The sequence below is a fragment of the Pseudomonas profundi genome (assembly GCF_008638305.1).
GTDB lineage: Bacteria > Pseudomonadota > Gammaproteobacteria > Pseudomonadales > Pseudomonadaceae > Halopseudomonas > Halopseudomonas profundi.
Genome location: NZ_VTPZ01000006.1, coordinates 115005 through 171723 on the forward strand (window position 1 = coordinate 115005; position 56719 = coordinate 171723).

A 56719-nucleotide genomic window follows, 5' to 3' on the forward strand; every position below is an offset into this window, starting at 1 on the left:
CATTCAACAGGGCTGAATCAACGGAGGCTGGGGTCGCAAGGCCCCGGTTGTGATGACAATGGCAAAGGTGTTTACGCTGCTGCGGCGCAAGGAAGGATGGAGTTGGTCCGAATTCAGTGATTACTGGGCGACTACACACAAGGACCATGCACTCGATTTGGCTCGAGCGGGTTTCTTTAGCGGGTATGTTCAGAACCATCTCATCACTGGCCTGCCTGGCTCAACCTGGCCCGCAGCTGATGGCATCCCGGAAATATGGGTGCCATCGATCGACTCGCTGGCTGATCTCGCCGCCTCCGAGGTATATCAGCAGGGGGCCGGCAGGGATGAGGCGAATTTCACTTCGGGCGCGGTCGATTCGTATATCAGTGCAGGTTCCCCCGAAGCGGGGCTGACAGAACTATCACTTCCAACTCCCCGTATACGCCATCTACTGCTTTTACAGACAAACTCACAGAAGCAGATCGACGAAATAGTCGGATGCCTGGATCGGTGCGATCAAGGTCAGGCTCCGGATCTGCTCATAACAGCTTCTGCTACAGATCCTGATATTCAATGCGTGGTGGTTAGTGGCTTTTGGCCTAACCTGACGGCTGCCCACAAGGGGGCGTCGGCAATGGCTGCGCTGTTGCTGGAGCTGTCAGACGTGTACCCAGTGAGCGCCGGGGTATATGAAGCGCGAACCGTGGTGAATCCTCTGACTGGCAAATGGAGTTGATCCAGGATCAGCCTATTTTTTCGAAGCGCCAGTCCATTTCGCGCCATCCCGACTTTTGCCGTTGTTCGAATGAGCGGTAGTTAAGCGCTACAGAAAGAATACGTTATCGATACGGCAGACTTGCGCGTCATTTAAATCGATAGTAGTTTTATAAAAACGATCAGGTTGGTTTTTATTTGAGTGTGACGAGGCGCGGAGTGAGTGAGAACGCACAGCGCATCTGGATCTGGATCATGCGCCTGCAGAAGCTCGCATGGATCGTTGGCAGCGCCTCAGAACCTGGCGCCAGGCTGCTGGCCGGTTATGGTGCGGCAGTGATTGCAATGGATAACGGATGGAATGTCACACTGACCCCACTGTCCGATTCTCAGAAAAAAAGGCAGCAAATATGAAAACAAGATACTCATCCTTGGCTCTCGCGATGGGCCTGGCAATCAGCGGTTCAGTAATTGCTGCTGTATCCGAGGAGCAGGCTCAGCAACTGGGCGACAATCTTACCCTGTGGGGTGCGGAAAAGGCCGGAAACGCGGAAGAAACCATTCCGGCCTACACGGGTGGGGTCGAGCCGCCGGCCAGTTATGACCCGAGCAGACCGGGTATTCGCCCGGACCCATTCGCCGATGAACAGGTTCTGTTTACCATCGATGCGAGCAATTACACGGAGCATCAGGAGCAGTTGACCTCGGCTGCGGTGGCTCTGTTTGAAAAGTACCCCGAATTCAAGATCAATGTTTACCCGAGCCATCGCACAGCGCGCTACCCGCAGCATTACCTGGATGCAGCGAAAAAGAATGCAACCAGCTGCACACTCGTGGCGGACGGGTTGCAGCTCCAAGGTTGTTGGGCCGGCACGCCTTTTCCTGTTCCACAAAGCGGTATTGAGGTGATGTGGAATCGCTACATGAAGTATGAAGGACATGCTTTCATGAGTCAGGACTTGAAGACGACTATCGTTGACGGCTCTGGATCGGTGATTGATACAGCAGGGCAAACCCAGTGGAACCAGTATCCTTTATGGGATCCCAGCCGTACCGAACCTCTGGAAGGGGATGAAATCAATGAGATGCTCCGTGCCGATTATGACTCTCCGACGCGCAAATCCGGTGAAAAACTGATAATCCATGATTCTCTAAATATGTTGACCAACGCCCGTCGTGCATGGAGTTATCTGCCCGGGCAGCGCAGAGTCAAGCTTTCTCCTGATGTTGCCTATGACACGCCTTCTCCGGCTGGGGCAGGAATAGGAACGGTCGACGATTCATCGGTCTTTTATGGTGCCTTTGACCGATACGATTTCGAGTTGATGGGCAAGAAAGAGGTCTACCTGCCATACAACATGTTCAAGATGTACGACACTGAGCAATGTGGCCGCGACGAAGTATTTACCAAGAATTTTGCCAACCCTGATTGTGTGCGCTGGGAGCTGCACCGTGTATGGGTAGTCGAAGCGACATTGAAAGAAGGAAAGCGCCATATTTATCCCCGGCGTACATTCTATTGGGATGAGGACTATCTGGGAGTCGGGATGAGCGCTTCTTATGACAGCACAGGTGCTGTTTACCGAGTGGTGCATTCGGAAAGCTTTCCCAAATATGAGGGCTACGGGCACATTAGTGGCCAGTTTATTACCCATGACCTTGCAAGCGGAGCTTACGCTCGCCAAGCGTATTCCACAGGCCGTTCGGGGTGGTATGACATTGAACCCAAGCCAATGAGTTTCTTTTCACCACAAGCGATGAGCGCTGGCGGCGTCAGATAATCCTTGCGGGCGCACTCTAGACAATAGGGTGCGCGAATAACTTTTTTTTCGTCGCTAAGTCGGATGATGTTCGGCGCTCTTATGCTTTCCATAGACGCGTGAATCTCCCGGTACTCGCGACTATTACAACTAGGTAGTGGTCTATAAAAAACGATCAATCCGGTTTGTTAGTGGCGCGCGCAAGGCTGCTGCACGATCGCAAGGCGCTACCGCTGACTTGAAAAACACATTCTGTTATCTCGGAGAACACGTGATGAAACGACTTGAGAACAAGGTTGCCCTGATACTCGGTGCTGATAGCCGGGACAATATGGGCCAGGACATCGCCCGACGTTTCGCAGACGAAGGGGCACGAATGGTGATTTCCGGGCGTAATGCAGAGGAGCTGGCTCGCTTCGCCGATGAGATCGGCGGCACCCATGTCGCCTGCGACATCACTTCGAAGTCCGAGCTGAAAGCAGCCATGGCCCATGCCAGAGAGTGGGGTGGGCGGCTGGACGTGGCGGTCAACTGCGTCGGCTGGGGTCTGACTCAAGGCTTCCTGGAAACTGGGGAGCAGGAGTTGGAGAAGATGATTGCGCTGCAATTCAAAGGGCCGTTCCTGTTTCTCCAGGAGGCGATTGAAGGAATGGCGGAAGGCGGTTCGATCATTCAGATCAGCTCCGCCACAACTCGCGCGGTAATCGAGAACTACGCAGCGTATATCGGCACAAAAGGCGGCATCGACCACGTGGTGCGCTGTGTGGCCAACGAGTTCGGCAGCCGCGGAATACGCGCCAACTGCATCTCCCCAGGCTTGACCGAAACCCCGATGACCGCTGAGGCCATGGCGACGCCAGGGGTTCGCGAATGCTTCACTGCGCGTTATCCGCTGGGACGCATTGGTACCACGGCAGACATCGCCGCCGCTGCTGTGTGGCTGGCTAGCGACGAATGCTTTATGACCGGCGAGAATCTTCAGGTTAACGGCGGCTTGCTGCTTCGAAGTAATCCCACCGGTGCTGACGTCGGTGCCGCAGTGGAAAAGGCCATGGCGGCACAAGCCAAGGGCTGAAGAAAAGGGCGGTTGCGTAAGCACGCAACCGCCAGGCTGGAGGACAAACCAAGTATATCGACGAGCCATGGAGCTCCTTTGCGTCACACCGCTGTAGCAATAACAACAAAAGGATCACAGCATGCAATTCAAAGACAAAGTGGTACTGGTCACGGGCGCCAGTGGCGGCATAGGCGCTGGAACGGCGAAAGCTTTTGCCCGAGAGGGTGCAAAGGTGATGCTGGCCGATATCAACGTTGAACAAGGCAAGCAGCGACTGGCTGAGATTGAATCTGCCGGCGGTGAAGCCGCTTTTTTCCCCATTGATGTGACCTCTGCCGAGCACATGCAAGCGCTGATCAACGAGACCGTCCGGCGCTTTGGCAGATTGGATATTGTCCATAACAACGCTGGCATCAGCGGCGGGAATCATTTCACCGCCGATGTCACCGAGACCGAGTTTGACCAAATCGTTGCGGTCAACTTGAAGGCCGTCTGGCTATGCATGAAGTATTCGATTGAGCAGATGCTTAAACAAGGCGGCGGAGTGTTAGTCAATACCGCTTCGGCGTTGTCGCTCACGACCATACCTGGCTCGGCTCCCTATGTTGCTACAAAGCATGCGGTCGCCGGCCTGACCAAAACGGCAGCCACCGAATACGGTGCGCAGAACATCCGCATCAACGCCGTCTGCCCGGGGGTAATCCGTACCGCCATGCTCAATAGCCACCCGCGTCTGGATGAAATGGAGCCCAAGCTGCTAGCACTACATCCCGCTGGGCGGCTCGGAGAGATCGATGAGGTGGTCAATGCGGTGCTATGGCTTGCGTCGGACGGCGCTTCGTTCATGCATGGCAGCCTGATGACGGTGGATGGCGGCTGGACGGCTGCCTGAGTTGGCTGGCTATCCGCGTGCTGTTTTCGCGTCGGTTTCTGATGGTTCCCGAATCTTGGTGAGGGCCTGAGCATGCGCAGCATGTGGTTGAAAATTATCCTGGTGTATCTGTTCGGCCTGGCGGCGACTTCGCCCCTGGGGATGATGGGACCGCTGGTCAGCGACATTCAGCGGCACTTCGCAGTGAATAGTCAGGGGGTCGGCATCGCGCTTGCCGGTCAGCTTCTGCCACTGGCGTTCGCTGGAGTACTGATGGGCTGGCTGATCGGCCGGCTCGGGCCGCGGCGATTGCTGGCCATCGGCGCGGTGTTGATGGCGTTCGGTGCTCTGGTCAACGCCTGGACCGCGCACTTTGCTCTGTTCCGTGGCGCGTTGTTACTGCAGGGGCTGGCGCTTGTGGCGCTGCTCACGGCGGGCCAAAGCCTGCTCATGATGATGACCTCGGGGCGGCAACAGGTGCAGGCGTTGACGCTATGGTCAACAGTTGCACCGGTAGGCTTCGCGGTTGGCGCAGTGCTGGTTTCCTTTTTTGCTGGTGGCGAGCGCTGGCAGAGCGGTTTTCTGATTTACGGTGTGGCGCTGATGCTTTTCAGTCTGGCCAGCCTGCTGCTCCCAGTTATCCGCATGACGCCGGTTGCCGGTAATTTCCGCGTGGTTCTGCGTAATGGCAGCGTCTTGCGTTTTGGTATTGGTCTTAGTCTCGCCTCCCTGGCGGGGGTCGGCACCAATGTTATCGGTGCGTTGTATCTCAATCAGGTGCATGGAGTCTCGCCGGCCCTGAGTGCGCAGATCATGGCCGTGGCGAGCCTGTCCGGCATCGCCGGAAGCGTGGTGACCGGCATGCTGCTTGCGAAGGGCGTGGCGGGGCGCCCCGTCGGCACGCTTATCGTTGCCATCGCGGTGTGCGGTGGCACAGCGTTCTATGTGCCATGGGGCGTTCTGCCAGTGGCGTTGGCCGGGGCTATCGCTCAGCAGGTAGCCATGGGTGGATTCATCGCTATGACCTACTCGTTGCTGCCACGCGTGTTGCCGGATCCGAGCATGTCGGGCGCTGCGGTAGGGCTTGTTGGCCAGATCACCGGCCTCGGTGCCACCATTGCAGCGCCGCTGTTCCTGGCTGTACTGGCTTGGGGGCAGTGGAGCTATCTGTTATCACTCGTCGTCACCATCTGGGCTGCTTGTCTGCTGTTGTTGCCGAGGGCGCGCGCGGCTGTCCCGGTTACAGGCGGACCCTTCTCGCTTCGCGACGACCTCGCAAATCAAAGCCTTCCACTCAATAATAAAAGGACCACCCCATGACGCTACTCAATCGCCAGCTCTGTCTGAAGTCTCGCCCAGAGGGCGTGCCCAACGAAAATAATGTCCGTCTGCGCAGTTCTCCCCTGCGTCGGCCTGGCCAGGGACAGGTTTTGCTGCAGAACCTGTATTTGTCGATGGACCCGGCGATCCGAGGCTGGATGAGCGAAAAACCCAGCTATATGCCGCCCATTGCTTTGGGTGAGCCGGTACGCAGTTCAACCCTGGGCCGCGTAATAGAAAGCTGTCATCCGGATTTCCAGAGTGGAGATATTGTCGTCGGGCTTGCGGCCAATGGGTGGGAGGATTTCAGTCTGACCGATGGCGAACAGCTGGATCGCATTGAGCCTGATCCGCGTTTTCCGCTCAGCCATTATTTGAGCGTTTTCAGCGCAGTGGGTCTGACGCCCTACTTTGGTGTACTGGATATTGGCAAGCCGAAGGCTGGGGAAACGATGTTAGTCAGTGCCGCAGCAGGGGCGGTGGGTTCGCTCGCAGGTCAGATCGCGCGGATCAAGGGCTGTCGTACCGTGGGTCTCGTCGGAAGCGACGAGAAATGCCGCTGGATCGTAGAAGAGCTGGGTTACGACTGCGCAATCAATTACAAAAACTGCGGAGACCTGACCAGCGCGATTGCAGAAGCCTGTCCGGACGGTGTCGACAGCTATTTCGATAACGTCGGCGGCGAGATTCTCGACGCTGCCTTGCTGAACATGAACACCTTCGGTCGGGTCGTGTTTTGTGGCGCTATCGCTCAATACAATACTGAGCAGCCAGTGCCTGGGCCGTTCAACTACTGGCAGATTCTTGCTCGCAGTCTCACTGTGCGGGGCTTTATTTCTCCTGAGTTCAAGGATCGGTTTGGCGAAGGCATTGAGGAAATGAGCGGTTGGATTGCCGACGGCCGCCTGGTGTTTGTCGAGGATATTGTCGAAGGACTGGAAAATACCCTGGATGCATTTTCCCGCTTGTTCACCGGTGCCAACAAGGGGAAGTTGATGGTCAAGGTACGAGACGCCTCGGAGCCGGCACCGACGATTGACGAAATCCGGGCTGCCGCACAGGAACCCGCTCATGTTTGAAGCTCCTGTAACGGTGATAACCGGCGCAGCAGGAGGGATAGGCCTGGCCCTGGTACGGCACCTGCACGGGTTGGGTCATCGGATTGTACTGGTGGATCTGGAACAGGCCGGCCTGGAAAAGGCCGCAATGAGCGCAGACCTGGACCCGGCTCGCACGCTCCTGGTCGCCGCGGATGTGTCCCGCGAGGAAGAGGTGAAACGCTATGTCGCTGCGACGCTGGAGCGTTTCGGAAAAATCGATGGCTTTGCCAATAACGCCGGTATTGAAGGCGCTCCCGCGCTGATCGAGGAGCAATCGGTGGAGATGCTCGACCGGGTTTACGCGGTGAATGTTCGCGGTGTTTTTCTGGGTCTTAAACACGTACTGCAGGTGATGCGTCGGCAGGGCAGTGGGGCAATCGTTAATTTGTCGTCCCTGGCTGGAATCATGGGTGCGCCAACCCACGGCGCCTACGTCATGTCCAAACACGCCGTTATCGGCCTGACCCGTACAGCAGCAGCGGAAGCCGCTGGCGTTGGCGTGCGGGTCAATGCCGTACTGCCGGGGACAATTAATACCGAGATGATGCGGCGCATCGAACGCGACTCTGGCAACGCTGAAGCCACTGAGGCGGCCAATCGCGCAGCCACTCCGCTGGGCCGTTATGCCGAGCCGGAGGAAATCGCTAGTGTGATCGCCTTCCTGCTCTCGCCGCAGGCTTCATACGTCACCGGCTCTCTCTATACCGCCGACGGCGGCATGAGCCCCTTTTAAGGACACGATCATGAACACTTACGACTACATCATTGTGGGAGCCGGCTCCACCGGTTGTGTACTGGCCAACCGATTGTCCGCGGATCCTTCGAAGCGAGTGTTGCTTCTGGAGGCAGGTGACTGGGACAAAAGCCCACTGATCAAGATGCCCAAGGGCATCGCCAAACTGGTAAGCGACCCTAGGCACGCTTGGCATTTTCCTGTGCAGCAGCCGCGCTTTCCCGACACCGAATCTGCCGAAATGTGGGTGCGCGGCAAGGTGATCGGCGGCTCCAGTTCCATCAATGGCATGATTTACGTGCGCGGCCAGCCTGAAGATTATCAGCGCTGGGAGCAAAAGGCGGGGCCGGAATGGGGCTGGACGGCCATGAAAGAAGCTTTTCGCGCCATCGAAGACCACGAGCTGGGCGCTGACGAGTTGCGCGGCGCGGGTGGGCCATTGCATATCAGTACGGGAAAGTTCCGGTATGCGGCCAGCGAAGCCATGGTGAGTGCTGGAGAGCAGATGGGGTTGCCGCGGGTAGAGGACTTCAATCGCGAGAGCCAGGAAGGGGTTGGCTACTACAGCCACACGATCAAGGATGGCCGTCGGGTCAGCGCCGCCACCGCCTTTCTGCATCCAGTGCTGTCACGCAAGAACTTGCTGGTTCAGACAGGTGCGAAGGTTGAGCAGGTGCTGTTCGAGGGCTCGCGAGCCTCGGGCGTGCGGGCGAAGGTGAACGGACAGTTACGTGAGTTCGCTTGTCGTGGTGAGGTCATTCTGTGCGCCGGAACTATCCTGACGCCTAAAATTCTGCAGCTGTCAGGTATCGGAGATCCCGATCATCTCGGCCCGCTAGGTATCACCACGGTGGCGGCCAACCGTGCCGTTGGTCAGCATCTTCGCGATCACCTGGGATTCCTGCTGCCGTATCGTCTGCTGAAGACGAAGGGGTTGAACCACCGCTTCCAAGGCGTCGGCCTGGCGGGTAGCTTGCTTCAGTACTACACCACCCGTAGCGGGCCGATGGCGACGGGACCCTTCGAGGTCGGCGCCTTTTTTCGTACTCAGCCGAACCTGGCCAGGCCCGATGCCCAGTTGTATCTCAGCGCCTTTACCTATCCCCGCAGCGAAGACAACTTCCCGGTGCCGGACGGAGTCGAGGACAAGCCCGGCATCACCATCTACGGACAACTGTTGAATCTTGAAAGTGAGGGAACGGTCTTGATTCAGTCCGCCGATCCTGATGCAGCTCTGGCGATCACGCCGAACTGGCTGTCCACCGAAGTGGATCGTCGGGCCGCAGTCGCCATGGTGCATTATATGCGTCGCTACATGCGCCAGCCGGCACTGTCGAAATACGTCGGCGAAGAGCTGGTGCCAGGCGCGCAGTGCCAGTCTGATGAAGAGATCCTGCATTACTTTCGCACTGCCTCGTTGTGTGGCACCCATGCCGTGGGAAGCTGCCGCATGGGGCGGGATCCTGGGTCCGCTGTAGACGAGCAACTGCGCGTCCGCGGTGTCCAGGGGCTGCGGGCTGCAGACTGTTCAGTAATGCCGGACCTGGTTTCGGCCAACACCAACGGGCCGGCCATGGCGCTGGGTTGGCGCGCAGCGGACCTCATTCTCGGGCAAGCGACGGCGCAGCAGCACAGCAATCAACCGCAGGCGGCGTCGGCTTCAGTTGGCTAGCAGGGCTGGATAGGAACGGCATAGGCACCGTTTGTCTGCCGATAAATATGGAATAACAAGAAAGATACTTGAAGGAACCGCAATACAGGTATAGGTTAATTAAAAACGGTCCTGTTGGTTTTTAATTAACGTCTGAAGCTCATGCGGCTTCAGAACAATATCGCGACGAGACCGTGCTCGAGTGGATCCGTCGTCAGCCAGAGCGATGGCCCGGTATCCAGTGTCCGAGCCTCATTCATTACAATAACAAGAGAAATTTGTCATGCCTCAACCCACTACCCAGCGGCGACTGATCCTTGAGCGCCGTCCTCAGGGAATCGCAACGCATGAGGATGTAGTCCTGCGCGAACAGCCGCTTGGCGACCTCGCTGACGGACAAATCATGGTGCGCAACCACTTCTTTTCCATCGATCCGGCGATCCGGGACTGGATGTCGGAACGGCCCAGCTATCTGCCACCCATTCGCATCGGCGACCCGGTACGCAGCACTGTGATTGGCGAGGTGGTGGAAAGCCGCTCCCCCAGTTTCCGGCCTGGCCAAATTGCAGTAGGTGTCGGCGGTTGGGAAGAGTACTCGGTCGCTGACGCTGGTTACTTTTCTCCGGTGGAGCTGCAGCCTGGCGACGAGGAGCACTACTACCTCAGCATCTACGGAGCGGTTGGTTTGACGCCCTATTTTGGTTTGCTGGAAGTCGGTAAGCCAAAACCGGGTGAAACCGTGCTGGTCAGTGCCGCGGCCGGAGCGGTGGGCTCACTGGTGGGGCAGATCGCCAAGATTAAGGGTTGCCGTGCGGTTGGCATCGCCGGTAGCGATGAAAAATGTAGCTGGATTGTCGAGGAGCTGGGTTTCGATGCGGCGATCAATTACCGCACGGATCCCGATATGGTGGCCTCGATTGGCCGGGCCTGCCCCGAGGGTGTGGACGTGTACTTCGACAATGTTGGCGGTGAAATACTCGACGCTACGCTGCTGAACCTGAACAAGGATGCTCGCATCGTTTTTTGTGGCGCCATTTCCAGCTACAACACCGCCGAACCGGTACCGGGGCCCTATAACTTCTGGCAGATCCTGGCACGCAGCGCGACGATCGAAGGCTACCTGGTTTCCGATTATCTCGATCAGTTTCCCCAGGGCATTGCGCAAATGCGTGAGTGGGTCGGAGAGGGGCGACTGCATTTCAAAGAGCAGATCATCGACGGGTTGGAAAGCACCCTGGATGCTTTCAATTTGCTGTTCGAAGGTCGCAATGAGGGCAAGTTGATGATCAGGGTTGCGTCCTGATCTTTCAAGACTGAAGCACACGCGGATAGTCCCGTGAATACAACAACAAGAGTGGAGTTTAACCAATGAAATGTCTTGCGCGCAGCGTCACCGCTATCGTTATTTCGGGGAGCTTTGCGCTCTCCGCCCAAGCCGCGGCTACCCAGGAAGAGATTGACCAGATCGGCACCAAGTTCACCCCTTGGGGGGCGGAGAAGCAAGCCAATGCTGACGGCAGCATCCCGGCATATACCGGCTCAATCTCTCCGCCATCTACCTACGATCCGGAGAAACCAGGCTACCGCCCCGATCCCTTCGCGGAGGAAGAACCGTTGTTTTCGGTTAGCGCCGACAACATGGATGAGTACGCTGACCAGCTGAGCGAAGGCATGAAAGAAATGCTGCGCAAGTATCCCTCCTTTCGCATGGACATTTACCCTACCCACCGCTCGGCCGCGTATCCGGATTACTATCTGGAAAATGCTCAAAAGAACCTGACTGAGTGCAAGACGGTCAACGATGAACTGGGCCTTTCGGGTTGTTATGGCGGCACGCCGTTTCCCTTCCCGAAGACCGGCAACGAAGTGATGTGGAACCGCTTGTTGAAGTTCGATCAGTTCGCCTTCGAAACGCCGCTGTTTACCGGCAGTGTGGTGGACTCCAGCGGTCGCCGGAATGTGACCGGCGTTGCCAGCATGGAAATCCAGTACCCTATCTTCGATCCCGAGCGTACCGAGCCGATCGGTGAATCAGATGTTTACGAGATGATCCGCAACGACTTCCACGATCCGGCGCGCAAGAACGGCGAGAAGATCGTTGTGCGCGACTCCATTGACATGGTTGATACCGGCCGGCGGGCCTGGCAGTACTTGCCTGGTCAGCGCCGCGTGAAGCTGGCTCCCGATATTGCATACGATACCCCCAGCCCCACCGGGGCGGGAGTGGCCGTAGTCGACGAGATGGCCATCTTCTATGGCGCGCTGGATCGCTACAACTTCGAGCTCAAGGGCAAGAAGGAGATGTTCATTCCCTATAACACCTACAAGCTGCATGACCGCAACATCTGCCCGGACGAGGTTGCCGAAACGCCCAACCACCTCAACCCCGACTGCATGCGTTGGGAAAAACATCGCGTTTGGGTTGTGGAGGCCACTCTCAAGGAAGGGAACCGTCACATCTACCCACGGCGTATGCTTTATCTCGACGAGGATCTTTATGGCACTGGCATCAGCGACAACTATGACGCCACGGGCAGCGTGTATCGGGTAACGCACAACTTGCCGATCACTTTCTATGAAGCTACCGGCCACGCCACTGACGAAACCGTGACCTACGATCTCTCTAGCGGTGCCTATCACCGCTCGCAAAATCCCACCATGGGTACTGGCTGGGTCATTACCGACGGTCGGCCCGATGCCCATTTCAATCCGCAATCCATGGCAGGCAGCGGAGTTCGCTGAATGCCAGGCGAGGCGCTTACGGGCGCTTCGCCCTTTCATGCAATACCTTTGAAGATGAGGTTCTTATGCGTATGAAAGATAGGGTTGTGTTGATTACAGGCGGCGCCTCTGGGCTGGGGCGTGCTGATGCCGAACTGTTTGCCGCTGAGGGCGCCCGAGTAATAATAACCGACATCGACGACGAGCCTGGCCAGATACTGGCGGATACCTTGCATGGTCTGTTTCTGCACCACGACGTGACCTCCGAGAGCGACTGGAAGCGAGTGATGCACGCCATTACAGAACACTATGGCGGGTTGGATGTTCTGGTGAATAACGCCGGTACTGTACAGGTCGCGGACATTGAGTCTACTTCGCTGGAGCTCTATCAGCGAACGAATGCGGTGCATAACGACGGTACTTTTCTTGGTTGCCGCTACGCGATCGAGGCCATGCGTGAGCGAGGCGGCTCGATTGTCAACATGTCTTCGTTAACGGCTATTCGCGGCTATCCTCTGGTGCCGTCCTATGCGGCAGCCAAGGGCGCCGTGCTGGCACTGACCCATACTGTAGCCGTGCATTGTCGACAGAAGGGATACCCAATCCGGTGCAACGCTGTGTTGCCTGGACCAATCGCCACGCCTTTGGCGCTCACCGTGATCGAAGACGCCAGCGGTATGGGCAAGCCTGAGGACGTCGCGCAGATGGTTCTGTTTCTCGCCTCGGAGGAATCAAAACATGTATCGGGTGCACAGTTCGTCATCGACAACGCTGGCTCGATGGTAGGCGGCCCGGCCTGAGCCGACACATAAAAGCTATGTGCCGCGACGTGGGGGGATAGTTGCTCCATGTCGGGCATCAGACGGGTCCGAACGGGTCCACGACATCGATTATCCATTTTGCTTTGCTTTTTTTCACTCACGGAGAATTTCATGCAGCAGGTAGAAACACATCACGATCTAGACGCGCCCGCCGCCATGGTCTGGGCGTTGCTGGCTGACTTCGCAAACATCGAGGGCTGGTGGCCCACCGACGACGAGACCGTAATGATTGAACGGGTTGAGATCGAAGGGGAGGGTATCGGTCAGATCCGTCATATTTACAACCAGGGCTTTCCGTTAGCGGTTAGCGAGCGCCTGGATTATCTGGACCCGGATAGCCTTAACTACAAGCTCTCTATCGTGGGGGATCGTCCCGCTGGTTTGCTTTATTACCAGGCGAATGGCTGGATAGACGTTTTGCCCGGTAACCGTTGTCGCCTCAATTACCGCGGTGAATTTACTGCCAAGCCAGGCCATGCCGAAGAGGCTGAAGCCTTTCTGCGTGCCGCCTATGCTCTTATGTTCAAAGGGTTGAATCAAACCTGCCGGCGTTTGCAGGAGGCGGGTTGAGCCAGCATTGCTCGTGACACCTGATTGAAGGAGGAGGACGTTTCACCGAAACCAGGTTGTATGCGCGCCCATCCAAAGGTCGCGACGAGTGCTGGACTGGCCAATGGTGATCTGGAATACATTCGGGTTCGGTTTTCAGCACTGTACGTCGAACCGGGGAACCGCTGCTACATTTCGCCTGCGTCACCAGATTTCGTCCATGGTTCCCATTGCATTCATGGGGCGACTGATTGGATGATCAGGGCTTGCACGGATATCTAAGAGCTAGTACTTTATTAAAAACCGTCAGGTTGGTTTTTTAATAATCGCACAACAAAAATAAACAGGGTCCCTAATGATGAGTCGCGAGCTGCTATCCATGCTTTCCTCGGGTCTGGAACGCCGGGCCACCCGAGCCAGTGCTTTCTCCCTCTGCTCCCTTCAGAAAACGGGCGTCGCTGTCTGGTTGCGGTGCTGCTTGTTGCTGGCCATTTTTCTAATGAGTCTTTCAAGCTTTGCTTTTGAAAGCCCTCTGTCGACACCTGCAATAAAGAGCGTGAAAGCAACCAAGAGTCCGCTTACCGCAGTTACCAAGGCCGGTGATGGGCGGCTGGTTGCGGTAGGGCAGCGGGGCCACATTCTGGTGTCTGACGATTCTGGCGTCAGCTGGACGCAGGCCAATGTTCCAGTCAGTAGCGATCTCGTTGCAGTCTCTTTTGCCAGTGCCGAGCGTGGCTGGGCAGTAGGGCATGGCGGTGTGGTACTGAAAACTGAAGATGGTGGTATGAATTGGATTTTGCAGCTGGATGGTCATCAGGCTTCGAAGCTCGTTCTCGATTACTACTCGCGGCAGGCCGAAGCCGATCCGGACGCTGAGATGTTTGTGGCGCGAGAAGAGTTGCTGATCGAGTTCGGCGGTACGCAATCGCTGATGGACGTATATTTTGAAAGCGATCAAGTGGGTTACGTCGTAGGCATTTTCAATCGTTTATTGAAGACAGTGGATGGCGGTAACACCTGGCAGCCTTGGGCGCATCGAATAGACAACCCGTACGAATTGCATTTCTATTCCATCAACTCGGGGAAAGACGGTCTTTACATCACCGGAGAACAGGGGATGGTCTGGCGCCTGGATGAAGGCCAGCAGCAGTTTGTGTCGGTTGAAACGCCCTACGATGGGACTCTGTTTGGTGCTGCCATCGGGACCAATGAGCTGATCGTCTTCGGCATGCGGGGAAGCGCATTCAAGAGCACAGATCAGGGCGAAAGCTGGACCCGTCTCGAAATCACCTCTGAAGCGGGTATTACCGACGGGGTTATTTTTGGCAATGGAGGTGTCGCGCTGGTCAATCTCGCCGGAGAGCTTCTGGTCAGTCGCGATGGAGGTGACAGCTTCGCCCCCCAGGCCATTATCGAATCCATGCCTTTCTATGGGTTGGCTCAGATTTCTAGCAACCATCTCGCACTTGTCGGCGCGGAAGGTGTGCAGAACCTCGCAGTGATGGCGCAAGACAGTTCCCCCGGGGAGTCCAGCGTGTCTTTGCTTGAATCAGACGACTTAGCCATGAACCTGGAGCTTCGCCATGTCACCCAATAAAAACAATTCCGACGCCGTGACCCGTGTTGAGGATTTCGATAAGAACTCGGGTGGGGTGATTGAGCGACTGGTTTTCAATCACCGTGTTCTGTTAATGCTGTTCTGCCTGATTCTTACCCTGTTTTTTGGATATCACCTCAAGGATCTCAAGGTTAGCGCAAGCTACGAAAAGACGTTGCCGCAAAGCCATGAGTACGTGCAGAACTATCTCGAAAATCGGGAAGAGCTGCGTGGTTTCGGCGACTCTATCAGGGTCGTGGTAGAAGCAGAGGAGGGCGGTATATTCAATGCTAGCTACCTGGATACCCTGGCAAGTATCAATGATGAAATCTTTATTCTTCCCGGGGTGGATCGTCCGTGGATGAAGTCGATTTTCACCCCGGTGGTTCGTTGGACCGAGGTCACCGAGGAGGGGTTCACCGGGGGTCCCGTTCTGCCGAACGATTATGACGGTGGGCCAGAAAGTATTCGCAATCTGCGCATCAATATCGGTCGAGCAGATGTAGTGGGAAGCCTGGTAGCCAATGACTATCGCTCCAGCATGATTATTGTGCCTTTGATGGGGCAGGATTCTGAAGGCAATCCGATCGACTATAAGGTGCTGGCTGATTCCATCGAAGACATTCGTCAGAAGTACATCAACAGTCCCGAGCATGACGTCAATATCTATATCATCGGCTTTGCAAAGCTCACCGGCGATCTGATCGATGGGCTCAAGCTCGTCATGCTGTTTTTCCTGATTGCGGCAATCATTGCGGTAGTGATTATCTATAGCTATACCCGCTGCCTGCGCAGTTCGCTCCTGGTACTTTCTTGCTCTGTCGTGGCTGTCGTCTGGCAACTGGGTGCGGTGACTCTGCTTGGCTATGAGCTGGATCCCTTTTCGATGCTGGTGCCATTTCTGGTGGTAGCCATCGGGGTCAGTCATGGTGCGCAGAAGATGAACGGCATCATGCAGGACATCGGACGAGGCACGCATAAGGAGGTGGCTGCCAGATTCACCTTCCGCCGTCTGTTTCTACCTGGCTTGACCGCGCTTCTGGCGGATGTGGTGGGCTTTGCGGTGTTGATGATCATCGATATTCCGGTGATCCGTGACCTGGCGATGACCGCCAGCATTGGTGTTGGTGTTCTGATCTTTACCAACCTCATCCTTATCCCGGTTCTGCTCTCCTATATCGGTGTAAGCCCGAAAGCGGCGCAGCGTAGCTTGGCAGTCGAACAGCGCCGACCCGGCGCACTCTGGCGCGGATTGGCGTTATTTACTCATCGGAGTTGGGCTACTGGCGCAGTGGTTGTAGCCGCCATCCTGTTGTCCTGGGGCGTCTACATGTCGTCCAAGCTGGAGGTTGGCGATCTGGACGCGGGGGCACCTGAACTGCGTCCCGATTCGCGTTACAACATGGATAATGCCTACATTACATCGCACTACGGCATTTCCAGCGACGTGTTTGCCGTCATGGTCAAGACGCCCGACGACGGTTGTCGCAGCTTCGAAACCCTGACGCAAGTGGATCGTCTGTCATGGAAGCTGGCACAGGTTCCGGGTGTTCAGCGTACCGCTTCCCTGGCTGATACCGTGCGTAATTACACGGCAGGCATGTTCGAAGGTAATCCGAAGTGGGCCACGGTCAGCGACAACCAGGGGCTCATCGACGCACAGATCGGTAACGCTGTTTCCTGGAACTCGGAATTCCTGAACACGCGTTGCAACATGACGCCGGTGCTGGCTTATCTTGCTGACCATAAAGCCGATACCCTTGATCGAGTTGTGGCGGCTGCAAGTGAATTTGCCGAAGAAAATAGCACGGAAGACCATCAGTTCCTGCTGGCAGCGGGTAACTCCGGCGTTGACGCCGCGACCAACATCGTGGTCAGAGAAGCCAACCGCAAGATGTTGTTCTACGTCTATGCCGCAGTAGCACTGTTGTGTCTGATTACCTTCAGAAGCTGGCGGGCTGTGATCGTTGCCCTCGTGCCGCTGATTCTTACGTCCATGCTTGCCGAAACGCTGATGGTTTTCCTGGGTATCGGTGTGAAGGTGGCAACGCTGCCTGTCGTGGCCCTGGGTGTGGGGATCGGCGTTGACTATGCAATTTATCTGTTGAGCACTCAGCTTGCCTTCCAGCGTATGGGATATTCGGTTGCCGACGCTTACCGGAAAGCCTTGGCGACGACGGGCAAGGTAGTCGCGCTGGTCGGGGTCACATTGGCAGCCGGTGTCGTCACCTGGGCATGGTCCCCTATCAAGTTCCAGGCGGACATGGGGATACTTCTGACGTTCATGTTCTCGCTGAACATGATCAGCGCGCTAATCCTCGTGCCGGCCCTATCGCACTTCCTTCTACAAGGCGCAACTTCGGCTCCCGTACGCGTCGACGAAACCAAACCAGGCGAAAATGCTATGGAAACCCATCCAGTTTAACGGTGATAAGAAACGGTTGATTTTGACACCTGCTCCTCAAGGAGCAGGTTGTTCACCAGCAGAAACAAGATAGGACGCCATGAATACACATACTAATCACGCAGACAGCATCAACTGTGTTTTCGTCGCTGCAGGGAAGTATCACGATATCGACTTTGCGCGCCTGGAACTCCTGAAGCTGCTTGCTGAAAATGAACGAATCAGGGTCCGGGTATTTGAAGATTACTCAAATATTGAAGCGATAACGAATGCGGACTTTCTGGTTACTTATACGTGCGAAGTTATACCCAGCCTGGATCAGCAACAGGCATTGCGCAGCTGGCTTGAGCAAGGCGGGCGTTGGTATGCACTGCACGGCACCAATTCCATCCTGCGTTTCCTGGACAATGGTCTGGTCGATACCCCTGACTGGGCCAATCACTTTATGGAAACGCTAGGGAGCCAGTTTGCTTCTCACCCGCCAATTGGCCCGTTTACTGTGCGAGTGGCCAAGCCGGAGGATCCGCTGGTAGAAGGAATCGAAGACTTCGAAGTTGTCGACGAGCAATATCTGGTCGACCAATGCGCTGACATTGATGTCCTGCTTGATATCAAGTTTGAAGGCGAAACGCCGGGCTTTGTACGCGATCAATGGCTTCCTGAGCGGCATCCTGTGTTGTATCGCAGGCCCTTGGGAAAGGGTGCTGTTCTTTATCTGACACTGGGCCATTGCCGCGGGCATTACGATCTCAGGCCACTGATGGACTATTGGCCCGATGTGGACAGGTGCTCGTGGAAGTCCCCTGTTTTTTATGAACTGCTTCGTCGAGGGCTGGCCTGGGCCAGTGAACCGGCGGTTGAGCGTAAATGCTGATTGTTAAAACAGCGTAATCATTAGGAGAATGTCATGGAACTAGGTCTACGTGGAAAGAAAGTCATCATCAATGGTGGGAGCCGTGGTCTCGGGCGCGCTGCTCTGGAAATGTATGCAGCTGAAGGCTGTGATATGGCCTTCTTCTCCAGGGATGCCGCCCGTGTCGCCGAGACGGTGAAAGTGCTTGAATCGCACGGGGTCAAGGTGTTCGGTGATGCGTTGGACATGAACGATAGCGAAGCCTATAAGAACTGGCTGATCTCAGCGGCAGAGCGGTTGGGCGGGTGCGATATCTTCATCCATAACGCGAGTTCTTCCGGAGCTCAGGGCACCACCGATTGGGATATGACCTTCCGGCTGGACATGATGGGCGCAGTGATTGGCTGTGAAACCCTGGAAGAGCATCTGAGCGCTAGCGGTGAGGGGTCGGTCATACTGATGTCCAGTACCGCAGCGATCGAGACTTTCATGGTCCCGCAGGCATTCAACGCCATCAAGGCCGCCATCATTACCTATGGCAAGCAACTGTCGCAGGCCTGGGGAGAAAAGAAGATCCGGGTAAACATGGTATCTCCCGGGCCGATTGAGTACCCAGGTGGTAACTGGTCAGCAATCAAAGAGGCAATGCCGGAGCTGTATGACCAGACTCTGTCGCAAATGTCACTCGGTCGGTTCGGCGAGCCAAAAGACGTGGCTGGAACAGTGGTTTTCCTTTCCAGCCCGGCAGCGTCTTACATCACAGGAACCAATGTGGTGATCGATGGCGGTTATACCAAGCGGGTGCAATTCTGACCACGTGAGCTTGAGACAGGAGTGCATTCATGAAGCTCTATAATTCTATAGGTCCTAATCCCCGCTTGATTCGGTTGTTTACAGCCGAGAAAGGTGTACGCCTGTCTCTTGTTGAGGTGGATATCATCGCCGGTGAAAACCGGCAACCTGCCTATCTGGCGGTCAATCCCACGGGTACGACGCCAGCGATTGAACTGGATGATGGGTCGCAGATTGCCGAAACGACCGCTATCTGCGAGTACCTGGAAGAACTCCTTCCTTCACCGGCATTGATCGGTACTAGCGAGAAGGAGCGCGCCCATACCCGTATGTGGTGGCGCAGGGCCGATCAGATGATCGTTCAGCCGCTTACGGCAGGTTTCCGGGGAGCCGAGGGGTTCGAACTTTTCAAGAATCGGGTTCCATGCTACCCGGATGCAGCGGAGGGATTCAAACGCGCGGCGGGGGAGGGCTGGAGGTGGTTTGAAGCGCACAGCAAGCATAACGAGTTCATATGTGGTTCACGCTGCACGGTAGTAGACCTCCTATTGTTATGTTTCGCAGATTTTGGCGAGCAGGTCGGCCAGCCCATACCCGAAGACTGCCCGCATCTTCATGCCTGGTTGGCTCGAATGAGGAAGCGGTGTATTGGCACCGACTAGTATTTTTGTTCAAGAACTCGCTAATGGCCCAATAGACCTTACTTCTAATAACAAAAGCGCTTGAAGAGGAAAGAACCAGTGAGCAATCCAGACAAGCAGCAGGAATACAACCTGATCGCCGCTCGGCTGTTGGAACACGTGGCGCAGCGCACTACCGATATGGCTGATCAGAAGATGGCGGTTCCGAGCAGCAGTTACTCAGATCCGGTGCGCTGGAAACAGGAAATAGAAACCGTTTTCAAGCGCTTGCCGATACTCGTTGGGCTATCTGGGGAGCTTCCTGACCCCGGTTCCTATAAGACCAAGAACATGCTTGATGTGCCGCTCCTGCTTACCCGCCTCAAAGATGGTTCAGTGCGCGCCATGCTCAACGCCTGTGCACACCGCGGCATGCAGGTGGCAGAAGGTGAAGGCAAGTGCGACAAATTCGTCTGCCCCTATCACGCCTGGCTTTATGGAAACGATGGCGCTTTGAAGCGGGTCTATGGCGAAGAGACCTATGGCGAAGTCGACAAGGCGGCGATGAGCCTCACCCAGTTACCTGTGTATGAAAGCGGCGGGCTTATTTTTGCCGTGCTGACCCCAGGTCTGGAGGTGGATTTCAAAGATTTTCTTGGGGGCATGATCGAAGATATCGAGAATCTTGGGTTTGCCGATTGGCATTATTGCGGTCAGAGGGTGATTCACGGCGCGAATTGGAAGGTCGCCTATGACGGATACCTTGAAGGCTATCATTTCGCGGCAGCGCATCCTAAAACCATCAATCAGCGTACCTACTCCAATATCATGGATTTTCGCGGTTACGGGCCACACCTGTTGATTGCCTTTCCCCAGCGCAATATCGAAAAACTGAAAGAGGTTCCGGAGAACGAACGATACAAGCATGAGAACGATGGCTATGACTTTGTGCGGACCATTTTCCCTAACACGTCGATATTTGTCGCGCCTGAAATAACCCAGGTCGCGCAGCTTATCCCCGGTCCGACGGTGGGTGAGAACACGACCATCTTGCATTATATCCATCGGCATAAACCGGAAACTGCCGAAGAGACTCAGAAGCTTGAAGAGATGATGGACTGGCTGCAGGAGGTGGTTCAGACAGAGGACTATGACCTGGGGCTTAAAGTGCAAGGGGGCATGGCATCCGGTGCATTCGAGAACGTGACTTTTGGCCGGAATGAACGGGGTAACCAGTATTTCCATCGCTGGCTGGATTATTACTTGAATGACGATCCGCAACGACAACCGCCACAGCTCTAATGCGTCGCAGCAAGGGCGATCTGAAAGAGCATATGCCATGAAAGCGAGAACATGATGAATTGGAATATCGAAGCGGATGTCGTGGTGGTTGGATACGGTATTGCGGGCGCCTGCGCGGCTATCGAAGCGAAGCAAGCCGGTGCTGAAGTATTGGTACTGGAGCGTGCCAGCGGGGGAGGTGGGTCAAGCGCCATGTCATCAGGCATTTTCTATCTGGGTGGCGGTACGCCGGTACAAAAAGCTTTTGGTTATGACGATACCGCTGAAGAAATGTACAAGTTCTTGATGGCCTCAACAGAAGCCGAGGATCCCGAAGCAATCAGGCTGTTCTGTGACAATAGCCTTGAACACTTCCACTGGCTGGAGACTCTGGGCGTCCCCTTTGAGCGAAGTGAACACAAGGAGAAAGCTGTATTTCTCAATACCAGCGAATGTCTTTTCAGTACCGGTAACGAGAAAGTCTGGCCCTACAAACTGATAGCGCGCCCGGCGCCTCGCGGACACAAGGTCGCAGGGATAGGCGAAAATGCAGGTGCCGAGGCAATGAAAGCCATCCTCAAGCGTTGCGAGGATCTGGGTATCAACGCCGAATACGACTGCCAGGTGCAATCGGTGATCCGTGATGAGCAAGGCCGAGTCGTAGGGGTCGAAGCCAGGCGAAATGGAGAGACGCTCCGTATCGGCGCTCGCCGCGGGTTGATCATGGCCACGGGTGGTTTCGCCATGAACCGCGAAATGGTTTGTGCAAACGTACCCTTGATGAGCGAGACGGCTGAGCCTCTAGGTATTCCGTCCACGGACGGCTCTGGCATCATTATGGGGCAGAAGATTGGCGCCGCGACCGCCGCCATGGACGGGGTGATAGCAACGGGCTCCATCTATCCCCCGGGGCAATTGATCAAAGGCATTCTGGTCAACAAGCTAGGCAAGCGTTTTGTCGCCGAAGATTCCTATCACGGTCGTACTGCATCCTTGGTCATGGAGCAGCCGGATCAGACTGCTTACCTGATCGTCGATGCTGAGGTTTTTGCCTATCCCGAGATCACCTCGGCCCAGCACCAGCTTGTCGACGGCTGGGACACCATTGAAGAAATGGAGACTGGGCTGGATATGCCGGTCGGGGCGCTGCAAGCAACCATGGCGCGCTACAATCAATACGCAGCGGAGGAAGCAGATCCTGATCTGTTCAAAGCAGCGGAGTGGCTGAAACCCCTCGATCAAGGGCCCTATGCGGCGTTCGATATCTCCTTCAACAAATCCATCTATCTTTATATGACCCTCGGCGGTTTGAAGACCAACGCCCAGTCTCAGGTTCTTGATCCGTCTGGCTATCCCATTCCCGGATTTTATTCGGCTGGCGCCTGCGCTGTGCACATTCCCAGGACAGGTAAAAGCTACGCGAGCGGCATGAGTCTTGGGCCTGGTTCGTTTTTTGGACGGATAGCGGGGACTCAGGCCGCGCGCAATGAGCGGGCCTAACATCGCTACGGACAAATAAAAAACAGTTTGACTTGTTTTAAGCACGGGTAGTATGGTTTGTTTATCACCGGATCCAGGCCTTAACGGGTATCCCGGCTACCAATATAAATCAAATAATCAGGTATGGAGGCACCATGACCCAGTATGCCGATCCGGCACTTCTCGAGGTAGAGGCCAAACAGGCGCTTCACCAACTCAATGCGCAAGTCGCCCGGGCTTTTGATCGAATGGATCGTTGCCTGATGGTGACATTGTGGACTGAGGATGCTGAGGTGGACTGGGGCAAGCATCAGGGCGACGCCAAAGCTTTTGTGGTGGAAAGCACCTCGCCCGACAATACGCTGGAGCGCACCTTCTCTTCTATTTCCAATGAGTACTTCGAGATTGATGGGAATAGCGCTCGAGGCGAAGTATACGTCATCAACATCAGCACTCTCATCAAGGATGGCAAGAAGGAAGATCGCCTTATCGGTGGCCGTTTCCTTGACCAGTATCGTAAGGAGCAGGGCGCTTGGAAGATTGCCAAGCGCAGCTTCGTGCATGACTGGAATATGAACCTTCCTACCACCGCGGTGCTGGACGAAGGATTGTTTGCCCAGTTCCGTCTACGCGGTGAGCGCAGTCAGAGTGACCCCGTTTACGCATTGTTCGGAGGTTGATCATGGAGCCGGCCGAGAGAATACTTGCGATAGTTGATCGTCAGGCGATCAATGATCAGATGACCCGGTACATACAGGCGGTGGACCGCTGCGATCTGGAGCTGCTCAAGTCCGTGTTCCACGCCGATGGCGTTGTCGATTTTGGCGTTTTCGAGGGCAATGCCTGGGATTTCTGCGAGCAGAACATACCCTTCATCAAGGAAAATCTGGTGATGGGCTGGCATCGCTTTACCAATGTGGGCTTGGAGCTGGAGGGTGACCGGGCCAGAGCAGAGAGTTACATGCTTGGCAACGCTGCCGTGCGCTTGCCAGACGGCAGCCTGATCAATTGTCCGGATAATATGCGCTACCTCGATGTATGGGAGAAGCGCGATGGGATCTGGCGAATCTTTTCCCGGGATCTGGTGCTCGACTGGAACGCTTCGTGGGCGTTCAGTCAGCGGTCAGACGGCGAGTTCGAGCAATACCAGCTTCAGGGTCAGCGTGATGAGAGTGACCCGGTCTATCAGCATGGTCTGATTCGACCGCTTTGATCAGAAAACAACAATAATCCGGTCTCTCAACCTGTTATGGCTGAGGCTGGGAAGGAGTCTATGGATATGAATGCGTCTTTATCGTTGGCTGAACGTACTCGTCAGGCATTGGTTGATGGAAAAGAAATTCTACGCGGCGACCCGATCTCCGGTGATAGATATTACAGCAAGGAGTTCATGCAGCAGGAATGGGACCACATGTGGACGCGCACCTGGCAGGTGGGTGCGGTCGAAGCGCAGTTTCCCGATGCTGGATGCGTGGTCACACATGAAATTGGTCGCGAATCAATTTTGATGGTGCGTGACGACGAGGGCCGTATCCGAGCGTTCTATAACGTATGTCAGCATCGCGGCAACCGCATGGTCGAGTGTGAAGAGACCAAGGTACGCCGCCTGGTTTGTGGATACCACAGCTGGTGTTATGGCCTCAACGGCGACTTGTTGATTGCCAAGGACTCGGAAGATTTCCCGCAGGGAAATCCGGTCGGCAAACTCAATCTCAAGGAGCTTTGCTGTGAAACCTTTGGGGGCCTGGTCTGGTTCAATATGGATCGCGAGGCCAAGCCCTTGCGTGAATCGCTGGGCATCGTCGCCGATCAGCTCGAAGCTTATGAAATGGACAAAATGGTCCGTGTCATGCACCTTACCTGTGAAGTGAACTGTAACTGGAAGGTGATTCAGGACAATTTCAACGAAGCCTATCACGTGAAGGCGTTGCACAAGGAGCTGGCAACGCACATTGATGATGACTATCAGAACACGACTTTCCAGATATTCAACAACGGCCATAGCCGCATGTTGATGAAGGGCTCCTTGCCATCCGGTGGGGGCAAATCCAAAAGGGTTCAGGCGCCGCTAGACGACATCATGCGCGGGTGGGGGCTGGATCCTCAGGAATTCGAGGGGCGGGTTCATGAGGTCAGGCCTGCGCTGCAGAAGCAGAAACGGGCGCTGGGTGAAGAGCGTGGTTATGCCCAATACGCAAACCTGACGGACGATCAGCTATCGGATTATTACCACTACACCTTGTTCCCCAATATGTCTTTCACCATGGCGGCCGAGAGTTACCAGATTCTGCGCCCGCAGCCGCACCCGACCGATCCCGAGAAATGTCTGTTTGATCATTGGTATTTCGTGCGTCCGGCCAAGGGCGAGAAGGAGGCGGTCACGCCGCTTGGCATGTGGCCGATGGAGGCTGCCGCTCATGAGGTATTCATGCATGGGGAAAGATCCATGGGGTTCGTTGCAGACCAGGACCTGAGTGTGGCCATCGCCCAGCAACAGGGGCTGCACTCCCGCGGCTACGAGGACGCCTATCTAGCGGGGCAGGAGTCGCGAGTGCGTCGTTATCACGAAGTGATCAATGACTATATTGCCGGCCGTGTTTGAGCTGCTACTGACCTGACGGGAAGGCGTGCATCAAGTGCGCCTTCTTTCTCTTATTCTTGGTTCGCGGGCGTGAGTGCGAACTGTCGCCTCAGCCGACAGGAGCGTTACCTTTATGATTAACGCCATACATCACGTAGCTGTATCCACAGCCAGCCTGGACAGGTTGGCTGCGTTCTACTCCGAAGGCTTTGGTTTTGTTGAAGAAGGGCGGGTCGATTGGGAGGCAGGGGAGGAGGCAATTAACAATATTATGGGGTTGCCGGAATCTGCCGCTCGAACCGTTATGCTGCGCCTGGGCGATATGCGTCTGGAGTTATTTCAATTCGAGCAGCCTGTGCCGCCTGTAGTCGATAACCTGCGACCAGTTCACCATCATGGCATCACTCACTTCTGTTTTGATGTTACCGATATCGATAAAGTCTGTGAGCGCCTCCAGGCACTGGGGGCTTCGTTTCACTGCGTTCCCCAGGATTTCGGGGATTCCAAGACTACATACGGCCGGGATCCCGACGGCAACGTTTTCGAGCTTACCGAATTCCTCGATTAAAGCATGCAAAGGGTTATGCGAGTTATTGCTGAATAATAGCTTGCATGTTTGCCCTGCCGCTGGCTAGAATCAATAAAAACAACCCTGTCGGTTTTAAACATTCAGGGTATAACCAATAAAAGAGGCACACATGCGAGGTAACCATGACTGATTCCAGGTCTCCCGATACGGCCACGCTACTTGACATCTATCGCAAAGCGACACTGATCAAGACCGCTGATGACCGATTTATCGAATTGATCAAAGCCGGGCAGATTGCCTCGCCGTACTACTCACCTCGCGGGCAGGAGCTGGTGCCATCTGCCATTTCAGCCAATCTGCGTACCGACGATTATGTGATAACCACCTATCGCGGAATACACGATCAGTTGGCCAAGGGCATTCCGTTAAAGCCTTTCGTCGCGGAATTCATGGGGCGGGCCACCGGGACCTGTAAAGGCAAGGGCGGGCCGATGCACATCACTCATATGGCTTCAGGTTTGCCAGTTACGACGGGCGTGGTCGGCTCCGGCTTGCCGATTGCGAATGGTTTTGCCTGGGCTTCGCTGCTGAAAAAGACCGGTCAGGTCACGGTGGTGAACTTCGGTGACGGCGCCTCAAATATCGGTGCTTTCCATGAAGCTCTCAATCTAGCCTCAGTCTGGAACCTGCCGGTCGTTTTCGTTTGCCAGAACAACGGCTACGCGGAACACACCAAGTACGAATACGGAACGGGTGCACAGAGTATCGTCGATCGCGCGATTGGGTATGGCATGCATGGCATTCAATGCAATGGCAATGACGTGGTCGAAATGTGGTCGGCGGCTCGGGAGGCAATAGAGCGCGCGCGCAACGGTCAGGGCCCGACGCTGTTAGAGGCCAAGACGTTTCGCTTCCGTGGTCATTTGCTTGGTGACGATGGCCATTATATTTCCAAGGAGATTATGGAAGCAGCGGTGGCGGCAGACCCGATGCCTAAGTTCCGTCGCTGGCTATGCGACGAGGGTCATGCCTCCGAAGAGCAGCTACAAGCCATTGAAGACGACAATCGGGAGCAGTTCGAAGAGGCGGTTCAGTTTGGCTTGAACAGTCCCTATCCCGACGCTTCGGAGTTGGGCAAGGATGTATTTGCTGAGGGGGTAGGGGTATGAGTGAAGTAAAGAAAAAACGCGTGAATATGTCCCAGGCCATCAACCTGGCAATGCACGACGCGATGGCGCTGGACGAAAATGTCGTCACGCTCGGCGAGGATGTTGCAGATCGAGAAGGTGGCGGCGTGTTCAAATGTACCGCCGGATTGTCCGAGGCCTTTGGCACTGACCGAGTGAAGTCCACGCCCATTGCCGAACAGGCGATTATGGGCGCCGCGGTGGGTGCTGCGCTGGCGGGCATGCGCCCGGTAGCCGAAATCATGCTGATGAACTTCATGACCGTAGCAATGGACCAGGTTGTTAACCATGCAGCCAAGCTGCGCTTCATGACCGGCGGGCAGACCAACGTCCCGCTGACCATTCGTACTACTACCGGGGCTGGCTTTGGTACTGGCGGCCAGCATGCCGACTATCTGGAAGCCTGGTTTGCTCATACTGCCGGCATGAAGGTAGTCGCTCCCTCAAACCCGGCAGATGCCTACGGCCTGTTACTGTCCTGCATCTTTGATGACGATCCTTGCCTGTTCATAGAAGGTTTGCCGTTGTATTTCGCCATGGGTGACGCGCCGGTGCAAGGCGAGCGTATTCCGCTCGGCAAGGCACGTATTGCTCGTCAGGGCAGCCATGTAACCATTGTCAGTTACAGCAGAACCATGGTTGAGGTAATGCAGGTGGCCCAGGAGCTGGAGAAGCAGGATATCTCCGTCGAGGTCATCGACCTGCGCACTATTTCCCCGCTGGATATGGATACCATTCTTGAATCAGTAGGCAAAACCGGACGCCTGGTGGTTGCCCATGAAGCCCAGGTGGATTTTGGAGTAGGTGCAGAAATCGCTACGCGTGTGCACAAGGAGTTGTTCGGTCAGCTCAAGGCGCCGGTCGGGCGGGTAGGCGCGGCACGTTCACCAGTACCTTTTTCCAAGGCTCTCGAAGATGTCTTCATCCCGACCAAACAGCGCATTACTGATGCGGTATTTGAAGCCCTTAAATAAAAACAGAATGGAATGATCTTATGGCTACCGAAATTCTTCTTCCCAAGTTGGGTTTTTCTGTAAACGAGGCGCTGCTGGCCGAGTGGCTGGTCGCGGACGGAGCGGCCGTGTCCAAGGGTGATCCGCTTTATGCCATCGAAAGCGAGAAATCGATGCAGGAGATTGAAGCCCCAGCTGACGGCACGCTGCGCATCCTGCAAGAAGCTGGCGAGAGTTACGAAGTGGGAACCGTGATCGGAGAGCTGGTCTGATGAGCGGCAACGATAGCAATATCTCCGCCTGGCCGGCTAATTTACCGCCCATGCCTGAAGTGGACTTCACACAATTTGGTGAGGTTGAGCGGGCAGAGCTATCTCGCCATCAACAATATGCGGGTGCTTTTCTGGGCCGTAATTGGGCCCACATTCCTCACGTGACCCACAACGATGAAGCACCGACTGAAAAACTAAACGCTTTTCGCCGTGCTTATGGAGCAGAAATTGGCTGCAAGCTCACACCGCTCCCGTTCTTGATCAAGGCGCTGGTCAATTCGTTGAAGGAGTTTCCGATTTTCAATGCATCACTTGCCACTGGGGGCAAGCAGGTGGTGTTGAAGAAATATTATCACGTGGGCATAGCGGTCGAGACGGAGAAGGGGTTGCTGGTTCCGGTGATTCGGGACGCCGACCGGAAAACGGTGGCCGATTTACAGAATGAATTAAATGAAAAGGCAATGAAGGCTCGAACCAAGGGTCTGCCGATTAACGAGATGTCCGGTGGTTGCATGACAATCAGCTCGCTCGGCTCCATTGGCGGCACCTCCTTCACGCCCATTATCAATGCACCTGAGTTGGCGATCCTCGGGATAACCCGCGAATTCGAACGCTTGGTCATGGAGGAGGACGAAATAGTAACTCGTCGGTTCATCCCGCTATCCCTGAGTTATGACCATCGGGTTATCAACGGTGCCGATGCCGCCCGCTTCTGCCGCTTCTTCGCGGATCAGCTTGTCCAACCAGAGCTGCTGATATAGCACCGGTTGAGTCTAATAAGGACACTAATAATGAAAAATATCGTTGATCAGTTTTACTTGCATGACCGTGTTGCGCTGGTCACCGGTGCGGGGTCGGGGCTCGGTGCACATTTTGCGCGGATATTGGCACAAGCGGGGGCTTCCATTGTTTGCGTAGGCAGACGCCTGGACCCGGTTGAAAACGTGGCGACGGAGATTGTTGCTGACGGTGGGAAGGCAATCGCTCTGAGCATGGATGTCACCAATACGGCGAGCATACATGCCGCTTTTAATGTTGTGCAGGAACAATTAGGGCCCATTGATATACTGATTAATAACGCGGGACTGTCCAACCCTGCTCCGTTCGAGGAAATGAGCCGCGAGCAATGGACCTCCCTGGTGGATGCAAACCTGTCCGGTCCATTCTACGTCGCGCAGGAAATGGCCAAGCGGCTTATTGCTGCGGGCAAGCCTGGCACTATCATAAATATCGCTTCCATCCTTGGGCATCTGGCCCGACCGCAGTTCCTCAATTACGGAACCACCAAGGCTGCGGTCATGTCCATGACGCAGTATATGGCGCTTGATCTGATGCCCTACGGGATCCGCGTCAATGCGATTGCTCCCGGCTATTTCCCGAGCGAGATGACGAACCCTTTCTATGAGTCTGAAGCGGGTAAACGAGAAATTGCCTCACTGCCTATCAAGCGACTTGGGCGGCACGATGAGCTTAACGGTCCGCTGCTGTTATTAGCCAGCGAGGCAGGGTCTTACATAACGGGCAGCGTATTGACCGTTGACGCGGGCCACTCGGTACGGCTTACGTGAGCGCTAATGTGCCTATGTTTTAAAACAAACATGATGCTCTTTTTTGATGTAGAATATGAGGCATTCGCCTGAACTGTTTCGCTACGGAGTCAAAAAGGCCCACGGAGTCTAAATGGCAAATCAAAATACGCTTGAAAAACGCACGAGTCGTAGGCCCGCTCGCTATTCCGCCTCGGATGGGGCCGGTTGGCAGGCAGAAAAGAGCCACTTGATGCGTTTGCATATCCTCGATGCGACCATGCAATGTCTGGTCGAGATTGGATATACCCAGACGACTACCGAGAAAATCGCTAAACAGGCGGGGGTTTCTCGGGGCGCTATGACCCATCACTTCAAATCGCGGGCCGACGTCTTCGCCGCTGCAGCAGAACACATTACTGATATTCGGGCCCGTGAGTATGACGAGGCGATACAGGCTGTGACACTGAAGACGGGGAGCTTTCCGACGGTGGAAAGCATGCGCGAAACGCTCGCTGCGCTGCAGGCGTATTACATGAAGCCATCGTTTCTGGCGTTTCATGAGTTGATCCGCGGCGCCAGGACCAATGAACTGCTCAATGACATCATGAGTCCGCTCGAAAGCGCGCTGGATCAACGGATCTCCGCGAGCATGATGGCACGCTTTCCCGTATGGGCTGATCCTGACATGAAAGAAGCAGGGGAAGTTTTGCGAGACTTGATCATGCATTCGCTGCAGGGGGTCGCTTTGAACCCGGCGCCTTATCTGACTGGCGATCGTTTGCACCGGCTGCATGAATTGCTGGCACGCACTGCGCTGGGCCAGTTTGATGAGCTGCTTTCCAAGCGCGAGTCTTCCCTCGCTATAGCGAAATAAACTTTCTTGATATGCGAGCCAGGGTTGCTATCTGGCTTTGGTTATATTAAAAACAATCATGATGGTTTAAAACAGGGCTGAATAAGATGAATGACAACGTTTCTGTTCACCATGCGACTCGCCATCTTCTGAATACGAGTGAGCAGGGGCTGGTTCTGTTAGGGAGCCGTTGCGTGACCTGCCACGAATACTACTTTCCTGCAACCGATAGCTGCACTCGTTGTTGTGGCAGTCAGATGGCCGTCTGCGAGCTCGGGTCACAGGGAACGCTATGGTCCTGGACGGTGCAGGCATTTCAGCCCAAGTCGCCTTATAACGGCGGCGAGGCGCCGGAAGACTTCGAAGCTTATGGCGTTGGCTATATCGAGATGCCCAGCGGCATCAGGATAGAGAGCCGTCTCACGATTTCCGATCCGACCAAATTAACCATCGGGATGCCAATGCATCTGGTGGAAGCTGACTACGGCAAAAGCGCAGATGCTGTTTTGCGTACCTTCGCCTTCACTCCGTCCAACCCGACCGAGGAGTCCGTCTGATGGAAGACATCGCAATTATCGGTGTGGGTATGCACCGTTTCGGCCGCACTGACGGTGTCTCAGGTCAGGTTCAGGGCGCGCATGCCGTGCGCGAAGCATTGAAGGATGCGGGCGTGAGCTGGGATCAAGTGGGTGTCGCCTATGGCGGTAGCCAGGACGCAGGCAACGCCGATGCGCTCAGTAACCATCTTGGTCTGACCGGCTTGCCCTTCGTCAATGTGGCTAACGGCTGTGCCACAGGCGGCAGCGCGCTCGCCAGCGTGGTTGCGGCGTTGCGCTCGGGTATGTCAGATATTGGCGTTGCGGTGGGTTTTGATAAGCATCCGCGCGGTGCTTTCAATCCGCGTCCAGCGGATTGGGGCCTGGAAGACTGGTACGGCGAAACAGGGCTCATGCTCACCACCCAGTTCTTTGCGCTGAAAACACAGCGTTATCTCCATGAACATGGCATCTCCGAGGACGCTCTGGTCAGGGTTGCGCAGCGGGCATTTCAGAATGGCGCGTTGACGCCCCACGCCTGGCGTCAACGGGCGCTCAGCTACGAAGAGATAGCCGAGTCAATGCCGGTCAATCTTCCGCTGCGCAAGTACATGTTCTGCAACCCCGCCGAGGGTGGCGCTGCACTTGTGTTGTGTCGGGCCAGCGAGGCGCATCGCTATACCGATCGCCCGGTACTGGTGCGGGCGGCGGTGATGCGCACTCGACACCATGGCTCCTTTGAAGTGTTCAGCCCGTCGCTGGCGGCAGAGGCCGCGCCGGCGCCCACGGTGACGGCTTCGCGCGCTGCGTATGAGGAGGCTGGAGTCGGCCCGGAAGATATCAATGTCATCCAGTTGCAGGATACGGACAGCGGCTCGGAAATCATTCACCTGGCGGAAAACGGCTTTTGTGAGCACGGCGAGCAGGAATACCTGTTACGCCAGGGCGAGACAAATATCGATGGGCGACTGCCAGTGAATACCGATGGCGGTTGTCTGGCCAACGGTGAGCCGGTAGGTGCATCGGGTCTGCGACAGGTGATTGAGGTGTGCCTGCAGCTTCGTCAGCAGGCAGGAGCACGTCAGGTCCCGGGCGCACCACGGCTCGGTTACACCCATGTGTATGGCGCACCAGGCGTCAGCGCAGTAACTATTCTCGAAGCGCCGTAGTACCTGCAGCAGCGCTTATAAAAATAATGAGGGCGTCAGTATGAGCAACTTGAAACAAGCGAAGTTTACCGTTCTTCCCCCCGAAGAAGTGGGCAACCCCAATATGTTCCAGGAGCTCCTGAAACAGGAGAAAGTCCCAGTCCCTGAGCGCCTGGATTCCAGTTTTCCGGGATTCACGAATGAGGATCTGCCAATCGAGCGCTACAGCGCGCGCTGGTTTCATGAACTGGAAGCCGAGAAACTATGGACCAAGGCATGGCAAATGGTCTGCCGTGCGGAAGATATACAGAAGCCGGGCGACCATGTGGTGTACGACATAGTCAATGCGTCGATCATCATCATGCGCGGTCAGGACGGTGTCATTCGTGGCTTCCACAACTCGTGCCTGCACCGGGGGCGAGCATTACGCATGAGCAGCGGTGCGGTAAACCAGTTGCGCTGTCCCTACCATGGCTTCACCTGGGATTTGCAAGGTGAGTTCAAGAGCCTGCCGACCAAGTGGGATTTCGAGCATGTCGATCCCTGTGAAATGAAGCTGCCGGAAGTCAAGGTGGCTACCTGGGCCGGCTTTGTCTTCATCAATCCTGATCCGGATGCGCCCTCGCTTGAAGAGCACCTGGACGTAATGCCTGAGCATTTCGAGGATTACAGCATGGAGCGTTCTGTCTCGGTTGCCCATGTGCAGCGACGGATGCCCTGCAACTGGAAGGTTGCTCAGGAAGCCTTCCTGGAATCCATGCACACCCGGGCGACGCATCCCCAGATCATGACCTTTACCGGCGACATTGATAGCCAATATGACATGTACGGCGACAACATCAGCCGCAGTGTTACACCGATGGCCGTCACAAGCTCGAACCTGAACGACGTAGATCAGGCGTTGGTACTTCACGACATCCTGGAGGAGTCCGGGCGCATGGCCGATGCGGACAGCAGTCGTCACGTGCTGCCGGAGGGAATGACCGCCCGCGAGTATATCGGCGAGATGAATCGTCAGATGTTCTCCGAGGCGTCCGGTGATGACTTGTCCCAGGCGACTCTTGCGGAATTACAGGACGCCATCCTGTATTCGATTTTCCCCAATACACAGGTGTGGGCCGGTTACTTCGGCAACATCGTCTATCGCGCTATCCCTGACGGCGATAACCACGAAAGCTGCATCTTCGACATATGGCTGCTTGGTCGCCATAAGGAAGGGGAGCCATGTCCTGCGGGTGCCCGTTTGACCAGCCTGCCAGATGATCTCGATTTCTCCCAAGCACCGGAGCTCGGCGCACTTGGACCCGTATTCGATCAGGATATGAGCAACCTGGGCGCCATGACCAAAGGTCTGAAAGCCTCGAAAAAGGGCAAGGTGACGCTGGCCAGCTACCAGGAAAGCCGCATTCGCCACCATCACCTGACACTGGATAAATACCTGGGTCTGGGCAAGTAGCGGCGTGCCCCGCCCGGCATCACGGGCGGGTTTTATCTGCAGTAAATGGCCGGGCTCGAGAGATGACAATGAACAACAGCGTATTGGACAAGGCGCAACAGCTGCGCGAAGCGGTAAGGCATTTTTACCGCAACGAAATGCCAGCTGGCCTGCGCGACAAATCACACCGGCACCAGGTGCTGGACAAGCAGGACTACCTGCAGTGGATGCAGCTACTGGACCAGAAGGGCTGGGCTGCTGGCCACTGGCCGAAGGAGCATGGTGGCCAGGAGTGGTCATTGCTTGAGCGCTTCGTGTTCGAAGACGAACTGGCCCGGCTGGGGTGTCCTTGGGTCATCCCCTTCGGTGTCAAATACGTGGGTCCGGTCATTTACAGTTTCGGCAGTGACGAGCAGAAGCAGCGGTTTCTGCCGGGGATAGTCAAAACTGAAGAGTTCTGGGCGCAGGGTTACTCTGAGCCGAACGCCGGCTCTGACCTGGCCGGCCTACGTACCCGCGCTGTTCGTGATGGTGATCACTACGTGGTTAATGGTCAGAAGGTCTGGACCACCTACGCCCAGTGGGCGGACTGGTTATTCTGCCTGGTGCGCACGAATACCGAAGGTAAGCCTCAGAGCGGTATCTCTTTTCTGTTGATCGATATGCGGAGCGAGGGCGTTACGGTGAAGCCAATCAGCACCATGGACGGCTATCACCATGTCAATGAAGTCTGGCTGGAAGACGTCCGCGTGCCAGCGGCAAATCTGGTCGGTGAAGAAGGTGCCGGCTGGACCTACGCCAAATTTCTGCTGAAGAACGAGCGTACCGCCGGCGCCATCGTGGGCCAGGCGAGGCATGTTCTGGATCGACTCACATTGTACGCCCGCGAAACCCAGGTTAAAGGCGAGCCGCTGATCAATCAGCCACTGCTGCGCAATCGTATCGGCGAATTTGAATTGCGTTTTCTCGCACTCGAAGTGGCCTCCTATGACGCAGTGATGGCAATGCTTGAAGAGCGGGATAATGGTGGTGAGGCTTCGCTGGTCAAGATTCGAGGCACCGAGCTGTATCAAGAGGTCACGGATGCGTTGCTGGACGCAATGGGGGAGGCGGCTATGGTGTTCGACCCAGATGCATTGCACACGGCTGATGGGCTGCCGCCTCTGGGTCCGGAAGATACCGGCGGCATCCTCAAGGAGCACTTCTACAACCGCGCCAATACCATCTTTGGCGGTTCATCCGAAGTGCAACGCAACATTATCGCCAAGGTGGTGCTCGGCCTATGACAACTGATCTTGAAACCATTGGCATGCTGCGCGACAGCCTTGAGCGGTACGCAGCGGATAACTATGCCTTTAATGACCGGCTGGGCATGCTAAAGGAATCCACAGGGTTCAATGAAAAGGTGTGGGGCGATCTGGCCGAGTTCGGCTTTCTGACTTTGCGCCTGCCCGAAGATATGGATGGCCTGGATGGCGATGCCAATTCAGTCGGTGCCTTGATGGAGGTGGTTGGGAAATACCTGATGCAGGAGCCATTCCTGATCAGCGGGATCCTGTCTACCACCCTGGTGGCGCGGCTGGGCGATGCTGGGCAGCGTGAGCGCTTGTTGCAGGGGCTGGGCTCCGGCCAGATGCTGCTCAGCTGTTCGCTGGAGCATGCTGACGATTGTCTGCTGGAAGATAACAGGCTAAGCGGCCGACTGGATCTGGTGATGCACGGCGATGCCGCACATGGATTTCTGGTGGCGGTACGCAATGGCAGCGGCGAAATGAAGCTGGGCCTGGTCAATGCGTCTGCCTCCGGTGTGCAGCGTAGTCCTTGCCGGCTGCTGGATGGCCGGGGCGCAGCCAGGGTGGTGCTGGACAACGCCGAAGTGGAGTTGCTGGACACTCCTGCGGATCGCTTGAGCATCGAAGAACATATCGATTTGCTGCTTGATGAGGCCAATGCTGCGCTGTGTGCGGAAGCCTGCGGGATGATCGATGCGTTGCTAAATACCACTAATGATTACCTGAAGGTGCGCAAACAGTTTGGCAGGCCGCTGGCAACCAATCAGGCGCTGCAGCACCGCATGGCAAACCTGTATTTGCTGAGACAGGAGGCATTCGCGCTGACCCGCGCTGCAGAGCGGGCAATCAGTCAGCCCGCTGCCGAACGGTCGCGCATCGTCAGTGGCGCTCGAGCCTATATCAGTCAATCAGCACGGCAGGTAGCCAATGAAGCCGTGCAGATGCACGGCGGCCTGGGCATCACCGAAGAGCTCAATGTCAGCCATTTCTACCGCCGGATTATGTTGCTCAATAATCTACTAGGCGGACGCGATCATCATTTTTCGCGTTTTGTTGAAAGCAGCCTGGGCGCCGCCTGACTGATCCTGGAGTGAGAAAAATGCAAAAAGATATCAGCGGCTGGACTGTTCGCCTGGATCCGCAAACGATTGATCGGTACGCCAGAAGTGGTGAGTGGGTAGGCAAGACCATAGCCGACATGGCCAGGGACATAGTGGCCGAGGACCCTACGCGCATCACCCATGTATTTGAAGGACAACCCTGCGAGATAAGCGGGCTGCTGGATGACGCTTTCCTCCTGGCGGGTGCGCTGGAACGTCGGGGGTTGGTTCAGGGCGATGCCATCAGCTTCCAGCTGCCCAACTGGCGCGAAGCGGCGGTAGTGGATCTCGCTGCCAGTCTGCTGGGCTTGGTGATCGTTCCTGTGGTATCGATCTATCGCAACGCCGAAGTCGCCTTCATGCTGGCCGATGCAGGGGTGAAGGCTGCGTTCTTTCCATCGGTGTATCGCGGGTTCGATTACGCCGAAATGATGCAGGGCCTCAGTGCCGAGCTGCCTGCTTTGCGGGTGCTCTGTCAGGTGCGAGGCGAGCATTCTGTAACGGATGATTATGAAAGCCTGCTGGCCGAAGGGGGGGCAGCGACTGATCTGCCAAAAGTGGACGCCAACTCAGTGAAACTGGTGCTCTATACCTCGGGCACCACCGGCAAGCCCAAGGCCGTGCTGCATTCGCATAATTCCGGTCCGATCCGGCTCAAGCGTGGCTTCGAGCATTGGGCCGGCGGGGATAGTGGCATTCTGCTGATGGCATCGCCAGTGACCCATGTCACCGGGTTGAGCGGTCTGGAGTTGCCGTTCTACCTGCCTGCCCGGACTGTTTTCATGGACCGTTGGAACGCGGAGGAGGCGCTCGAAATCATCGACCGCGAACAGGTCACTGTGAGCCTGGGCGCGACGCCATTCCTGCACGAGCTGTTGGCCCAGGCAGAAAAGCACGGACGTCGCTTACCTTCGCTGCGCGCCTTCGCCTGCGGCGGAGCCGAGGTGCCTCCAGCACTGATCTACAAGGCTGGCGAAGTACTTGACCAGTGCCGTGCATTCAGGGTTTTCGGTTCCAGCGAAGTCCCCTTGGTCACCCTGGGTTTCGTTGGCGAGGATCAGCTTGAACTGGCGGCGACGACGGATGGCGAGATCATGGACTACGACGTCAAGGTAGTCGACGACGACGGCCGCTCGCTGGCTGAAGGCAGCGAGGGCGAGTTGATGATTCGAGGCCCGGCGATGTTTTTGGGTTACGCAGATGCGCAACAGACAGCCGCCAGCTTTGATGCAGAGGGCTACTTCGCCACCGGCGATCTCGGCAAGGTGGTACACGGCAATGCAATTGTCATCACCGGACGTAAAAAGGATCTGATCAATCGGGGTGGCGAAAAAATCAGTGCCAAGGAGGTGGAAGATATTCTGCACCAGGTACCGCAAATAGATGAGGCTGCGGTGGTTTCCATGCCGCATGCGCGTCTGGGTGAAACCCTGTGTGCCTATGTCATCCTGCGCGAGGGCGCGCAGCTAACCTTGAACGATATGGTTCAGAACGTGCTGAGCGCCGGGGTCGCCCGACAAAAGATTCCCGAGCGACTGATAGTAGTGGACGATTTTCCCCGAACAGCTTCAGGGAAAATCAGAAAAGACCAGCTGCGCGCGGATATCCGCCAGCGCCTGGAAAACAATGCCGCTTGATAAAAACAAATAGGAACTGTCCATGGATACTGCCTCCCTTAATGTCCGTATTGCCCGAAAAACCATGGAAGCACTGGATATCACGTCCCTGGAGCTAGCGCCTACTGATGGCAGCAAGCTGCCCGGCTTCAGTGCTGGTTCACATATTGATGTAGAGATACGCCCAGGCCTCGTCCGCCAATACTCTCTTTGTAACGATTCCGCAGAGGACCATCGATACGTGATCGGCGTGCTCCGTGATCCTGCTTCACGAGGTGGTTCTATCGCCGTGCATGATGAGCTACAAGAGGGGCAGGTCATCCGAATCAGCCTACCGCGCAATCATTTTCCGCTGGCGCACAATGCTCACAAGTCATTACTGCTCGCTGGTGGCATTGGCGTCACCCCGATCCTCTGTATGGCCGAGCGACTGGCGAAAATCGATGCTGATTTCAGCATGCATTATTCCTCACGCAGTGAAGAGCGCATGGCTTTTCTGGATCGCATCCGCGAGTCCACATTCGCGCGCAGAGTGCACTTTCACTACGACGATGGTCCGGCAGACCAGAAGCTCGATCTGCCTGCGGTACTTCAGGCGGCAGGTGATGATTGCCATCTCTATGTATGTGGTCCGAGCGGCTATATCGACTTTGTCACCTCGACTGCCCGGTCGCAGGGCTGGCCCGAAGAGCGCATTCATTTCGAGTTCTTCAGTGCCAAGCCAGTAGATACCAGCGATGACGAGACCTTTGAAGTGCAGGTTGCCAGCAGTGGCCAGGTTTATCAGGTCGGCGAAGATGAAACGATCGTCTCTGTCCTGGCCGAGGCAGGGGTCGAGATAATGACCTCCTGTGAGCAAGGCATCTGCGGCGCCTGCATTACCCGGGTACTGGAAGGCACACCGGACCATAGGGATCAGGTGCTCAGCGACTCGGAACGTGACGACGAAGGCTGGTTTACCCCGTGCTGCTCGAGATCCGTCAGCAAGCGGCTGATACTTGACCTCTAAGCCGGCGGTGCATCTGTCGGTTGCATACGGTGTGGTAGTTCTTATCTGGGCTACCACACCGCTGGCCATTCAATGGGGCGCTGTGGATAGCGGTTTCAGCCTGGCTGCCATGTTGCGCATGGTGCTCGCGCTGGGCTGCGCATTGCTTGTGCTGGCGCTTTGGCGGATACCTCTGGCGCTACATCGACGTGCGATAAGCAGTTATGCGTGTGCGGGGCTTGGGCTTTTCATGGCCATGTTCTGCGTTTATTGGGCGTCGACCCGGATCGAATCAGGACTGATGTCGGTCATCTTCGGCACCTCGCCGCTGGTGACCAGCCTGCTGGCCGCGTGGTGGCTGCAAGAGCGGGCTTTTACGCCCCTCAGGTTGGCCGGAATGCTGCTGGGTTTGGCCGGGCTGGCGTTGATCTTTCTCGATGGCACGCTGGTCATGCAGCCGGGCTTTGCGGCCGGGGTAATGGCGTTGCTGTTAGGCGTGTTATGTAACTCCGCGTCACTGGTCGGGCTCAAGGTCATCAACGATGACAGCCACCCTCTGGCGACAACGACTGGCGCGCTGCTGGTGGCGGCTCCGCTGTTCGCCCTGGCCTGGTGGCTGGATGGCGCGCTCTGGCCTGACTCCTTCAGCCTGCGTAGCAGCTTGTCGATCGTCTATCTGGGGGTACTCGGCTCGGTGCTCGGTTTCGCGCTGTATTACTTCATCGTGCGGAATATGGAGTCGGCCAGTGTCGCGCTGATTCTCGTGATCACTCCAGTATTGGCACTGGTGGTGGGCAGGGTATTCAATGCCGAAGAGCTGCCGCCTGAAGTGTGGTGGGGAGCCATATTGATTGGCCTGGGGCTGTTGTTGCATCAACGGCAAGCCGCCTCTGTGGAGACGGCCACCGGTTGAGATCCAGGCGGAGCAGAATCAGCTGCGCTTGGTCAGGAACCCCTGCACTGCATTGTCAAAGTCCGGATGCGCTATACATTGGCTGAAGGCCTGCTTTTCCGCTGCCAGCTGGCTGATTAGATCCTGTTCCAGGCCGCTGCGCAGCAAGCGTTTGATGTTGCCTGCGGCCAGTGCGGGCAACCTGCACAAGCGCTGGGCCAATTCCTCAGTCCGGTCTTCCAGGTGGTCAGCCGGTACCAGCTGGTTGACCAGGTCCAGCGCCAGCGCTTCTTCCGCTTTGATGGTCTCTCCCAACAGTGCAACAGACATGGCGCGGCGCAGGCCGAGCTGTCTCGGAAGCGTCCAGGTGATGCCCAGATCGCCACTGACGCCTAGTGCCGTATAGGCAAAGCTGAAGCGGGTAGTGTCCGCGGCAATCAACAGATCACATGCCAACGCCAGGCTCATGCCGGCGCCAGCGATGGGGCCCTGTACGCTGCCGAGCACGATCTTGTCGCACCGGCTGAGCAGGTCGATGGCCTGATTCATCGGTTCGATCAAGCTATCGGGGATGCTGTCGGGATCCGCCGCGAATTGGGCGATGTCACCGCCGGCCATGAATGAGCGTCCTTCGCCGCTCAGCACAATGACTCGAATGTCGGGATCTGCCACGGCCTGTTCGACAGACTGCTGAAAAACGCCGGCCATGGCGCTGTCTATCGCATTGAGCGAAGCAGGTCGGTTGAAGCGCAGATGCAGCAGGGCACCGTTGCGTTCAGTCTTCAAAGGCGAGCTGGGCATAATGGATTCTCTCTGGGTCATGTCCGCACCTTCACGCCGGATACCGGTAGAAGCCGCGACCGCTCTTGCGACCCAGATAACCTGCCTCGACCATCTCCCGCAAAAGCGGAGCGGGGCGGTATTTGCTGTCGTTGAAGCTGGCGTAGAGCACGTCCATCACCGCCAGCAGCGTATCCAGGCCGATCAGATCCGCCAGTGCCAGCGGCCCGATGGGATGGCTGCAGCCCAGGCGCATGCCCATGTCGATATCCTCGGCGCTGGCGATGCCTTCCTGCAGGACGAAGACTGCTTCGTTGATCATCGGTACAAGGATGCGGTTGACCGCAAAGCCTGCGTGGTTGCGCACGCTGATGGCGGTCTTGTGAACGGTCTCGGCAAAGGCGCGAGCGGCTTCATGAGTCCTGTCATCTGTCTGCAGGCCCCGGATCAGCTCGACCAGCGCCATGACTGGCACGGGATTGAAGAAGTGCATACCAATGAAGCGTTGTGGGCGGCTGCTCGCTGCGGCCAGTCGGGTGATGGAGATGGATGAGGTATTGCTGGCAACGATCGCTTCGGCAGACACAATCTCATCCACCTGACGGATCAGCGACAGCTTCACCTGCTCGGACTCGGAGGCCGCTTCTATCACCAGATCCGCGCCCGCCAGGGCCTGCAAATTGGTAGCGGTGTGAATGTTGTCCAGCGTCTGCTGTTTGTCGCTGTCGGTGATGCTTTCCTTTCGGATCAGCTTGTCGAGACTGGCGTCGATAGTTGACATGGCTCTGTCAAGCGCGGCGTCCGCGATGTCTACCAGGACAACTTTCAGACCTGCGCTGGCGCAAATCTGAGCGATGCCATTTCCCATCGTGCCGGCGCCGATAACGCCTACTGTATTGATCTGCATGGATGTTTGCTCTCGCATGGCTGGCTTCACACTCGTTCGAAAATCGCGGCAATACCCTGACCACCACCAATACACATGGTCACCAGCGCGTAGCGGCCCCCGGTGCGGTGCAATTCGTAAATCGCCTTGGTGCTGATGATGGCGCCGGTGGCACCGACTGGATGGCCAAGGGATATGCCTGAGCCGTTCGGGTTAACGATCTCCGGATTGAACCCCAGCTCCTGAATGACCGCGCAGGCCTGGGCGGCGAACGCTTCGTTGGCTTCGATCACATCGATTTCCGCCAGGCTGATGCCGGTGCGCTTTAACACCAGGCGGGTAGCGGGAATGGGACCTATGCCCATGTAATCCGGTTCGACGCCGGCATGCGCATAGCCCACCAGACGCGCCATCGGCACCAGGTTGTGTTGTTTCACTGCCTGCTCTTCAGCCAGAACCAGGGCGGAGGCGCCGTCATTAAGGCCTGATGCGTTGCCTGGCGTAACGGTGCCATTCTCTTTGATGAATACAGGTTTCATGGCTCCAAGCTGCTCTTGGCTGGCTTCCGCGCGAATATGTTCATCGGTGTCGAATTGAATCACGCCCTTGCGGGTCTTGATCTCCACCGGGACGATCTGGTCCTTGAAGTAGCCCTTGGCGGTGGCCCGCGCAGCGCGACGTTGGCTTTCCAGCGCCAGCTCATCCTGCGCTTCGCGGCTGATGTTATAACGCTTGGCAACGTTCTCGGCGGTGACACCCATATGGATGCGCTGCCAGGGGTCGTGCAGGATGCCGTTCATATAGTCGACGGCCTGGCTGTCGCCGAGACGGGCACCCCAGCGCATACCGGGCAGTATAAAGGGGCCGCGGCTCATGCTTTCCGCACCGCCACCGATCGCAATTTCGGCGTCGCCCAGCAGAATGGACTGGGCAGCCGAAATGATTGCCTGCAGGCCGGAACCGCAGAGTCGGTTGACGTTGAACGCCGGGGTTTCCTTGGGAATGCCGGAGTCCATTGCCGCCACGCGGCTCAGATAAGCATCGCGTGGCTCAGTGGGAATCACATTGCCCATGACCACGTGGTCGATGGCGTCGGGACTGACACCCGAGCGTTGCAGTGCTGCGTTGACGGCGACGGTGGCAATGCTGCTCAGCGGTTGGTCTTTCAGGGAACCGCCGAAGGTGCCTATGGCGGTGCGGGCTGCGCCCACGACGTAGATCTGACGTTGTGCCATGGATATATCTCTTTGAATGCCCGCCGAGGCAGGCTTTTACTTGTAAAAAAGGGTCAGCTGAAATGAAGGAGATCCAGTGACCCAAGGCTAGAACGCGGCGCAATCAGGTGCGCGCCGCGTCACGGCGCAGCTCGTTTTAACGCAGTTCTCCTGCCATGATTTTCTTGGCTATGCTCATGCGATGGACCTCGCTGGGACCATCGTAGATGCGGAAGGGGCGTACGTCCCGGAAAATACGTTCTACAATCTGTTCGCCCGTGACGCCCTGGCCGCCGAGGATCTGTACGCAACGATCCACCACCCGCCATATGGCTTCCGAGCTGAGCACCTTGGCCATGCTTGATTCGATATTGCCGCGCTCGCCCTGATCCAGCACCCAGGCGCAATGCCAGATGGCCAGGCGGGTACTGTGCAGATCCATTTCGTTGTCTGCCAGCATGAATCCGATGCCCTGATGCTCACCGAGGGGCTTGCCGAAAGACTGGCGGGTGCGTGCGTAGTCGCAGGCGATATCGTGCGCGCGCCGGGCTGCTCCGAGCCAGCGCATACAGTGGGTAAGACGGGCTGGCGCCAGGCGAACCTGGGCATAGCGAAAGCCTTTGCCGATCTCGCCGAGCACGTCGCTGGCCGGGATCCGCAGGTTTTCCAGCTCAATGACCCCATGTCCGCCGGTGAAGCAGCTATCCAGTGAATCCATCATGCGTTCGAGCTTGAAACCCGGGCGGTCGGTATCGGTCAGGAACATGGTGGCTCTGCCATCCTCCATCTTCGCCATGATGATGGCGAAGCTGGCACCGCTCGCACCGGTGATAAACCATTTTCTTCCATTGATGACATAGTCATCGCCGTCCTTGACGGCGGTGGTATTCATCATCGAAGGGTCGGAGCCGGCGCCTGGATCAGGTTCGGTCATGGCGAAACAGGATCTGATTCGCCCATCAATCAATGGCTTGAGCCAGCGATCCTTCTGCGCATCGTTTGCGACGACCTCCATCATGTGGATGTTGCCCTCGTCCGGGGCATGGATATTCAGCGCGATCGGACCCAAGGGTGAATAGCCGGCCTCTTCAAACACAATGGCCTTGGCACGGTGGCTGAGTCCTAGCCCACCCAGTTCCGTTGATGCGTGGGGTGTAAGCAGACCGGCGTGACGTGCACGCTCGACCAGCTCGTTGCGTAGCTCTTCGCTGGGGCCATGGGCAGTCTGCCGCGCGTCCCGCTCCAGCGGAACAACCTGCTCGGCTATGAACTCGCGGGTGCGCTGACGCAATTCGAGATGATCTTGGTCAAGGCTGAAATCCATACTGTTTCTCCGGTATCGCGGGCGCGTCAGTTGCGCACGGCTTTGGGGTTGCTGATGGCCAGCTTGCTGTGAGTGATCTGTAGTAGCAGTTCAGCGAGCTGGCTCTGTTGGTCGAATTCGCCTTGCCGGATGCGCTTGCCGAGCTGGACGCGAAGTTCTTGTTCGGACTGCTGAGGTTGTGTTGTACCCAGCAGAGCCTGAAGGTTCGCCCGCTCCTGTGCAGCGCTGGATTCACCCAGCTGCTGCTCGCGTGCGGCGATGATCATGGCATTGGCGATCATTCTGGCTTCGTAATGCAGTTCTTTGGGCAACGCCGGCAACAACTGAGTAAATAGTGTCTGTCTGGCCGTTTGCAGCAAGGCGTCGGCATGGGGACGGCTCATAGGGGGACTCCGGTGAGTAACAGTATTTCCTGTTCCAACTCAGGCAACATGCGTCCGGTCAGGCCCAGCTCCAGCGAATCCTCACCGCCACTCAGATAGCGCTCGGCCTGTTGCAAGGCGATGATAGCCCAGCGAAGGTGCGCCATGACTTGCCAATAGGTCAGAGTCGGTCGGTCGATCTGCAGGTCGGAGACGCTGTTGTAGCCGGACAGAAAATCATCCAGCGCACCGACCCCGCCCGCTTCTCGGTCCGGTCCGGCAAAACGCCAGCAGCGTGCGGTGAGCCAGCCGATATCTTCCCTGGGATCCCCCCAGCCAGCGAACTCCCAATCCAGAATTCCGCTCAGCTGCCCATCCGCCACCATGTAATTGCCGGTGCGGTAGTCGCGGTGTATCAGACAGGGCACCATGGGTTGAGGGCGGTTCAGCTCACACCAGCGCAACCCCCATTCCAATACCGGAAATCCATCGTTGAGGGTATCCAGGTAGTTGCGGTAGGTACTAATACAGGCTTGAGCATGATCCGCAGCCGGTTCCGGCAGAAAACCCAACTGCGGGTGCGGCGGGGCGATGCGGTGCAAGTTGGCGAGACTGACGCCCAACTCATGACACAGGGCTGCGCGTTGCGGATCGAGCGATGTATCGCGGGTCAACTGCGGACCGGAGGCCGTTCCGTCCAATGCCTGCATGATGAAGAACTCACGCCCCGCAACATCGGGATCCGAGCACAGCAGCAGCGGCTCGGGGACCTTGGCGCCCGCGTCGAATGCACAGCGCAGCACGGCAAACTCCTGCGCCCGCGTCATGCTTGCTGCAACTCCGGAAGGGGCATCGGTACGCAACACCCAGCGGTTGTCGCCATCCATAGTGCCGCCTTGCTGATGTACCTGCAGCAACCAGTTCTCTTGTATTGCACCCCCGGACAGGCGAGTCGCTTTGCTGATATGGGTACCCTGCGCCCCAGTTTGAGTGTTCAGGTAGTCCGCGATCAGCGGCAACGCCTGGCTGATCGTTGGCAGTGTCGCCTCGGTCGGGTATGAAAGGGTGGCTACGTTCATGGGCATCTCTTTTGTTCGACTGATCAGGTTCGCTTCGATGGGCGGGATATCAACCCAGCAGTCGTACTGGGTCGTTGCCATCCCAGCTGGCAGCGGCGGCTTTCATATCATCGAAAACGGCCATATGCTCAGTGGGGAAGTCGATCAATTCTACCAGCAGCCCACCGGCATCAACGTAGATCGCTTCGCCGCCACCCGGTAGCCAGACTTCCTGCATCACCTCGGCACCGTTTGCCGCGCATGTGGCACGCGCCTGGTCCATATTGTCCACGACCAGGCAGACATGATGCATGCCTTCGTGGCCTTGCTCGAGCCAGCGCTGGTAGATGGATGGTGCGTCATTGTGTTGCCGGATGAGCTCAATCTGCATGTCGCCCCAGTAGGCAATGGCCACTGAGAAATCCAGCTCGACAGGTTGACCACGGTATTTGCAGGCATCGACCTGTATATGCTGCATATCGAAAAAGGGGCCGACTCCCATGGTTTCCGTCCAATAGTGCAAAGTGGCATCGTAGTTTTTCGGTACCCAGGCCAGCTGCATGATGGTGCCGAGTTGGGAAATCAGATTTTTTTGCTTATTGGGAACAGTGGTCATAGCCGGAGCCTTCTTGAGTTGTTGTTTTTATCCTGCGAAGCGGGGGAGCGATCAGCTTGCCCTGAAATCCATATCAGACTAACCTTAACAATAAAACAAATCAAAATGTTTTTATTGGACTGTTTCCTCGAAGCCGGTCCACCAAGAAAGGCTGCCTGGCACCGAACCAGGCGACACAGCAGGCAGCACCTGCTCGGTACCAGAGCACCAGGAGTTCTTGCCTACTGGCTGTGCTGAACTAAGCTCCGTATGGATTCTTGAAGTATTGCACGGGGCAGCATTGCCGGACTCCCAGTTGTGGGCAAGTGACTCCATGATAGAAACAAAGACAGCAGTAAAAGGAAACGTAGTGATGCTGATAAAACAGATGTGTCGGTTTTTGATGGTGATTTGCACCAGTCTGGTTATGCCTGTGCAAGCTCAGACTACGGCTGAGTCTGAGGATGCAGAAGCAGCCCGCGAGCTTCTCACCGAAGCGGTTGAGTACTACAAGGAAAACGGGGATAAGGCCCTGGCCGTTTTCAGCAGGCAAGGGCCCTTCGTCAAGGACAACCTCTACGTCTATGTGGTGAACACCAACGGCATCATGCTGGCCAGCGGCGGGCCGTCGGTCATGTTGACCGGCCGGGATATTTACAACGCGGTCGACGATGATCTGAAGAAAAAATTCGAGGACGCACTAAGCAGGCCGGAGTCCGACACCATTCACGAAGGGGAATACCCCTGGAGCGGGTGGGAGACCGCCGGGCGCGAAATTACCAAGCACGTGTATTATCAGCGGGTCGAGGACAAGATCTTTGTGGTGGGCTATTACCAGCCCCGAGCGAGCGCTGAAGATGCCCTGAAGTTGCTGGACACGGCAGTAGAGGCTGTACGTGCGGATCCGCGAGAAACCTTCAAGGCAGTCAATGCGCTTGATTCAAGGTTCTACAAGGATGACCTGTATGTTTTTGTGGTGGAACTTGAGAACAATCGTTTTGTTGCCCATGGCTCCAATCTTCGACTGGTAGGCCGCGACTTCAGTCAATTGACTGATACCACCGGCAAGCCCTTCGGAAAGGAAGCGGTAGACAAGATCGCCAAGTCCGATACTGCGGAATTCAGCTACCAGTGGAAGCACCCGATCAGCGGCGACATCGAGAGCAAGCACGCCCATGCGCGGAAGGTCGGTGATTATCTGGTAGTGGTGGGGTATTACGAGCCAGGCAGCAAGGCTGCAGAGTAGCGCCGCGCGGCCTGCGTTCGTTCGAGCGCAGGCGGCCAACGGTAACGTGCTACCGAGTCATTCCGCTGGCAGCACTCAGCTGCTGGCACACACTGTACTTGCCGCTGGTTTCATCTCGTTCCACCCGAGCTACCGCCACCTGTGGATCGTGGGTAAAAACCAGTCGGCCTTTTGCGGCAACCAGATAGTCGAGCAGGGCTTCTTTTTCCTCGATCAGGCCTTCCGGAAACCGGTCGTAACCCATGGTGATGGGCAGGTTTACCCAGGGCGCGCCGGGAATCAGGTCGCCTGGGAATACCACCGGGCCGTCTGGCATATCGAACTCGGGGATCATCAGCCCCGGGGTATGGCCGTCGCTGAAACGAAAGCGCCAGTCAGGGCCAAGCGTTTGAGACTGGTCGCCATCGTTGATCAGTTCCAGTCGGCCGCTGTCTTCCATCATTGTCAGAAGCTCGGGGATGAACGATGCCTGATCGCGCGGATGTGGGCGCTTGGCACGGCACCAATGACGCTGTCCGGTGACGAAGGTGGCGTTGGGAAACAGCAGCTGCAGTGGCTTGTTCGCATCCCACTCCGACAGCAGGCCGCCGGCGTGGTCGAAATGCATGTGTGTCAGCACCACCACGTCAATGTCTTCATGACGCAGGCCTGCCGCGGCGAGGCTGTCGAGCAGTACATGGCCGGATTCGACAACGCCGTAGCGTTCCTTGAGCCTGGGCTCGAAAAAGGCGCCGATGCCAGTCTCTACCAGAATATTGCGATCGTCTTCCTGCACCAGCATGGCGCGGCAGCTCAGCCGTATGCGGTTGGCTTCGTCCGTCTCGACCCAACGCGACCAGAGTGCCTTGGGTGCGTTGCCGAACATGGCGCCGCCGTCCAGACGCTGGCTGTTGCCCTCAATAGTGGTAAAGCTGCGCACAGATATTCTCCTTTGCTGACAGCTGCCAGGCGTAAGCCTGGCAGCCGTGATCATGGGGTATCGCGGACTGCAGTCGTGTCGACCGCAGTCTCCCTGGTCTCGGCGTCCGTGTCGGTATCACGCACGCTGCGAAAGCGCAGGACATGGGTGCGTTCCACCAGCAGATACAGCACCGCGCCCGCCGCCAGGCCCCAACCTGCGCCATATACCGCCAGTACGACACCCATGGTGCCGGCCACGCCGCGCTCGGTATTGTTGTTCAGCTGCTCGAAGCCGACCATCAGACAGATATAGCCGGTGAGAATCAGCGTCAGCGATAGAGCGATGGGCAGCACCGGCTGGAAAAAGCTCACCAGTGGCAGCATGAACAGCGCGAGAAAACCGGTAATCCAGAAGGTGCCTGCGCCGCTATAGATGGAGTCCATCGCTTTGCGACCGTACTTGTAACGCTCGGCCATGGTGGCAGCGACAGCGGTCCAGATCGGACCTGCGAGGCCGGGGTAGGGTGCGAAGAAGGCGTGCAGGCCGTTGCGCAGGGCGGTGACGATGTGCGCGCGGTCGATGTTGTTCTCGATCACCTCGTCCGGGCGCAGCTCGTCGGCACGTTGCATCAGCGATTGACCAACGATGATGTCACCGAAGGCGATGATGTAGGCGATAACAGCGGTGGGAACCGCGTACAGGAATATCTCTGGATCCGGAAAGCCGACATTGAACGGCAGGTAGTTCCAGATTTCGCCAAACGCCGGCTGGGTGATGCCCCAGCGCACGTCGGGCATCTTGTACTCACCCACGGCGATGCCGACGATGATGGCTACCAGCATCCCGGGCACCATGCCGTAATTGACGATCTTGCGCATCATTGGCACGCGCTCGGTGAGTCCCTTGAAGGATACCGAGAACATCAGGTACAGGCAGATCAGGCTACCCAGCACCAGCGAAATCGGCGTGTTGGCCAGGCGTCCACCGCTGGATATCTCGCCCATCAGTGCAGCGATACCCGCGCCGATAATGATGCCGCCCTTCATCGAGTTTGGCACGATGCGCACCATCACGCTGCCGAGTCGGGTCACGCCCAATATCAGGAAGATCAGGAATACCAGGAACTGCAGCGCGAACAGTGCCTGGATGGCCTCAGGGCCAGGTTCGAAATCACTCAGAAACAACAGTACCACTGGAATCGCAGGGGTAATCCAGCCGGGCACCATCGGCACGCCGAGCAGCGCCGGCAACATGAAGCCTACGCCGCATACAACGACGTAGGCGAGCGCCACGTCATAGGGCAGGCCGAGGTACTTTTCCAGCAGCGGGATCATGCCGAGACTGACCACGAACATGATCAGCGCCTGCATCATCTCGGCGGTTTCCCAGCGATAGTGAATAAACGGCAGCCGGATCTTGAATGGACCGCAGGCCCAGAAGGGTTGCTCAGCGCCGTCGGCGCGCTTGAAGAGTTGCATACTGACCTCCGTCAGCCGCCCCGTGGACGGCTGCTTATTGTTGTTGAGTTGGAAATCTGAAACGTTGGAAAGCCGGGCTCAGATCGCCTTCGCCCAGTCGCGCAGTACAAACTTCTGGATCTTGCCGGTGGATGTTTTAGGCAGGTCGGTGAAGACCAAAGTCTTGGGCACCTTGAACGCCGCCAGATGCTGTCTGCAGAAATCCATGATGCTGGCTTCGTCAGTCTGCTGACCGCTCTTGAGCGTTATGTAGGCACAGGGCGTTTCACCCCATTTCTCGTCCGGTCGTGCTACCACGGCGGCTTCCATAACGGCCGGGTGCTTGTAGAGCGTGTCTTCCACCTCGATGGTCGAAATGTTCTCGCCGCCGGAAATAATGATGTCCTTGAGCCGGTCCTTGATCTCGATGTAGCCGTTGGGATGGCACACGGCGAGGTCGCCAGTGTGGAACCAGCCGCCTTCGAACGCTTCGGCGGTCGCCTCGGGGTTCTTCAGGTAGCCTTTCATTACGGTGTTGCCACGCATGAAGATTTCACCGATGGTCTCACCATCCGCAGGGACCGGCTTCATTCCAACCGGGTTGGCCACCATCACCCCTTCAAGGGTGGGATAGCGCACGCCCTGGCGGGATTTGAGCTGGGCACGTTGTTCCAGCGGCAGCTCGTCCCAGGCGTCGTGCCAGGCGCATACGGTTACCGGGCCATAGACCTCGGTCAGCCCATACACGTGCATGACTTCGATGCCCATGGCTTCAACCGCACCGATGACCTTGGCCGGAGGCGCTGCCCCGGCCACCTGCGCCTTGACCGGATGATCGATCGCGGCCTTGGCGCTCTCGGGCATATTGACCAAAGCGTTAAGCACGATCGGAGCGCCGCTCATGTGGGTCACGCCGTGCTCGTGAATCAGGTTGAGGATTTTTTGTGGATCGACCCGACGTAGGCATACGTGCACGCCGGCCAGCGCCGTTACGGTCCAGGGGTGACACCAGCCGTTGCAATGAAACATCGGCAAGGTCCACAGATAGACCGGGTGTTGGCCCATGCTCCATGTCATCTGGTTGCCCAGGGCATTCAGGTAGGCGCCGCGGTGGTGATAGACCACGCCCTTCGGGTTGCCGGTGGTGCCGGAGGTGTAGTTCAGCGAGATGGCTTGCCATTCGTCGTTCGGCCAGTGCCAGGCGAACTCAGGGTCACCTTCGGCCAGGAAAGCTTCGTAATCCAGCTCGCTGACCGCTTCACCTTCACCATATTCCGGGTCGTCGACGTCCACGACCAGGATGGGCCGGTCGAACAACTCAACGGCTTCGCGGATAACGGCATGGAATTCGCGGTCGGTAATCAGTACGCGGGCTTCGCCGTGATTCAGCATGAAGGCGATGGCCTCAGCGTCCAGACGTACGTTCAGGGTGTTGAGCACGGCACCGGACATGGGAATGGCAAAATGTGCTTCAACCATCGCCGGTATGTTCGGCAGCATTACCGCTACCGTATCGCCTGCACCCACACCACGATTGGCCAGGGCAGAGGCCAGACGACGACAGCGTTGATAGGTCTCGCTCCAGGTGCGTCGAATGGCGCCATGGATGATCGCCGGGTAATCGGGGTAGACGTTGGCTGTACGTTCGATGAAACTCAGCGGCGTGAGCGCAACGTGATTGACCGGGCTTTGCGAAAGACCTTCCTGAAAGATAGACATGATTCCCACCTGCGGCGATGTTGTTAGCTCTAGGGTCTGGTAAAGCGCCAGTGCACTTACCAGAGGCTATGGGGTTATTTATAGTTATCCCCATAACATATGGAAATATGACTATGGTTTTATAGTATAAATACTATAGCCTTAAAAAGAGGGTGCCGCGTGAGGAAGAACAAGCCGCAACGGGCAACGAGTGATCGCTCTCCAGGCATCGATGCCGCTGCGTGGATGTTGGAAAGCGACCCTCAACCAGCTGTCGTGCTGGATAACGACGGTTGCGTTCAGGCTCTGAATCCTGCGATGCGGGACCTGGCTGGCATTGGCCAGCCGACTGAACTGTTGCCGCCAAACTTTCTCCATCTCGCACGTGCTTGTCTGAGCCAGCAACGAGCCATTCCAGAGGTCGAAGCGCAGGCGGCGGATGGCCGGTTTCTGCTCTGGACATTTATTCCCATCGCCGCCGTTCACCTGGTGCTGGCGCGGGGGCAGGACGCCACAGAGCGGTTGCGCCAACAACAGGATGCAACCGTCGCCAGCCGCCTCTATCGGCTGATCATCGAAAACACCACAGATCTGATTTCGCGGCACACACCAGACGGGCGTTTTCTGGACGCTTCGCCTGCGTCCTGGACCTTGTTGGGGTACTGGCCCGAGCAGCTACGCGGCACCTCTATCCAGGCGATGTTTCATCCGCTGGAAAGCGAACGCCTGCTCAAGCGCTACCGGGACGAACTGGAGCAGGAAGGCTACCTCACCGCCACTTATCGTATCCGGCACCAGCAGGGTCATTATTTGTGGTTCGAAACGGCCAGTCGCGCGATCCGCGAAACCTATACCGGCCGGGTAGTGGAGATGGTCAGCGTCTCGCGGGATATCACCGAGCGCATGCGTACAGAGGAAAGCAACCGGCGTTTGCAGGACGAGCTGGCGCATGCCGCACGGCTGGCGACTCTGGGTGAACTGGCGTCGGGGATTGCGCACGAAATGAACCAGCCGCTGGCTGCGATCATGAATTACGCCGGGGCCAGCCAGCGCTATCTCGCAGGTCTGGGGCATGTCGATGGCCGCCAGGAAAAGGTGCGCCAGGGACTGGAGCGCATCGCTAGGCATGCTGATCACGCCTCCAAAGTGATCAAGCGCTTGAGGGCCTTCCTGCGCAAGGGGCCGCGCAAGGTCCAGCGGATAAACCTTGCGGCGCTGGCGCAGGACGCCATACGTTTGTGCGCCTGGGAGGCGAGCCAGCTTCAGGTACATATAGCTGAGCAGATTCCGGACGGCTTGCCGGATGTGTACGTCGATCCGATCCTGCTCGAACAGGTCATGCTCAATCTGCTGCGTAATGCGATTGAGGCAAACCGGGAAAACCATCCGGACAGCGCCTCGCTGATCACGCTCAGACTGGGCGTTGCGGCAGCAAAGGTCGAGATTGAAGTCGTAGACGAAGGCCCGGGCGCGACCGCTGAGCAGCTCGAGAAAATGTTCACGCCGTTTTACACCAGCAAGGCTGATGGGTTGGGCTTGGGTCTATCAATGAGTCGCGGTATCGTGGAGGACTTTGGCGGTGGGCTGAGTGCCGAGCTCGCTGATTCAGGCGGGCTGCGGCTTTATTGCTGGCTGCCGGCCGCAGAAAATAGATAAGCCATTCAAGGAGAAAAGCAATGCCCGGGACGCCACAGCAGGTCGTTTACGTGGTGGATGATGACCAGGGATTGCTTGATTCCACGCTCTGGTTGCTCGAATCGGTCGGTCTGCAAGGTGTGCCTTTCACTAGCGGCCGTGCTTTTCTTGAAGCCTGTGATCCCTGTCTGCCATCCTGCGTACTGCTCGACGTCCGTATGCCAGGCATGGGTGGTCTGGCTGTTCAGGAAGCCATGCGTGAGCGCGGTATCGAGCTGCCGGTAATCTTCGTCAGCGGCCACGCGGATGTCCCCTTGGTCGTGCGGGCTTTTCGCAGCGGCGCCGTTGATTTCATTGAAAAACCCTATAACGAGCAGCTGCTGCTGGATAGTGTGCAGCGTGCGCTCAGTCTGGTTCCGTCCCAACACGACCGCCCTGAAAAACATGAAGTGCAGTCGCGGCTGGAAAGTCTGACGCCCCGTGAACGCGACATCCTGCTGCCGCTCGTGCAGGGCTACAGCAATCGTGAAATAGCCGAGCAACTCGGCATCAGCGTGAAAACCGTCGATCTGTATCGTTCGAGAGTAATGAAACGAATGCAGGCGGACAGTTTGCCGGCATTGGTGGGCATGGTTATTGGCGTGGGTGTGATCGACCCTTTCACCCTGCAAGCCCAGTAACAGCGGCAGCGGTGAGATCCATGGCTTAGCGCCAGGGCCGGCGGGCTGCGGAGCAAGGTAGCCCAGGAATTGAGCAAAGCCGGAAAACAAAAAAGGCAGATCAATGGTTAGATTGATCTGCCTTTACTTGTCTGGTTGCGGGGGCAGGATTTGAACCTACGACCTTCGGGTTATGAGCCCGACGAGCTACCAGACTGCTCCACCCCGCGTCTGTGGCGGCCATTCTACGGAATAAGGCCGAGCTGTCAAGCACTTGAAGTAAAAAGAATTTTTTAGACGGGTAAGGCAGTCCCAGTGCTCCGCTGATCTGCCCGTCGATTTGATCAGAAGTCGCCGGATGGTGCTGGCTCCGAGCTTGGTGGCCATTTAATGACCTCTACGTCTGGCGCTGCCAGCACGCTTAGCGGATACTCCTGAAATGGCGAACAAAGTTCGCGGACAGGATATTGGCCGGGGGGGTGACATGGATGTAGCCGACAACCGATTCGGAGTTTCTCCCTTTTGGGGCGAATTCAGGAATCACGCGCAGGAAAGGGCATTCCGCGAACATATGCAGCCGGCCATGGTTCGGCATATGCGTGTTGCCACCAAGGTGTGGGGTACCTTGCTGCTGCTGTTTGGGATCATAGATTACGTGGCGCTTGGTTTGTCCCCAGTGTTTATCATTCTGACAACGGCGCGAGTTGTGCTTTCAGCGTTTATCTTCGGTTATGGCTATCTGCTGCTCAGCAAGCCCCATCTGGCCACAGCAGGGCATAGCACCATGGCCTTGCAAATCGGCGGTTTCGGTTTTTTTTACCTCATATACTTCCTTCGTCCTGAGATCGCTGCTTTCACTGTCGCGGTGATAGGGCTGCTTTTCATCTCGATGTTTGTCTTCGTGCCAAACAGGTTGCCGTACTCCGCTATAGCTGCCTTGCTGGGGCTGGCCGGCACCTTGTTGTCCATGATCGTCAATGACCGGCCAGCCGGTGTGGTCATAGGTGCGTTTTTTCTGTTGATGTTGCCTATTCTTGTTGGTTTTTTTGCGACCCAACGGTTGCAGATTGTGCAGCGTCAGCAATACGCGATGTTCACTCGAGCCAATGAAGCGAACGTGGAGCTGCAAGCCGAAATCGAACGACGCAGGGTGTTGGAGCAGGAGCTGAAGCGTCAGGCCACCACCGACCCGCTAACAGGCCTGTTTAATCGACGCCAATACGAGATGCTGTTTGACCGTGAGTGTGAACGCAGCAAACGCAATGGTAGCCGTCTTTCGCTATGTGTCGCGGATATCGATTTCTTCAAGCGGGTCAATGATGAATATGGTCACGATGCCGGCGACCAGGTGCTAAAGCATGTTGCGGATCTGCTTGGTAACGCGCTAAGGCAATCTGACATCATCGGGCGCTTTGGCGGCGAGGAGTTCATTCTGTTGCTGCCAGATACGGGACTTGCAGACGCTGAGGTTGTTATCAACCGTCTCCGTCAAAAGCTGGAAGCCGCGCCCCTGTCCATAGCCGGCCATCATATTGGTGTTACAGCCACCTTTGGTCTGACTGAGGTGTGCAAGGATGACCACACTATTGAAGACGTAATCAGGCGTGCCGATAAAGCACTCTATGAGGGGAAGACTGGGGGACGTAATCGTGTGGTTCCGGTGCCCTGTTGAAATCTAGCTGGAACAAAGCGTAGCGCGCAAGGAAGCGAAGTTCGGATGACGGATGTTGAAACACTGCCTGACGAGGTTGCCGTACGGGCTCTGAAAGTCGAAGCTGGACAGGCCGCCCGGCGCTGGCGTATCAGCGGTTGGACCGGAGAGTTTCGGGATCCGGAGCAGGAGCGGGCCTACCTGGATAAGCATCAACGCACCATTGCACGGCAATTGCGCATCGCTCTTGCAGTGTGGGCCGGTTTGCTGCTGCTTTTTATCCTGCCGGATTTCGAGTCTTTGGGTAACACGCCTGGTTTCTGGATCAGCGTGGCCATTCGCCTTTCGGTTATTTCCGTTCTGGCGTTCTTCGCCTGGCAAGTCAAACGCAAGCCCGTATTAGCCACTCAAGCGCGATGGATCAGTTGCCTCGAAGTTGCCGGCATGACCGTCTTTCTGCTTGTTTATCCGCTTCGCCCTGAGTTATCGAGCTGGGCTTTCACCCTGACGCTGATCATCCTGATCTCGGTATTCGTCTACGTTCCCAGTCGCGTCCCGGCAATGCTCCTCGTGACTCTGTATATGGCCCTGAGCACTCTCTGCATGATCCATTACGTCGCCCCGAAGACCCCGATTGAGCTCTTCGCCCTATTTGTCGTGACATTAATGCCGATAGGGCTCGGCTGGGGCACAGCGATGCGCACCCAGGTACTGCAGCGTAGGCAGTTTGCGTTGTGGCAGCAGGCCCAGGAAGTCAACGTAACTCTGTCCCGGGAGATAGAGGAACGCTCCCGTCTACAAGCAGCACTGGTGCATCAGGCCACTACGGACGCGTTGACCGGACTGAACAATCGCCGCCAATACGAAGCGTTGTTCCAATACGAACTTAACCGTTCGTTGCGCAGCGGGCAGCCGCTGTGCCTGTGCATTATCGATCTGGATCATTTCAAACAGATCAATGACACATGGGGGCATGCAACCGGTGATGATGTGCTGAAACGGATAGGGCAGCTGTGTCGGGATTCCTTCCGAGCCACGGATATCCTCGGTCGCTTGGGCGGGGAAGAGTTTGTGGCCTTGCTCCCTGAAACGGACCTGCCGACTGCATTGGTGGTCGCTCAACGCTTCGTCGACAAGCTGGCCACGACAACCATTAGCGAAGCCATTCCAGAGCTGAGAATCACGGCTACGGTCGGGCTGGCGCAGCGCGATAACGAGAGCCATCTCGATGCGATCCTCCAGCGCGCCGACAAGGCGCTTTATACCGGTAAGAACGCTGGACGCAATCAAGTCGTGGCTGGCTGATCGGTTACACTAGGGTCTGTTGCCGTTTCGGCACGGCCGCGATGGAGGCCCGTTCGGCGCAGAACAAGACGCGAGGAGTGAAGTTTGGTTGTGCCAAATAAGCGACGAGTAATGCAGTGCTGCGCCAAACGGGCCCCGTCCCTTCGGGTTGCGTGGCAAATGACGCCATGCGGCGTTGCGAGACTTGGCAAGGGAACAACCATTACCTGCGTCCCGCGCCTTGCCTGGCGTCATTTGACCCAGCAACGCGGCTCGCGACGAAACGGCAACAGCCCCTAGCCGGGCCCGTTTAAGGTGTCCGGTGTGCGCAAGATAATCCATGTTGACTGTGACTGTTTCTACGCAGCGATCGAAATGCGGGATGACCCGCGCCTGCGTGGTCGTCCGTTGGCAGTGGGGGGCGATCCGGACAAGCGTGGCGTGGTCGCGACCTGTAATTATGAGGCGCGCGCCTATGGCGTTCGCTCGGCCATGGCGTCCGGCTATGCCAAAAAGCTGTGCCCCGATTTGCTGATCGTGCCGCCGCGCATGGCGGTTTATCGGGAAGCTTCTGCTGCAATCCACGCCATCTTTACCGACTACACAGCGCTGATCCAGCCGTTGTCGCTCGACGAAGCCTACCTCGATGTTTCAGACAGCACTGCCTGCCGTGGCAGCGCAACGCTGATCGCCGAAAGCATTCGCCAGCGGGTGCGCGAGGGTCTGGGGATTACCGTTTCCGCTGGCGTGGCA

At 56.8% G+C, this 56719-nt stretch carries 55 protein-coding genes and 1 tRNA gene (2 of these 56 only partly in view); 45 read left to right on the top strand and 11 right to left on the bottom strand.

What is annotated here, in order from left to right:
• From FZE95_RS09930 to FZE95_RS10115, 39 genes are all read left to right on the top strand, one after another.
• A protein-coding gene (locus FZE95_RS09930) for an aromatic ring-hydroxylating oxygenase subunit alpha (RefSeq protein ID WP_150300727.1) crosses the window boundary here: on the top strand, positions 1-16 show its final stretch. 1403 nt of this gene lie to the left of the window's left edge; the window shows 16 of its 1419 coding nt (coding positions 1404-1419); its start codon lies beyond the left edge, outside the window; the stop codon is at positions 14-16.
• Positions 17-58: 42 nt separating this feature from the next.
• Positions 59-718, top strand: a complete 660-nt coding sequence (locus FZE95_RS09935; RefSeq protein ID WP_190324542.1) for an EthD domain-containing protein — start codon at positions 59-61, stop codon at positions 716-718.
• A 233-nt stretch (positions 719-951) separates the two neighbouring features.
• Positions 952-1110 (top strand): hypothetical protein, encoded by a 159-nt coding sequence (locus tag FZE95_RS19605; RefSeq protein WP_190324543.1) that lies wholly within the window; start codon positions 952-954, stop codon positions 1108-1110.
• Entirely contained in the window at positions 1107-2477 is a 1371-nt protein-coding gene (locus tag FZE95_RS09940) for a DUF1329 domain-containing protein (protein WP_150300729.1), read from the top strand. The genes FZE95_RS19605 and FZE95_RS09940 overlap by 4 nt, the downstream gene beginning before the upstream one ends.
• Before the next feature lie 253 nt (positions 2478-2730).
• Positions 2731-3531, top strand: a complete 801-nt coding sequence (locus tag FZE95_RS09945; RefSeq protein ID WP_150300730.1) for an SDR family NAD(P)-dependent oxidoreductase — start codon at positions 2731-2733, stop codon at positions 3529-3531.
• Positions 3532-3652: 121 nt separating this feature from the next.
• Complete coding sequence (locus tag FZE95_RS09950) at positions 3653-4405, top strand: glucose 1-dehydrogenase (protein ID WP_150300731.1); 753 nt, start codon at positions 3653-3655, stop codon at positions 4403-4405.
• Positions 4406-4486: 81 nt separating this feature from the next.
• Entirely contained in the window at positions 4487-5704 is a 1218-nt protein-coding gene (locus FZE95_RS09955; RefSeq protein ID WP_190324544.1) for an MFS transporter, read from the top strand.
• Entirely contained in the window at positions 5701-6783 is a 1083-nt protein-coding gene (locus FZE95_RS09960) for an NADP-dependent oxidoreductase (protein ID WP_150300733.1), read from the top strand. The genes FZE95_RS09955 and FZE95_RS09960 overlap by 4 nt, the downstream gene beginning before the upstream one ends.
• A complete protein-coding gene (locus tag FZE95_RS09965) occupies positions 6776-7537 on the top strand; it encodes an SDR family NAD(P)-dependent oxidoreductase (RefSeq protein WP_150300734.1) in 762 nt (253 codons plus the stop codon). The genes FZE95_RS09960 and FZE95_RS09965 overlap by 8 nt, the downstream gene beginning before the upstream one ends.
• A 10-nt stretch (positions 7538-7547) precedes the next feature.
• The gene (locus FZE95_RS09970; protein ID WP_150300735.1) at positions 7548-9209 is read left to right on the top strand and encodes a GMC family oxidoreductase; all 1662 of its coding nucleotides are present in this window, start codon (positions 7548-7550) and stop codon (positions 9207-9209) included.
• 262 nt (positions 9210-9471) lie between these two features.
• Positions 9472-10491 carry an NADP-dependent oxidoreductase gene (locus FZE95_RS09975; RefSeq protein WP_150300736.1) on the top strand — a complete coding sequence of 340 codons (1020 nt, stop codon included), beginning with the start codon at positions 9472-9474 and terminating at the stop codon, positions 10489-10491.
• Positions 10492-10556: 65 nt separating this feature from the next.
• The gene (locus FZE95_RS09980; protein WP_150300737.1) at positions 10557-11930 is read left to right on the top strand and encodes a DUF1329 domain-containing protein; all 1374 of its coding nucleotides are present in this window, start codon (positions 10557-10559) and stop codon (positions 11928-11930) included.
• Positions 11931-11995: 65 nt separating this feature from the next.
• Positions 11996-12709 carry an SDR family oxidoreductase gene (locus FZE95_RS09985; protein ID WP_150300738.1) on the top strand — a complete coding sequence of 238 codons (714 nt, stop codon included), beginning with the start codon at positions 11996-11998 and terminating at the stop codon, positions 12707-12709.
• A gap of 132 nt (positions 12710-12841) precedes the next feature.
• Positions 12842-13300, top strand: coding sequence for an SRPBCC family protein (locus FZE95_RS09990; protein ID WP_150300739.1), 459 nt, complete (start codon positions 12842-12844; stop codon positions 13298-13300).
• Between the two features lie 457 nt (positions 13301-13757).
• Complete coding sequence (locus tag FZE95_RS09995) at positions 13758-14876, top strand: WD40/YVTN/BNR-like repeat-containing protein (protein WP_150300740.1); 1119 nt, start codon at positions 13758-13760, stop codon at positions 14874-14876.
• Entirely contained in the window at positions 14863-17301 is a 2439-nt protein-coding gene (locus FZE95_RS10000; RefSeq protein WP_150300741.1) for an efflux RND transporter permease subunit, read from the top strand. Before FZE95_RS09995 ends, FZE95_RS10000 begins: the two co-directional genes overlap by 14 nt.
• 79 nt (positions 17302-17380) lie before the next feature.
• Positions 17381-18154, top strand: coding sequence for a ThuA domain-containing protein (locus FZE95_RS10005; protein ID WP_150300742.1), 774 nt, complete (start codon positions 17381-17383; stop codon positions 18152-18154).
• A 33-nt stretch (positions 18155-18187) separates the two neighbouring features.
• On the top strand, positions 18188-18946 hold the full coding sequence (locus FZE95_RS10010; protein WP_150300743.1) for an SDR family NAD(P)-dependent oxidoreductase: 759 nt from the start codon (positions 18188-18190) through the stop codon (positions 18944-18946).
• A gap of 29 nt (positions 18947-18975) precedes the next feature.
• Complete coding sequence (locus FZE95_RS10015; protein WP_150300744.1) at positions 18976-19587, top strand: glutathione S-transferase family protein; 612 nt, start codon at positions 18976-18978, stop codon at positions 19585-19587.
• A 78-nt stretch (positions 19588-19665) separates the two neighbouring features.
• Positions 19666-20847 (top strand): aromatic ring-hydroxylating oxygenase subunit alpha, encoded by a 1182-nt coding sequence (locus FZE95_RS10020; RefSeq protein WP_223825023.1) that lies wholly within the window; start codon positions 19666-19668, stop codon positions 20845-20847.
• A gap of 51 nt (positions 20848-20898) precedes the next feature.
• Entirely contained in the window at positions 20899-22326 is a 1428-nt protein-coding gene (locus FZE95_RS10025) for an FAD-binding protein (RefSeq protein WP_150300745.1), read from the top strand.
• A 134-nt stretch (positions 22327-22460) separates the two neighbouring features.
• Positions 22461-22985, top strand: a complete 525-nt coding sequence (locus FZE95_RS10030; RefSeq protein ID WP_150300746.1) for a nuclear transport factor 2 family protein — start codon at positions 22461-22463, stop codon at positions 22983-22985.
• Between the two features lie 2 nt (positions 22986-22987).
• On the top strand, positions 22988-23518 hold the full coding sequence (locus FZE95_RS10035; protein WP_150300747.1) for a nuclear transport factor 2 family protein: 531 nt from the start codon (positions 22988-22990) through the stop codon (positions 23516-23518).
• 66 nt (positions 23519-23584) lie between these two features.
• Positions 23585-24907: an aromatic ring-hydroxylating oxygenase subunit alpha gene (locus FZE95_RS10040; protein WP_190324545.1), complete on the top strand. Its 1323-nt coding sequence runs from the start codon at positions 23585-23587 to the stop codon at positions 24905-24907.
• 112 nt (positions 24908-25019) lie between these two features.
• Positions 25020-25454 carry a VOC family protein gene (locus tag FZE95_RS10045; RefSeq protein ID WP_150300749.1) on the top strand — a complete coding sequence of 145 codons (435 nt, stop codon included), beginning with the start codon at positions 25020-25022 and terminating at the stop codon, positions 25452-25454.
• Between the two features lie 143 nt (positions 25455-25597).
• Positions 25598-26584 (top strand): thiamine pyrophosphate-dependent dehydrogenase E1 component subunit alpha, encoded by a 987-nt coding sequence (locus tag FZE95_RS10050; protein WP_150300750.1) that lies wholly within the window; start codon positions 25598-25600, stop codon positions 26582-26584.
• Positions 26581-27576, top strand: a complete 996-nt coding sequence (locus FZE95_RS10055; RefSeq protein WP_150300751.1) for an alpha-ketoacid dehydrogenase subunit beta — start codon at positions 26581-26583, stop codon at positions 27574-27576. Before FZE95_RS10050 ends, FZE95_RS10055 begins: the two co-directional genes overlap by 4 nt.
• A 20-nt stretch (positions 27577-27596) precedes the next feature.
• The gene (locus FZE95_RS10060) at positions 27597-27827 is read left to right on the top strand and encodes a biotin/lipoyl-containing protein (protein WP_150300752.1); all 231 of its coding nucleotides are present in this window, start codon (positions 27597-27599) and stop codon (positions 27825-27827) included.
• Positions 27827-28588 carry a 2-oxo acid dehydrogenase subunit E2 gene (locus FZE95_RS10065; RefSeq protein WP_150300753.1) on the top strand — a complete coding sequence of 254 codons (762 nt, stop codon included), beginning with the start codon at positions 27827-27829 and terminating at the stop codon, positions 28586-28588. Before FZE95_RS10060 ends, FZE95_RS10065 begins: the two co-directional genes overlap by 1 nt.
• 30 nt (positions 28589-28618) lie before the next feature.
• Positions 28619-29395, top strand: coding sequence for an SDR family NAD(P)-dependent oxidoreductase (locus FZE95_RS10070; protein WP_150300754.1), 777 nt, complete (start codon positions 28619-28621; stop codon positions 29393-29395).
• A 211-nt stretch (positions 29396-29606) separates the two neighbouring features.
• A complete protein-coding gene (locus tag FZE95_RS10075) occupies positions 29607-30230 on the top strand; it encodes a TetR/AcrR family transcriptional regulator (RefSeq protein ID WP_223825024.1) in 624 nt (207 codons plus the stop codon).
• An 86-nt stretch (positions 30231-30316) separates the two neighbouring features.
• Positions 30317-30766 carry a Zn-ribbon domain-containing OB-fold protein gene (locus FZE95_RS10080; RefSeq protein WP_150300756.1) on the top strand — a complete coding sequence of 150 codons (450 nt, stop codon included), beginning with the start codon at positions 30317-30319 and terminating at the stop codon, positions 30764-30766.
• Entirely contained in the window at positions 30766-31914 is a 1149-nt protein-coding gene (locus tag FZE95_RS10085; RefSeq protein WP_190324546.1) for a thiolase family protein, read from the top strand. The genes FZE95_RS10080 and FZE95_RS10085 overlap by 1 nt, the downstream gene beginning before the upstream one ends.
• A 40-nt stretch (positions 31915-31954) precedes the next feature.
• Entirely contained in the window at positions 31955-33349 is a 1395-nt protein-coding gene (locus tag FZE95_RS10090; RefSeq protein ID WP_150300758.1) for an aromatic ring-hydroxylating oxygenase subunit alpha, read from the top strand.
• Between the two features lie 68 nt (positions 33350-33417).
• On the top strand, positions 33418-34614 hold the full coding sequence (locus FZE95_RS10095; protein ID WP_150300759.1) for an acyl-CoA dehydrogenase family protein: 1197 nt from the start codon (positions 33418-33420) through the stop codon (positions 34612-34614).
• The gene (locus FZE95_RS10100; protein WP_150300760.1) at positions 34611-35699 is read left to right on the top strand and encodes an acyl-CoA dehydrogenase family protein; all 1089 of its coding nucleotides are present in this window, start codon (positions 34611-34613) and stop codon (positions 35697-35699) included. The genes FZE95_RS10095 and FZE95_RS10100 overlap by 4 nt, the downstream gene beginning before the upstream one ends.
• Positions 35700-35719: 20 nt before the next feature.
• Complete coding sequence (locus FZE95_RS10105; RefSeq protein WP_150300761.1) at positions 35720-37357, top strand: AMP-binding protein; 1638 nt, start codon at positions 35720-35722, stop codon at positions 37355-37357.
• A 22-nt stretch (positions 37358-37379) separates the two neighbouring features.
• Positions 37380-38345 (top strand): PDR/VanB family oxidoreductase, encoded by a 966-nt coding sequence (locus tag FZE95_RS10110; RefSeq protein ID WP_150300762.1) that lies wholly within the window; start codon positions 37380-37382, stop codon positions 38343-38345.
• A complete protein-coding gene (locus tag FZE95_RS10115) occupies positions 38335-39237 on the top strand; it encodes a DMT family transporter (protein WP_223825025.1) in 903 nt (300 codons plus the stop codon). Before FZE95_RS10110 ends, FZE95_RS10115 begins: the two co-directional genes overlap by 11 nt.
• A gap of 18 nt (positions 39238-39255) precedes the next feature.
• Here FZE95_RS10115 and FZE95_RS10120 read toward each other — a convergent pair whose 3' ends face one another.
• The 7 genes from FZE95_RS10120 to FZE95_RS10150 all read right to left on the bottom strand — a co-directional run bounded on the left by FZE95_RS10120 (position 39256) and on the right by FZE95_RS10150 (position 45456).
• The gene (locus tag FZE95_RS10120; protein ID WP_223825026.1) at positions 39256-40038 is read right to left on the bottom strand and encodes an enoyl-CoA hydratase/isomerase family protein; all 783 of its coding nucleotides are present in this window, start codon (positions 40036-40038) and stop codon (positions 39256-39258) included.
• 10 nt (positions 40039-40048) lie between these two features.
• Positions 40049-40903, bottom strand: coding sequence for a 3-hydroxybutyryl-CoA dehydrogenase (locus FZE95_RS10125; protein WP_150300859.1), 855 nt, complete (start codon positions 40901-40903; stop codon positions 40049-40051).
• 26 nt (positions 40904-40929) lie between these two features.
• Positions 40930-42117, bottom strand: a complete 1188-nt coding sequence (locus FZE95_RS10130) for an acetyl-CoA C-acyltransferase family protein (RefSeq protein ID WP_150300763.1) — start codon at positions 42115-42117, stop codon at positions 40930-40932.
• 136 nt (positions 42118-42253) lie between these two features.
• Positions 42254-43420 (bottom strand): acyl-CoA dehydrogenase family protein, encoded by a 1167-nt coding sequence (locus FZE95_RS10135; protein ID WP_150300764.1) that lies wholly within the window; start codon positions 43418-43420, stop codon positions 42254-42256.
• Positions 43421-43446: 26 nt separating this feature from the next.
• The gene (locus FZE95_RS10140; RefSeq protein WP_150300765.1) at positions 43447-43803 is read right to left on the bottom strand and encodes a DUF6285 domain-containing protein; all 357 of its coding nucleotides are present in this window, start codon (positions 43801-43803) and stop codon (positions 43447-43449) included.
• Positions 43800-44861: a phosphotransferase family protein gene (locus tag FZE95_RS10145; RefSeq protein ID WP_150300766.1), complete on the bottom strand. Its 1062-nt coding sequence runs from the start codon at positions 44859-44861 to the stop codon at positions 43800-43802. The genes FZE95_RS10140 and FZE95_RS10145 overlap by 4 nt, the downstream gene beginning before the upstream one ends.
• Before the next feature lie 49 nt (positions 44862-44910).
• Entirely contained in the window at positions 44911-45456 is a 546-nt protein-coding gene (locus FZE95_RS10150; protein ID WP_150300767.1) for a VOC family protein, read from the bottom strand.
• A gap of 367 nt (positions 45457-45823) precedes the next feature.
• On the opposite strand from FZE95_RS10150, the gene FZE95_RS10155 reads away from it, so the two are divergent.
• On the top strand, positions 45824-46681 hold the full coding sequence (locus FZE95_RS10155) for a cache domain-containing protein (protein ID WP_397387128.1): 858 nt from the start codon (positions 45824-45826) through the stop codon (positions 46679-46681).
• A gap of 49 nt (positions 46682-46730) precedes the next feature.
• Here the strand turns inward: FZE95_RS10155 and FZE95_RS10160 are convergent, their stop codons facing one another.
• From FZE95_RS10160 to FZE95_RS10170, 3 genes are all read right to left on the bottom strand, one after another.
• Positions 46731-47600 (bottom strand): MBL fold metallo-hydrolase, encoded by an 870-nt coding sequence (locus FZE95_RS10160; RefSeq protein WP_150300769.1) that lies wholly within the window; start codon positions 47598-47600, stop codon positions 46731-46733.
• Positions 47601-47650: 50 nt separating this feature from the next.
• The gene (locus FZE95_RS10165; RefSeq protein ID WP_150300770.1) at positions 47651-49060 is read right to left on the bottom strand and encodes a solute carrier family 23 protein; all 1410 of its coding nucleotides are present in this window, start codon (positions 49058-49060) and stop codon (positions 47651-47653) included.
• A gap of 78 nt (positions 49061-49138) precedes the next feature.
• Positions 49139-50758: an acyl-CoA synthetase gene (locus FZE95_RS10170; protein ID WP_150300771.1), complete on the bottom strand. Its 1620-nt coding sequence runs from the start codon at positions 50756-50758 to the stop codon at positions 49139-49141.
• A gap of 225 nt (positions 50759-50983) precedes the next feature.
• Here FZE95_RS10170 and FZE95_RS10175 point away from each other — a divergent pair, with 225 nt between their 5' ends.
• Positions 50984-52393: a PAS domain S-box protein gene (locus FZE95_RS10175; protein WP_397387129.1), complete on the top strand. Its 1410-nt coding sequence runs from the start codon at positions 50984-50986 to the stop codon at positions 52391-52393.
• 20 nt (positions 52394-52413) lie between these two features.
• Complete coding sequence (locus tag FZE95_RS10180) at positions 52414-53052, top strand: response regulator transcription factor (protein WP_150300772.1); 639 nt, start codon at positions 52414-52416, stop codon at positions 53050-53052.
• Positions 53053-53184: 132 nt separating this feature from the next.
• On the opposite strand, the gene FZE95_RS10185 is transcribed toward FZE95_RS10180, so the two are convergent.
• Positions 53185-53261, bottom strand: a tRNA-Met gene (locus FZE95_RS10185).
• Positions 53262-53470: 209 nt separating this feature from the next.
• Here FZE95_RS10185 and FZE95_RS10190 point away from each other — a divergent pair.
• The 3 genes from FZE95_RS10190 to dinB all read left to right on the top strand — a co-directional run.
• A complete protein-coding gene (locus FZE95_RS10190; RefSeq protein WP_150300773.1) occupies positions 53471-54703 on the top strand; it encodes a GGDEF domain-containing protein in 1233 nt (410 codons plus the stop codon).
• Between the two features lie 45 nt (positions 54704-54748).
• Complete coding sequence (locus tag FZE95_RS10195) at positions 54749-55987, top strand: GGDEF domain-containing protein (RefSeq protein WP_150300774.1); 1239 nt, start codon at positions 54749-54751, stop codon at positions 55985-55987.
• Between the two features lie 303 nt (positions 55988-56290).
• On the top strand, positions 56291-56719 hold the beginning of the coding sequence (dinB, locus tag FZE95_RS10200) for a DNA polymerase IV (RefSeq protein WP_150300775.1). Its footprint extends 624 nt past the window's final position; 429 of the gene's 1053 nt are visible here — the first part of the coding sequence; it begins with the start codon at positions 56291-56293; the stop codon falls past the right edge of the window.

What these genes read in the sequence shown, in the direction of transcription:
- FZE95_RS09935 (WP_190324542.1), top strand. Translation starts at nt 59, where the DNA reads ATGGCAAAGGTGTTTACGCTGCTGCGGCGCAAGGAAGGATGGAGTTGG.
- FZE95_RS19605 (WP_190324543.1), top strand. Translation starts at nt 952, where the DNA reads ATGCGCCTGCAGAAGCTCGCATGGATCGTTGGCAGCGCCTCAGAACCT.
- FZE95_RS09940 (WP_150300729.1), top strand. Translation starts at nt 1,107, where the DNA reads ATGAAAACAAGATACTCATCCTTGGCTCTCGCGATGGGCCTGGCAATC.
- FZE95_RS09945 (WP_150300730.1), top strand. Translation starts at nt 2,731, where the DNA reads ATGAAACGACTTGAGAACAAGGTTGCCCTGATACTCGGTGCTGATAGC.
- FZE95_RS09950 (WP_150300731.1), top strand. Translation starts at nt 3,653, where the DNA reads ATGCAATTCAAAGACAAAGTGGTACTGGTCACGGGCGCCAGTGGCGGC.
- FZE95_RS09955 (WP_190324544.1), top strand. Translation starts at nt 4,487, where the DNA reads ATGTGGTTGAAAATTATCCTGGTGTATCTGTTCGGCCTGGCGGCGACT.
- FZE95_RS09960 (WP_150300733.1), top strand. Translation starts at nt 5,701, where the DNA reads ATGACGCTACTCAATCGCCAGCTCTGTCTGAAGTCTCGCCCAGAGGGC.
- FZE95_RS09965 (WP_150300734.1), top strand. Translation starts at nt 6,776, where the DNA reads ATGTTTGAAGCTCCTGTAACGGTGATAACCGGCGCAGCAGGAGGGATA.
- FZE95_RS09970 (WP_150300735.1), top strand. Translation starts at nt 7,548, where the DNA reads ATGAACACTTACGACTACATCATTGTGGGAGCCGGCTCCACCGGTTGT.
- FZE95_RS09975 (WP_150300736.1), top strand. Translation starts at nt 9,472, where the DNA reads ATGCCTCAACCCACTACCCAGCGGCGACTGATCCTTGAGCGCCGTCCT.
- FZE95_RS09980 (WP_150300737.1), top strand. Translation starts at nt 10,557, where the DNA reads ATGAAATGTCTTGCGCGCAGCGTCACCGCTATCGTTATTTCGGGGAGC.
- FZE95_RS09985 (WP_150300738.1), top strand. Translation starts at nt 11,996, where the DNA reads ATGCGTATGAAAGATAGGGTTGTGTTGATTACAGGCGGCGCCTCTGGG.
- FZE95_RS09990 (WP_150300739.1), top strand. Translation starts at nt 12,842, where the DNA reads ATGCAGCAGGTAGAAACACATCACGATCTAGACGCGCCCGCCGCCATG.
- FZE95_RS10000 (WP_150300741.1), top strand. Translation starts at nt 14,863, where the DNA reads ATGTCACCCAATAAAAACAATTCCGACGCCGTGACCCGTGTTGAGGAT.
- FZE95_RS10005 (WP_150300742.1), top strand. Translation starts at nt 17,381, where the DNA reads ATGAATACACATACTAATCACGCAGACAGCATCAACTGTGTTTTCGTC.
- FZE95_RS10010 (WP_150300743.1), top strand. Translation starts at nt 18,188, where the DNA reads ATGGAACTAGGTCTACGTGGAAAGAAAGTCATCATCAATGGTGGGAGC.
- FZE95_RS10015 (WP_150300744.1), top strand. Translation starts at nt 18,976, where the DNA reads ATGAAGCTCTATAATTCTATAGGTCCTAATCCCCGCTTGATTCGGTTG.
- FZE95_RS10025 (WP_150300745.1), top strand. Translation starts at nt 20,899, where the DNA reads ATGATGAATTGGAATATCGAAGCGGATGTCGTGGTGGTTGGATACGGT.
- FZE95_RS10030 (WP_150300746.1), top strand. Translation starts at nt 22,461, where the DNA reads ATGACCCAGTATGCCGATCCGGCACTTCTCGAGGTAGAGGCCAAACAG.
- FZE95_RS10035 (WP_150300747.1), top strand. Translation starts at nt 22,988, where the DNA reads ATGGAGCCGGCCGAGAGAATACTTGCGATAGTTGATCGTCAGGCGATC.
- FZE95_RS10040 (WP_190324545.1), top strand. Translation starts at nt 23,585, where the DNA reads ATGAATGCGTCTTTATCGTTGGCTGAACGTACTCGTCAGGCATTGGTT.
- FZE95_RS10045 (WP_150300749.1), top strand. Translation starts at nt 25,020, where the DNA reads ATGATTAACGCCATACATCACGTAGCTGTATCCACAGCCAGCCTGGAC.
- FZE95_RS10050 (WP_150300750.1), top strand. Translation starts at nt 25,598, where the DNA reads ATGACTGATTCCAGGTCTCCCGATACGGCCACGCTACTTGACATCTAT.
- FZE95_RS10055 (WP_150300751.1), top strand. Translation starts at nt 26,581, where the DNA reads ATGAGTGAAGTAAAGAAAAAACGCGTGAATATGTCCCAGGCCATCAAC.
- FZE95_RS10060 (WP_150300752.1), top strand. Translation starts at nt 27,597, where the DNA reads ATGGCTACCGAAATTCTTCTTCCCAAGTTGGGTTTTTCTGTAAACGAG.
- FZE95_RS10065 (WP_150300753.1), top strand. Translation starts at nt 27,827, where the DNA reads ATGAGCGGCAACGATAGCAATATCTCCGCCTGGCCGGCTAATTTACCG.
- FZE95_RS10070 (WP_150300754.1), top strand. Translation starts at nt 28,619, where the DNA reads ATGAAAAATATCGTTGATCAGTTTTACTTGCATGACCGTGTTGCGCTG.
- FZE95_RS10075 (WP_223825024.1), top strand. Translation starts at nt 29,607, where the DNA reads ATGCGTTTGCATATCCTCGATGCGACCATGCAATGTCTGGTCGAGATT.
- FZE95_RS10080 (WP_150300756.1), top strand. Translation starts at nt 30,317, where the DNA reads ATGAATGACAACGTTTCTGTTCACCATGCGACTCGCCATCTTCTGAAT.
- FZE95_RS10085 (WP_190324546.1), top strand. Translation starts at nt 30,766, where the DNA reads ATGGAAGACATCGCAATTATCGGTGTGGGTATGCACCGTTTCGGCCGC.
- FZE95_RS10090 (WP_150300758.1), top strand. Translation starts at nt 31,955, where the DNA reads ATGAGCAACTTGAAACAAGCGAAGTTTACCGTTCTTCCCCCCGAAGAA.
- FZE95_RS10095 (WP_150300759.1), top strand. Translation starts at nt 33,418, where the DNA reads ATGAACAACAGCGTATTGGACAAGGCGCAACAGCTGCGCGAAGCGGTA.
- FZE95_RS10100 (WP_150300760.1), top strand. Translation starts at nt 34,611, where the DNA reads ATGACAACTGATCTTGAAACCATTGGCATGCTGCGCGACAGCCTTGAG.
- FZE95_RS10105 (WP_150300761.1), top strand. Translation starts at nt 35,720, where the DNA reads ATGCAAAAAGATATCAGCGGCTGGACTGTTCGCCTGGATCCGCAAACG.
- FZE95_RS10110 (WP_150300762.1), top strand. Translation starts at nt 37,380, where the DNA reads ATGGATACTGCCTCCCTTAATGTCCGTATTGCCCGAAAAACCATGGAA.
- FZE95_RS10120 (WP_223825026.1), bottom strand. Translation starts at nt 40,038, where the DNA reads ATGACCCAGAGAGAATCCATTATGCCCAGCTCGCCTTTGAAGACTGAA.
- FZE95_RS10125 (WP_150300859.1), bottom strand. Translation starts at nt 40,903, where the DNA reads ATGCAGATCAATACAGTAGGCGTTATCGGCGCCGGCACGATGGGAAAT.
- FZE95_RS10130 (WP_150300763.1), bottom strand. Translation starts at nt 42,117, where the DNA reads ATGGCACAACGTCAGATCTACGTCGTGGGCGCAGCCCGCACCGCCATA.
- FZE95_RS10135 (WP_150300764.1), bottom strand. Translation starts at nt 43,420, where the DNA reads ATGGATTTCAGCCTTGACCAAGATCATCTCGAATTGCGTCAGCGCACC.
- FZE95_RS10140 (WP_150300765.1), bottom strand. Translation starts at nt 43,803, where the DNA reads ATGAGCCGTCCCCATGCCGACGCCTTGCTGCAAACGGCCAGACAGACA.
- FZE95_RS10145 (WP_150300766.1), bottom strand. Translation starts at nt 44,861, where the DNA reads ATGAACGTAGCCACCCTTTCATACCCGACCGAGGCGACACTGCCAACG.
- FZE95_RS10150 (WP_150300767.1), bottom strand. Translation starts at nt 45,456, where the DNA reads ATGACCACTGTTCCCAATAAGCAAAAAAATCTGATTTCCCAACTCGGC.
- FZE95_RS10155 (WP_397387128.1), top strand. Translation starts at nt 45,824, where the DNA reads ATGTGTCGGTTTTTGATGGTGATTTGCACCAGTCTGGTTATGCCTGTG.
- FZE95_RS10165 (WP_150300770.1), bottom strand. Translation starts at nt 49,060, where the DNA reads ATGCAACTCTTCAAGCGCGCCGACGGCGCTGAGCAACCCTTCTGGGCC.
- FZE95_RS10170 (WP_150300771.1), bottom strand. Translation starts at nt 50,758, where the DNA reads ATGTCTATCTTTCAGGAAGGTCTTTCGCAAAGCCCGGTCAATCACGTT.
- FZE95_RS10175 (WP_397387129.1), top strand. Translation starts at nt 50,984, where the DNA reads ATGTTGGAAAGCGACCCTCAACCAGCTGTCGTGCTGGATAACGACGGT.
- FZE95_RS10180 (WP_150300772.1), top strand. Translation starts at nt 52,414, where the DNA reads ATGCCCGGGACGCCACAGCAGGTCGTTTACGTGGTGGATGATGACCAG.
- FZE95_RS10190 (WP_150300773.1), top strand. Translation starts at nt 53,471, where the DNA reads ATGGCGAACAAAGTTCGCGGACAGGATATTGGCCGGGGGGGTGACATG.
- FZE95_RS10195 (WP_150300774.1), top strand. Translation starts at nt 54,749, where the DNA reads ATGACGGATGTTGAAACACTGCCTGACGAGGTTGCCGTACGGGCTCTG.